At 33.8% G+C, this 46030-nt stretch carries 43 protein-coding genes and 2 tRNA genes (1 of these 45 cut by a window edge); 24 read left to right on the top strand and 21 right to left on the bottom strand.

Annotated features, from left to right (window positions below; translation table 11 throughout):
* The 6 genes from ONG78_RS01860 to ONG78_RS01835 all read left to right on the top strand — a co-directional run.
* A partial coding sequence (locus ONG78_RS01860) for a WG repeat-containing protein (protein WP_264377545.1) occupies window positions 1-1607 on the top strand: 1607 nt, incomplete at its 5' end.
* A 4-nt stretch (window positions 1608-1611) separates the two neighbouring features.
* Window positions 1612-2601, top strand: coding sequence for a phytanoyl-CoA dioxygenase family protein (locus ONG78_RS01855; protein ID WP_214303434.1), 990 nt, complete (start codon window positions 1612-1614; stop codon window positions 2599-2601).
* Window positions 2602-4377: an ABC transporter ATP-binding protein gene (locus tag ONG78_RS01850; RefSeq protein WP_108784045.1), complete on the top strand. Its 1776-nt coding sequence runs from the start codon at window positions 2602-2604 to the stop codon at window positions 4375-4377.
* 1 nt (window position 4378) lies between these two features.
* The gene (locus ONG78_RS01845; protein ID WP_006280069.1) at window positions 4379-5428 is read left to right on the top strand and encodes a threonine aldolase family protein; all 1050 of its coding nucleotides are present in this window, start codon (window positions 4379-4381) and stop codon (window positions 5426-5428) included.
* A complete protein-coding gene (locus ONG78_RS01840; protein ID WP_264377389.1) occupies window positions 5425-6477 on the top strand; it encodes a threonine aldolase family protein in 1053 nt (350 codons plus the stop codon). The genes ONG78_RS01845 and ONG78_RS01840 overlap by 4 nt, the downstream gene beginning before the upstream one ends.
* A gap of 127 nt (window positions 6478-6604) precedes the next feature.
* Window positions 6605-7750, top strand: a complete 1146-nt coding sequence (locus tag ONG78_RS01835) for an MFS transporter (RefSeq protein WP_010405355.1) — start codon at window positions 6605-6607, stop codon at window positions 7748-7750.
* Between the two features lie 17 nt (window positions 7751-7767).
* Here ONG78_RS01835 and ONG78_RS01830 read toward each other — a convergent pair whose 3' ends face one another.
* The 4 genes from ONG78_RS01830 to ONG78_RS01815 form a co-directional block, all read right to left on the bottom strand.
* Window positions 7768-9075, bottom strand: coding sequence for a UDP-glucose dehydrogenase family protein (locus ONG78_RS01830; RefSeq protein ID WP_264377390.1), 1308 nt, complete (start codon window positions 9073-9075; stop codon window positions 7768-7770).
* A 47-nt stretch (window positions 9076-9122) separates the two neighbouring features.
* Window positions 9123-10022 carry a DMT family transporter gene (locus ONG78_RS01825; protein ID WP_264377391.1) on the bottom strand — a complete coding sequence of 300 codons (900 nt, stop codon included), beginning with the start codon at window positions 10020-10022 and terminating at the stop codon, window positions 9123-9125.
* A 304-nt stretch (window positions 10023-10326) separates the two neighbouring features.
* Window positions 10327-10524 (bottom strand): hypothetical protein, encoded by a 198-nt coding sequence (locus ONG78_RS01820; RefSeq protein ID WP_063630617.1) that lies wholly within the window; start codon window positions 10522-10524, stop codon window positions 10327-10329.
* Between the two features lie 872 nt (window positions 10525-11396).
* Complete coding sequence (locus ONG78_RS01815) at window positions 11397-11750, bottom strand: TrbC/VirB2 family protein (protein ID WP_264374480.1); 354 nt, start codon at window positions 11748-11750, stop codon at window positions 11397-11399.
* Between the two features lie 128 nt (window positions 11751-11878).
* Between ONG78_RS01815 and ONG78_RS01810 the strand changes: the two genes are divergently transcribed.
* From ONG78_RS01810 to ONG78_RS01795, 4 genes are all read left to right on the top strand, one after another.
* On the top strand, window positions 11879-12694 hold the full coding sequence (locus ONG78_RS01810; protein ID WP_264377544.1) for a YihY/virulence factor BrkB family protein: 816 nt from the start codon (window positions 11879-11881) through the stop codon (window positions 12692-12694).
* Window positions 12681-13445 (top strand): SDR family oxidoreductase, encoded by a 765-nt coding sequence (locus tag ONG78_RS01805; protein ID WP_264377543.1) that lies wholly within the window; start codon window positions 12681-12683, stop codon window positions 13443-13445. Before ONG78_RS01810 ends, ONG78_RS01805 begins: the two co-directional genes overlap by 14 nt.
* Before the next feature lie 429 nt (window positions 13446-13874).
* Complete coding sequence (carB, locus tag ONG78_RS01800) at window positions 13875-17102, top strand: carbamoyl-phosphate synthase large subunit (RefSeq protein ID WP_264377542.1); 3228 nt, start codon at window positions 13875-13877, stop codon at window positions 17100-17102.
* A 271-nt stretch (window positions 17103-17373) separates the two neighbouring features.
* A complete protein-coding gene (locus tag ONG78_RS01795) occupies window positions 17374-17721 on the top strand; it encodes a diacylglycerol kinase (protein ID WP_007302306.1) in 348 nt (115 codons plus the stop codon).
* 6 nt (window positions 17722-17727) lie between these two features.
* Here the strand turns inward: ONG78_RS01795 and ONG78_RS01790 are convergent, their stop codons facing one another.
* Genes ONG78_RS01790 through ONG78_RS01780 form a run of 3 tightly spaced genes read right to left on the bottom strand, consistent with a single transcriptional unit; the run spans window position 17728 to window position 22540 of the window.
* On the bottom strand, window positions 17728-18675 hold the full coding sequence (locus tag ONG78_RS01790; protein WP_007302305.1) for an RluA family pseudouridine synthase: 948 nt from the start codon (window positions 18673-18675) through the stop codon (window positions 17728-17730).
* Entirely contained in the window at window positions 18660-20471 is a 1812-nt protein-coding gene (locus ONG78_RS01785) for a coiled-coil domain-containing protein (protein ID WP_264377541.1), read from the bottom strand. The genes ONG78_RS01790 and ONG78_RS01785 overlap by 16 nt, the downstream gene beginning before the upstream one ends.
* Before the next feature lie 44 nt (window positions 20472-20515).
* Window positions 20516-22540, bottom strand: a complete 2025-nt coding sequence (locus ONG78_RS01780; RefSeq protein WP_264377540.1) for a ComEC/Rec2 family competence protein — start codon at window positions 22538-22540, stop codon at window positions 20516-20518.
* A 96-nt stretch (window positions 22541-22636) separates the two neighbouring features.
* Between ONG78_RS01780 and ONG78_RS01775 the strand changes: the two genes are divergently transcribed.
* Both ONG78_RS01775 and ONG78_RS01770 read left to right on the top strand, forming a co-directional pair.
* Window positions 22637-22713, top strand: a tRNA-Met gene (locus ONG78_RS01775).
* A 384-nt stretch (window positions 22714-23097) separates the two neighbouring features.
* Window positions 23098-23361 carry a hypothetical protein gene (locus ONG78_RS01770; RefSeq protein ID WP_264375198.1) on the top strand — a complete coding sequence of 88 codons (264 nt, stop codon included), beginning with the start codon at window positions 23098-23100 and terminating at the stop codon, window positions 23359-23361.
* 426 nt (window positions 23362-23787) lie between these two features.
* Here the strand turns inward: ONG78_RS01770 and tmk are convergent, their stop codons facing one another.
* Window positions 23788-24381 (bottom strand): dTMP kinase, encoded by a 594-nt coding sequence (tmk, locus tag ONG78_RS01765; protein WP_264377539.1) that lies wholly within the window; start codon window positions 24379-24381, stop codon window positions 23788-23790.
* A 106-nt stretch (window positions 24382-24487) separates the two neighbouring features.
* On the opposite strand from tmk, the gene ONG78_RS01760 reads away from it, so the two are divergent.
* The 3 genes from ONG78_RS01760 to ONG78_RS01750 all read left to right on the top strand — a co-directional run bounded on the left by ONG78_RS01760 (window position 24488) and on the right by ONG78_RS01750 (window position 28034).
* Window positions 24488-25060, top strand: a complete 573-nt coding sequence (locus ONG78_RS01760) for a thioredoxin family protein (protein WP_264375199.1) — start codon at window positions 24488-24490, stop codon at window positions 25058-25060.
* A gap of 5 nt (window positions 25061-25065) precedes the next feature.
* The gene (locus tag ONG78_RS01755) at window positions 25066-26784 is read left to right on the top strand and encodes a monovalent cation:proton antiporter-2 (CPA2) family protein (RefSeq protein ID WP_264377538.1); all 1719 of its coding nucleotides are present in this window, start codon (window positions 25066-25068) and stop codon (window positions 26782-26784) included.
* 89 nt (window positions 26785-26873) lie between these two features.
* Window positions 26874-28034 (top strand): aspartate kinase, encoded by a 1161-nt coding sequence (locus ONG78_RS01750; RefSeq protein WP_264377537.1) that lies wholly within the window; start codon window positions 26874-26876, stop codon window positions 28032-28034.
* A gap of 15 nt (window positions 28035-28049) precedes the next feature.
* Here the strand turns inward: ONG78_RS01750 and recF are convergent, their stop codons facing one another.
* Both recF and bcp read right to left on the bottom strand, forming a co-directional pair.
* On the bottom strand, window positions 28050-29129 hold the full coding sequence (recF, locus tag ONG78_RS01745; protein WP_264336463.1) for a DNA replication/repair protein RecF: 1080 nt from the start codon (window positions 29127-29129) through the stop codon (window positions 28050-28052).
* An 8-nt stretch (window positions 29130-29137) separates the two neighbouring features.
* A complete protein-coding gene (bcp, locus tag ONG78_RS01740; RefSeq protein ID WP_010403789.1) occupies window positions 29138-29605 on the bottom strand; it encodes a thioredoxin-dependent thiol peroxidase in 468 nt (155 codons plus the stop codon).
* Between the two features lie 63 nt (window positions 29606-29668).
* Between bcp and gshB the strand changes: the two genes are divergently transcribed.
* Window positions 29669-30595, top strand: coding sequence for a glutathione synthase (gshB, locus tag ONG78_RS01735; RefSeq protein ID WP_264377536.1), 927 nt, complete (start codon window positions 29669-29671; stop codon window positions 30593-30595).
* On the opposite strand, the gene murG is transcribed toward gshB, so the two are convergent.
* A complete protein-coding gene (gene murG, locus ONG78_RS01730) occupies window positions 30580-31602 on the bottom strand; it encodes an undecaprenyldiphospho-muramoylpentapeptide beta-N-acetylglucosaminyltransferase (protein WP_264377535.1) in 1023 nt (340 codons plus the stop codon). The genes gshB and murG overlap by 16 nt on opposite strands.
* A 73-nt stretch (window positions 31603-31675) precedes the next feature.
* Here murG and ONG78_RS01725 point away from each other — a divergent pair, with 73 nt between their 5' ends.
* Window positions 31676-32035 carry a hypothetical protein gene (locus tag ONG78_RS01725; protein ID WP_214303140.1) on the top strand — a complete coding sequence of 120 codons (360 nt, stop codon included), beginning with the start codon at window positions 31676-31678 and terminating at the stop codon, window positions 32033-32035.
* Between the two features lies 1 nt (window position 32036).
* Here ONG78_RS01725 and lpdA read toward each other — a convergent pair whose 3' ends face one another.
* The 4 genes from lpdA to der form a co-directional block, all read right to left on the bottom strand.
* Complete coding sequence (lpdA, locus tag ONG78_RS01720; RefSeq protein ID WP_264377534.1) at window positions 32037-33422, bottom strand: dihydrolipoyl dehydrogenase; 1386 nt, start codon at window positions 33420-33422, stop codon at window positions 32037-32039.
* Between the two features lie 626 nt (window positions 33423-34048).
* Window positions 34049-34528 (bottom strand): disulfide bond formation protein B, encoded by a 480-nt coding sequence (locus ONG78_RS01715; protein ID WP_064085878.1) that lies wholly within the window; start codon window positions 34526-34528, stop codon window positions 34049-34051.
* A 79-nt stretch (window positions 34529-34607) separates the two neighbouring features.
* Window positions 34608-35189 carry a hypothetical protein gene (locus ONG78_RS01710; protein WP_264377533.1) on the bottom strand — a complete coding sequence of 194 codons (582 nt, stop codon included), beginning with the start codon at window positions 35187-35189 and terminating at the stop codon, window positions 34608-34610.
* Between the two features lie 242 nt (window positions 35190-35431).
* Window positions 35432-36757 carry a ribosome biogenesis GTPase Der gene (der, locus tag ONG78_RS01705; RefSeq protein WP_264375208.1) on the bottom strand — a complete coding sequence of 442 codons (1326 nt, stop codon included), beginning with the start codon at window positions 36755-36757 and terminating at the stop codon, window positions 35432-35434.
* 135 nt (window positions 36758-36892) lie between these two features.
* Here der and ONG78_RS01700 point away from each other — a divergent pair, with 135 nt between their 5' ends.
* From ONG78_RS01700 to ONG78_RS01690, 3 genes are all read left to right on the top strand, one after another.
* On the top strand, window positions 36893-37576 hold the full coding sequence (locus tag ONG78_RS01700; RefSeq protein ID WP_264377532.1) for a hypothetical protein: 684 nt from the start codon (window positions 36893-36895) through the stop codon (window positions 37574-37576).
* On the top strand, window positions 37555-37716 hold the full coding sequence (locus ONG78_RS01695; protein WP_007302286.1) for a hypothetical protein: 162 nt from the start codon (window positions 37555-37557) through the stop codon (window positions 37714-37716). The genes ONG78_RS01700 and ONG78_RS01695 overlap by 22 nt, the downstream gene beginning before the upstream one ends.
* 124 nt (window positions 37717-37840) lie before the next feature.
* Window positions 37841-39367 carry an acyl-CoA carboxylase subunit beta gene (locus ONG78_RS01690; protein ID WP_264377531.1) on the top strand — a complete coding sequence of 509 codons (1527 nt, stop codon included), beginning with the start codon at window positions 37841-37843 and terminating at the stop codon, window positions 39365-39367.
* 618 nt (window positions 39368-39985) lie between these two features.
* On the opposite strand, the gene ONG78_RS01685 is transcribed toward ONG78_RS01690, so the two are convergent.
* The gene (locus ONG78_RS01685) at window positions 39986-40150 is read right to left on the bottom strand and encodes a hypothetical protein (RefSeq protein WP_241653867.1); all 165 of its coding nucleotides are present in this window, start codon (window positions 40148-40150) and stop codon (window positions 39986-39988) included.
* 66 nt (window positions 40151-40216) lie between these two features.
* A tRNA-Thr gene (locus ONG78_RS01680) sits at window positions 40217-40289 on the bottom strand.
* A 19-nt stretch (window positions 40290-40308) separates the two neighbouring features.
* On the opposite strand from ONG78_RS01680, the gene ONG78_RS01675 reads away from it, so the two are divergent.
* The 3 genes from ONG78_RS01675 to pdxH are packed head-to-tail and all read left to right on the top strand — an operon-like array spanning window position 40309 to window position 41972.
* Entirely contained in the window at window positions 40309-40530 is a 222-nt protein-coding gene (locus ONG78_RS01675; protein WP_230609012.1) for a hypothetical protein, read from the top strand.
* Between the two features lie 17 nt (window positions 40531-40547).
* Window positions 40548-41363: a bifunctional DNA-formamidopyrimidine glycosylase/DNA-(apurinic or apyrimidinic site) lyase gene (gene mutM, locus ONG78_RS01670; protein WP_264377530.1), complete on the top strand. Its 816-nt coding sequence runs from the start codon at window positions 40548-40550 to the stop codon at window positions 41361-41363.
* A 15-nt stretch (window positions 41364-41378) separates the two neighbouring features.
* Window positions 41379-41972, top strand: a complete 594-nt coding sequence (gene pdxH, locus ONG78_RS01665) for a pyridoxamine 5'-phosphate oxidase (RefSeq protein ID WP_006014087.1) — start codon at window positions 41379-41381, stop codon at window positions 41970-41972.
* A 107-nt stretch (window positions 41973-42079) separates the two neighbouring features.
* Here pdxH and ONG78_RS01660 read toward each other — a convergent pair whose 3' ends face one another.
* The 4 genes from ONG78_RS01660 to trmD all read right to left on the bottom strand — a co-directional run bounded on the left by ONG78_RS01660 (window position 42080) and on the right by trmD (window position 45453).
* Window positions 42080-42877 carry a phosphoribosylformylglycinamidine synthase subunit PurQ gene (locus ONG78_RS01660; protein WP_064085770.1) on the bottom strand — a complete coding sequence of 266 codons (798 nt, stop codon included), beginning with the start codon at window positions 42875-42877 and terminating at the stop codon, window positions 42080-42082.
* The gene (locus tag ONG78_RS01655; RefSeq protein ID WP_264375215.1) at window positions 42874-44127 is read right to left on the bottom strand and encodes a PstA family ABC transporter permease; all 1254 of its coding nucleotides are present in this window, start codon (window positions 44125-44127) and stop codon (window positions 42874-42876) included. The genes ONG78_RS01660 and ONG78_RS01655 overlap by 4 nt, the downstream gene beginning before the upstream one ends.
* A 253-nt stretch (window positions 44128-44380) precedes the next feature.
* Window positions 44381-44758, bottom strand: a complete 378-nt coding sequence (gene rplS, locus ONG78_RS01650) for a 50S ribosomal protein L19 (protein WP_007302278.1) — start codon at window positions 44756-44758, stop codon at window positions 44381-44383.
* Entirely contained in the window at window positions 44755-45453 is a 699-nt protein-coding gene (gene trmD / locus ONG78_RS01645) for a tRNA (guanosine(37)-N1)-methyltransferase TrmD (RefSeq protein ID WP_264377529.1), read from the bottom strand. Before trmD ends, rplS begins: the two co-directional genes overlap by 4 nt.
* A 65-nt stretch (window positions 45454-45518) precedes the next feature.
* Here trmD and purC point away from each other — a divergent pair, with 65 nt between their 5' ends.
* Window positions 45519-46030: the 5' portion of a phosphoribosylaminoimidazolesuccinocarboxamide synthase gene (gene purC, locus ONG78_RS01640; protein WP_264377528.1), read on the top strand. It continues 211 nt past the right edge of the window; the window shows 512 of its 723 coding nt (coding positions 1-512); its start codon is at window positions 45519-45521; its stop codon lies off the right edge, out of view.

Raw genomic sequence — 46030 nt, 5'->3', positions numbered from 1 at the left:
CACCGTGTGAGAGTTTTCACGAATTACTAGGAAATCCTTTGTATGAAAATAGGTTTATAAAGGTTGGTAAATTTCATGAGCCCGGTCTTGCACCGGTTCATGATCAGACAGGTGCTTATCATATCAATGTGAGAGGAGAAGCAGTTTATCATCATAGATTTCTAAAAACTTTTGGATTCTACTTCAATAGAGCAGCCGTAGAAGATGATACAGGGTGTTACCATATTGATTCATCTGGATGTAGAGTATACAAACAGTCGTATCAATGGATTGGAAATTATCAGGAAGATGCTTGTGTAGTTAGAAGACATGATAAATGTTTTCATATTAATTTAAATGGCAACAGGATTTATCAGGAGGAATATGATTATGTTGGAGATTTTAAGGATGGTATCGCTGTAGTCTATAAGGATGGCAAAGCTACACATATTAATCATCATGGAAAGTTAGTACATAATAAATGGTATAAAAAACTTAATGTTTTTCATAAAGGGTATTCTATTGCAGAAGATCAACATGGTTGGTTTCATATAGATATTAATGGTGATCCTGTTTACCAGCAGAGATTTAAAATGGTAGAAGCATTCTATAATGGCATGGCAAAGGTTGAAACTTTTGAAGGTGTGTTAGGACAAATCAATATTACCGGAAATGTAAAGTTTAGTATTTTTGATTTAGGTAAAGAATCTCAAGTGCATAGGATTTCTGCAGAACTTTCAGCCTTTTGGAAAACTTACCTAACAAGCGTTGCTATTGAACTTGATTTGTTAAATATTTTACCTGCAACTATGCCAGTTTTATCTAAAAAGTTAAACATTATCGTACCAAATCTAGAAAGGCTGTTAAGGGCGTTGTGGGAAATAGGGTTTATTGATTACGATAAGGACAAGGACTTATGGCAACTATCATCAAAAGGTAAGTGTTTTAAGGAAATACCATTTTTGCCAAAAGCAGCAACGATGTGGGCAAGAGTTGCCGCTGAAAAGAATTGGTTAAAGATTGCCGATATACTAAAACAGAAGTCAATCTCTTCATTTGAATCTTTTAAGGAAAGAGAAGCATCAGAAGATAAGAAAATAGCGTTTTACCAAGCATTGCTAGGATATTCTAGATTTGATACTAAAGAGTTTAATTCTAGGATTAATATAGATGGTGCTAAGAATATATTGCTATTTGGTGTACACTCTTTATTTCTTGCTTATTCTGATATACACAATAAAGGTTCTATAGGCCTATATAACGAACATAAAGTACCAAGACAGTTAGTAGAAAATTTAAAAGTCAAACTTATAACTCAGGAAGAACTATCAGTTACAAATTATGAATTAGGTGTCTTTTGCCGCTTTTTACAGCACTATGATGATGATAAAGTATTATCTTATTTAAAATTGGTCAAAGGAATATCTCGTATTTTATTGATAGAAACTATTTTAGATTACCGCTCTCCAACTGGAGGCTCTGTAGATATTAATGTAATGGTTGAAACAGGAGGTAAACTAAGAACATTAAGCGATTGGGAAAAAATACTCAAACAAGTAAAAGGATTCAAAATTTCTTCTGTTGTACCTTTAACAGATTACTTATCAGTCATTGATGTCAGGTGTTAATCATATGGAAATACTACAAAAAAATGGTTTTTTTATTATCAAAAATCTGGTTCCTTTAAAGCTAATAACTCAGTCTTTAAGTGATATAACAAATAAGATATCAGAGCTATCCCAAGAACTAAGTGTTTCAACTTCTGACTACTTAAACTGTACCGGTAGATGGGGCACGTCATCTCGAGTAACTAGAATTATCTCTCAAGCATTAGATAAAATTATTAAAAATTACCTTGAAAAGTCACTTCAGTGTCAGATACTGCAGAAAAAATCAAATGTTATATGTAAAACTGCTGATTTAATAGATGCAGTTCCCTTCCATCAAGACATCTCCTATAGTTTCAATGATCCTTACCACTTTTCTGTTTGGTTAGCTTTGAATAATGTAAGTGAAACTTCAGGTGCACTGCAAATTATAGAAAACAGTCATAAATGGGAAATACAGCCTTTAGTTGATTTTTGGTACCCATATTTTTTTGATCAGTACTCAAATAATCGGGAAAATTACAAAATTAAGTCATTACCTATTTCAGCAGGAGATGCAATAGTTTTTGATTCACGGTTATGGCATGGTAGTGATAAGAATACAGATGCTAAAGATAGATTTGCTTATGTAACAAGGTGGATTATAAAAGATCAAGATCTTCCCTATGTGCCAAAACCTCAGCCTTCAGTTTTTGGTATACTCAATTGTGGTGAGTTAACAGAATCTGTACTGAGAGAATGCTTGTCATTGTTTGGCTACCAGGAAAGTGTAAAAGCAAAAAACATGGAAGAACTTATCAAGAGCTGGTTAGCCTTTATTACAGACACAACTACAAATATTTCTGAGATCGACACTACTGAGGCTAAGCGAGATTTATATAAGCTACTTATTCTGAATCGAGCATCAGCACTACATGATGCTGGAGACATCTCAGGAAAAATATACAAAAATTTATGGTTTTCACTACTTGTATTTCTCAATAAAAAAGTCAACGTAGTGGAGCTAGCATTATAAATGAACAGAAGTAGAGTTGATAGCTTCAAATGTGTATTGATGTTCATCTTGAATATAGTATCTAAATTCAAACTTAATGTACTTATAATGTCTTTAGTTGCCCTGGTGGTAGCTGTTGATTTGTCTTTTAGAAAGTATTTAGTAAAAAATATTCTAGATACAGCTGTAAAATATCAGGAAGGTAATGTAATTGAAAATCTTTTATTACCTGTAAGCGCTTATCTTGGCATGGCATTACTTATCACTACTGCTTTTAGATTCTATGGCTATTTTGTTGACATTCGAATGTTTACCTTAATGCGTCAAAAAATAGCTGATATATCTTTTTGTAGGCTACTCCAACAAGACCATTCCTATTATCAGAACAATTTATCTGGAAGCTTAGTACATAAGGTCAGTAGCTTAATGGATAGTGTGATAGAGTTAATAAGATTGCTTATAGATTGTTTTTTCGGTTACAGTATAGCATTAGTCTTAGCTATTTATACCTTATCATTAGTAAACATAAAGTTTGCAATCGCTACATTCACTTGGGTAAGCATTTTTATTTTAGTCTCGATTTTCAGCTTTCGTGTACTTACTGAACTAGCTGATAATTACTCTAAACAAAATTCAAAAGTAATAGCTAGTATAGCAGATAGTATTTTAAATGTTATATCAGTAAGGTTATTTTCTCAGCAAGCACATGAGAGACACAAATTTTTTCAAATATGCAAGAAAAGAACTATTGCAGAGAGAAAATTACAATGGGCATACTTTTGTCTTTGGTTTATATATGGCTATTCATTCGATATACTCCAAGCAGTAAACTTGTATTTTTTAATTCATGATTATCAATTGAACAAGATCGCAATAGGAGATATTGCTCTTGTACTTGGAATTAATATATCGATTATAGAGTTTCTTAACCATCTAACTAGGAATCTTACCCAATTTTCTACTCATTTCGGCAAAGTTTCAGATGCATTGCCAATCTTGACTACTGTACCAGAAATTCAAGATAAGGAAAATGCTAAAGAATTAAATTTATTAAGTGGAAGAATAACGTTTAATAATGTTTCTTTTTCTTATGAAGGCCAGGAGCCATTATTTCAAGATTTTTCAGTTACCATTAATCCTTGCGAAAAGGTAGGTCTAGTTGGTTATTCTGGAGGTGGTAAATCTACTTTTATAAACTTAATCCTAAGGCTATTTGATGTTAAAAAAGGTAATATACAGATTGATAATCAAATAGTATCAGAAGTTACACAGAGTTCTTTGAGGCAACAAATATCTGTAATACCTCAAGACCCATTGTTATTTCATGATACTATTTTAGCAAACATCATATATGGTAGACTTCAATCTACTATCGAAGAAATAATGAGAGCTGCAAAGCTGGCTGGTATTCACGATTTCATTATGACTCTACCAGATCAATATGGAACTACAGTCGGAGAAAAAGGCATCAAGCTATCTGGAGGAGAAAGACAAAGAATAATAATAGCAAGGGCATTTTTAAAAAACGCTCCAATATTATTTCTCGATGAACCAACTAGTCAGTTAGATTCTATAACAGAAAAAACAATTCAAATGAGTTTATTCAAATTGATGAAAAATAAAACTACGATTACTATAGCACACCGTATTTCTACACTTTTACACATGGACCGAATTCTAGTATTTAACAAAGGGAAAATTGTCCAAGATGGTAAACACGCTGAATTAGTTTCTAAGCAAGGTCTTTACAAGGAACTTTGGAATGCTCAAATTGGTTGTTTGAATGGCAAAAAATAAGATGGAAAAAATTATTGATCTGAGAAGTGACACTACAACTCTGCAGAGCTCCAACGTTATACATGCAATAAGTAATGCAACTGTTGGAGATTTTGCTTATGGTGAAGACAAAAGCTGTAATGACTTATCAGAATATTGCAAACAATTATTCAAAGTAGAAGAAGCATTATTTGCAACCAGCGGTATGCTTGCAAATAGATTAGCCATTGCCAGTCAAACAAGTCCTGGTGATGAACTAATAACTCATTATAATTATCACGTTAATTTTTTCGATAGCGCAGGCAATGCAAAAGTAAATAATATCGTATTTAATTGTATTAGAAATAATAGCGGAATCTTAGATGTTGCTGAAGTAGAATATGCTATTAATTCTAAGCCAAGGTACAAAATTTTTGCTCAGGTGAGTCTTGTTTCTATAGAAAATAGTATAAACGGGTTTAATGGTAAAATTTATCCTTTTGAAAAACAAGTCGAGTTATATCACTTTTTAAAAGCTCACAATGTAAATCTTCATTTAGACGGTGCAAGAATATTTAATGCTCATGTCGAAACAAATATTGCTTTAGCAGATTATGCTAAATATGTGGATACAATGAGCTTTTCTTTTACCAAAGGACTTGGAGCTCCTTTTGGTTCAATGCTTATGGGTAAAAGAGAGATAATTGAAAGGGCTAAAAAGCTACAGGTTTGGCTAGGTAGTGGTTATCATCAGATAGGGTATTGTGCTAATGCAGCAAAGTATGTACTACAGAACAATATTTCTAGGCTTAAAGAAGACAATAAACTCGCCAAACTGTTTGCAGACAAGATTAAGGAAATTCCACACATAAAACTGGTACTACCTTATCCAGAAACTAATATAGTAAGCTTTAGTATAAAAGCACTAAATGTAACTAATGAGGTTTTCTTGAGTAAGTGCCAAGCTTATGGTTTATTGCTTTTTCCTTGGCTCGAGTCTCATATAAGAGCAGTTACCCATCTTGGCACAAAGGAAACAGACATCATGAAAGCTGCTGAAATTATAAAGGAGGTTGTGTTAAATTTAATATGAGAGTAAAAATAGATTTCTTTAGCGATTCAAACACTGACCCTTCAGCTAAAATGAGGGAAGCGATGGCTAAAGCAAAAGTTGGAAACGAAGCTGCATGTGAAGATCCAACTGTGAACGAATTAGTGGCAACCGCATGTAAAATATTAGGTAAACCTGCAGGAATCTTTTTGATTTCAGGAACGATGTCCAATGTAATTGCTTATAAAGTACACATTCAAAGACCTGGTGATTACTTGCTGCTTGATGAAACTTCACATCCGCTCATAGTACAATCTGGCTTGATCGCAGCCCAAGCACATGCCACTCCTTTGCCCATCAAAGGTACGAGAGGAATATTTACTGGAGAACAAATTGTTGAGTTTATTACTCGTCCTAGTTTAAGAAATATTCCGAGAGTTGGGCTTGTTTCTATCGAACAAACGACAAATTTTGGTGGTGGAGCTGTGTGGCCTTTAGAATATATTCAAGAGATCTCAAGTCTCTGCAAAGAGAATGACGTATTCACTCATTTAGATGGAGCAAGACTGTTCAACGCTTGTGCTCATACTAAAATATCTCCAAAGGAGTATGCAAGTTATTTTGATTCGGTATTCATTGATTTTAGTAAAGGATTAGGTGCTCCAATGGGCGCAATATTGCTTGGAAGTGAAGAGTTTATTGAAAAAGCTTGGTACTATAAGTTTCAAATTGGCGGAGGTATGCACCAAGCTGGCATTATTTCAGCTGCATGTTTATATGCTCTACGTAATAATGTAAATTCTTTAGAAGAAGATCATAAAAAAATGCAGCACCTTATAGAAGGCCTAGACTCCATAGATCAAGTTATAATTGATATCGACCTGTATAAAACTAATATAGCGTATTTTTCATTACGTACTAATTGTATATCTACTCAAGAATTAATAAACGTACTAATGACAAATTATGGAATTAGAATGGCTAACATCAAAGGTAAAATCAGAGCTATAACACATAGAGATATAAGCTATGAAGATATTAATACTACTGTATCTGCTATAAGAAAGATACTAAGTAATTTTCTGCACTAATTGTTTGCAAACTTCTTGTCAAACAATATTATACCAATATAGTATTATGCTAGCATCTGCATAGAGCTATTTGGGAATAGGTGTGAACTTTGTCTTCTTTCAATATTTACTATTCTTCTGTGGATATATGCTGCTTTATTTATCAAGACAAAGTATACCAATTGCTCTACCACTGTTAATAGATACTGACCATGTAAAATTAAGCTATTTTTTTGCCTGCTTTTCTTTTTTTTATGGAGTATCAAAATTTGTTAATGGAATAATCATGGACTCCAAAAATAATCCATTATTTATGTTTGGGCTATGCAATATTGCAACTGGATTATTAACCATTGGTATAACTTTATCATATAATAATCTAACTTTATTACTGTTAACATTAATATTATTAGCTTGGACACAAGGGTTAGGTTGGCCAGCTATTACCAAGTTTATGGTTACAAACTCTAGCATCTCTTCAATTGCATCATCATGGGGAGTTATGAGCGCATCTCAGCAACTTGGTTCTTGTATTACTTTAATTGTATTACCAAGTATAATTAAAATATATGATGCAAAAAGTGCATTTTTGTACTCTGGTTTCTTATGCTTACTTTTTGGAATTTATATAATATTAAAGGCATATTACAAAGAAAGTGCCAACTTTACTACCTATTATAAGGTGCAGAAATCTCAAATAGGTATCAAGGTAACAAGTTCCATATGGTTTCTATGTTGTGCTACTTTTTGTGCTTATATTATAAAAATGGGAATCTTCTTTTGGTTTCCTATAATTTTAAAGAATAAATTACAAATTTCTCTTGTACAATCCTCACTAATAACAGGCGTATATGATTTAGGTGGAATCCTTGGAACTTTAATCACAGGAAGAATTAGTGATATGTACTTCTTTCAAAATAGAAGCTTGCTGGCATCACTTTATATGTTGGGTATAGCACTCACTTTTATTGCAATGAACTTTGGTCAAAACATAATTCTTATGAACCTTGGTGCAATCTTATCAGGATTCTTTATATTTGGAGTGCAAGTACTGACAGGTGTTATAGCTGTAGAAATTGCTCCACAAAATAATGTATGTGCAATTGTAAGCTTAACAGGATTATTTGGGTATATTGCAAGTTCAATATTTTCATGCGTGCTCTTAGGAGTACTTGTTAAGCACTGTGGTAACAGTATTATGTTTTCATTTTTTTCCATTTGCTCTGTTGTTGCACTCGTTTGCTTTTCCATACTATCAAGCAAAGATCTAAAAAAACTAAGTAAAGCGGTGTAAAAAAAATTTCTCAACAGTTAAACTTTGTAGATAGACTTTTTACCCAAGGAATAAACATGGTAACCATATCTTAGTAATAGCTCGCTATCTAATAAATTACGGAAATCAAAAACATTAGGTGCAGCCATAATACTCTTTAAACTTGCAAAATCTTGATTTTTAAATTCTTTCCACTCCGTTAACAATAACAAGGCTTCCGCGTCCCTTGCAGCCCCTATAGCATTGTCTGCGTACTCTATATCCTTTAGAACTTGCCTAGCATTATCCATCCCCATTGGATCATATGCAGTAACTTTAGCCTTGTTATTCACTAACAATTGTGCAATATCTATAGCTGGGCTATTTCTTACATCATCAGTACCAGACTTAAAAGTTAGCCCCCATATTGCTATTTTTTTATTTTGGACTCCATTTAATACATATTCTACCTTTTTAGCAATGTTTGTTATATGATTATAGTTAGATTCTTTAACTGAATTTAAAATTTGTAGCTTAACATTGTGGTCTTCAGCAAGCCTTAATAAAGCTGACAAATCCTTAGGAAAACATGATCCTCCAAATCCTGGACCAGCTTTGAGAAATTCCTTACCTATTCTATGGTCCATTCCCATACTGTTAGCTAAAAGGTCAATGTCTGCTCCTAATAGCTCACATAAACCTGCCATCTCATTGATAAAAGCAACCTTTGTTGCTAGAAAAGCATTAGAAGCATATTTAATCATTTCAGCAGTAACTGTATCAGTGACTATTAACGGAATATTCTTATCTATAAATGATTTATATATAACTTCTAGTTTTGCCCTAGCTAGCTTAGTTTTTACTCCTATTATTATCCTATCTGGGTATAAAAAATCTGATACTGCAGAGCCTTGCTTGAGAAACTCTGGATTAACCCCCAAATCAAAGTTATAACCCTTATTAGATAAATAATTATATATATTTTCTGCAGTACCAGGAGGAACAGTTGACTTTATCACTATTAAGCAATCTTGATTAACTCTGTCAGAAACTTCACTTACTGCATTATATACATTCTTTAAATTTGCATTTCCTAGGGAGTCTGATGGAGTATCTACAGTTATAAATACTACTTCTGTATTGGGATTTATTTGAAAATACGAATCGAAAAATCTTATTCTTTGTGACTTTATATTATTCTCTAAATAATCTGCTAATCCAGGTTCATATAGAGGAATTTTCCCTGATTTCAAAAGTTCAATCTTCTCAGTATTTATGTCAATGCAATCAACTTTATGGCCCTGCTCCGATAACATTGTACCAGATACTAAGCCTACATACCCTACTCCTATAATAGTTATGTGCATTTTATTATCACCTTAAAAATATAGCTTAGCATCTAAAATAAATACCATTAACAATTATAAACTTTTGTTGTTACATTATTTTTCTTAATTGCCTTACCTTCCGAATAAGCTATAAATAAGGTTGATGGTATTAATATCAAAGTACCATATAAAGCACTTTTATCAGGTAATTCATTAAATATAACGTATGTTACTATTGCAGAAATTATTAGCTCTATGTATCTATACGGTGCAAGTGCAGTAGCATCAGTAAGAGCAAAAGCTTTTAACATGAAGAACAGAATTAGGTTTGAACTTATTCCTAAAATCAGCAGTAATACTAACTCCAACAAGGAAGGCATATGCCAATAAAATAACAAAGGTGGAGTAGAAAAAATAGTTGTCGTTAGAGCTGAATAAAATAACATACTTATTACTGACTCTTTTATTACAAGTTTCTTATTAAGCATGTCTAATATAGCAAAGATTAATGCAGATACAATAAAAATAAGAATTTTAGGATTAAAATCTTCACTATGAGCTTTGGTAGTAATAGCAATACCAACAAAGCCAATAACAGTTACTATCCATCTTTGCCAAATTATATTTTCGTTTAGCAAAGGGATTGCAAGAAGTATAACAAATAATGGTATAGAAAAACTTATAATCGTTGCAGTTACTATGGGGAAAACAGTCAACCCGTAAGTCCATAAGGTCATTCCACAAAACAACAACCCACCCCTGGTTATTTGAGTAGATATTTGACTTGTTTTAAAAGTTTCTATTCCATAGTAAAACATAAAAGGTACAAGGGTAATAGTGGTAAACAGAAAGCGGAAAAAAATTATTTCAAAACTCTGAAGATGTAAACTTAGATATTTTGATATAGTATCATTAGCTACACTACTAAGTAAGCTAAGTATAAACCAGATAACCCCAAACAAATAAGCTCTCAATCTGTAATCCATAAAGCTTCTGATTTAATAGATACGATGTACTCATATAATTTTACTACAAAACTAATAATATAAAAGTTTTCTGATGTACGTCCCCAGAATGTGATCGTAAGGGTTCATTATAAATAATTCGGGAAATTTCGTCTCTTTAGACATATTAAGAGCTATGTAACGAACGTTTATATTTGTGAGTAATAGTAAGGCTCAAGGTAAGGAAAATGCTAGTGAGGTAAAGTAGAATAACGTTGATTTGATAATTTAAGCTCATTCCCTCTTGCTACATCTCTCTTTAAATATCTCCTCTTTTGTAGCAGGTCTATAGAATTATACAGAGTATTTTATCTTCCAATACAGGCAATCTTGACGTTCTTCCATGGCATTTCTTCTGTTCTTGAACTTTTTCCCACTCTGGGCGCACTTTTTCTACAATCTTTTCGAATTCTTCTATTTTCAAACCTGTTACATCTCGAAAATTTCTCGGATGTTCTTTTAGATTATGGTAGTTTAAGCTCATCTTCCCTCTCTATTCTCTTGCTATACCTCCCTATTTTATAACCATTCCCACTCTTTTGCAGCAGGTTTAAAGAAATACTAAAGGCAAAAGATACGCTTGCGTAGTTCGAAAGCTTTCTATAGGATAAGTCTCACCTGATTTACAAATAGAATTGTTATGTTAGATGTTTGCTATTTATTCTTAAGCTCATTTTAACAGCATTTTGCTTTTTTTAGTATGTAGGGGTTTTCTAGGAATTATCCTATTGAATTCTATGATATTATTTTTTGTAACATTGTTATACATATCATGATACTAAGAGTATTTATCCTTATTTTTGACCTGCAGGCTCAATCACAAAATCAGTAAAAAACTCAAATATTTATTGGTAAATTACACAAAAATTATAGCGGCTTTTTAAATTTTTTCTACATTCAGCCAAATCACGCTTGTTAGCACATTATCAATTTAAATTATTAAAACTCGTTACACGGGGACTTTTTTGCTTTTTTTTTGCTTGGTAAATTTTTTAATATTTGTAGCTAAAGTAATTTTCGAGAGGTGTTATGTAAGTAGCTGACACACAGCTGTACGAGCATTCATTTTTGAAAGTAAATTGCGTAGCAAATGGTGTCATCCGAGTAGCTGACACTGGGATCCATCTCTTAATACAGCCTCATCAAAAATGTTGTGTTTTAACATAAAATTAACTGCTTCTATGCTCATAAACTTAATATCCAATCAAATTTCCTGGATCCCAGTATCAAGTACTGGGATGACAGGGGAGGGACTACTCGAATAACACCTTTATGGTGGCTTAAGTCACAAGTTCGTGCAATGATGGTGCTCCTTAAAGAAGCACCATTTGCTAATGTTTTGAAGCTTTATGCTTATTATTTGCATATATTTTTTGTTGTATCCCATGTTTTACCATCAGGGCAAGCAGTTACACCATCTTTACAAATCACACCACCTGGTACTATTTTTGAAACAACTACAGGTGCACCAAAAAACACAGCAGTAAATGCACCGAGTGCAAAAAGCGCTGGCCATGGCATTCTGCCAAATATTGCCAGCAAAGCTGCACCAATTATCACTATTGTAATCATAGGTCCGCCTATACCGTGAGTATAGCCTACTATTTTGCATATTGTATTGGTTGTTGCATCATCAGTAACAGCAGCAGCAAAAGCATTATCAAATGCAAAGGAAAGAATTAAAGCTACAAGTAGAAGAAAATTTTTCATTATGCCTCCGTATTTAACGCTGGATTATCTATCATTTTGATTAAATTTAAGTAAACGGTGAGGATTTTTTGCTTAAAAGTATGCTTTATTTCATTTAGAATACTTTTCTTAGTTTATTTATATTACAAGTGCTACAGAAATTTTATAGTATCGTTTATTGCCTTTATCGTGCTTTAATTGACACAATTTATAATGATGGAGTGGAGCATGCAGGGTATCTATCATTTTTAATCCTGTTATCAATATTTCCTTTTCTTATTGTTTTAATAGCCATGGCATCAACGTTCGCAAATTTCTTAGATCAATACAATGTCGGCTGGGCATTTATTATTGATAACATGCCACAGGATATTTTATCATCTTTGATGCCACGTATTAGGGAGATAATATCAGGCCCTCCGCAAAGCTTATTAACCTTGGCAATTGTAGGCGCTGTTTGGACTGCCTCATCGACAATTGAAGGATTTAGAACGATATTGAATAAGGCCTATAAAGTTCCGGTTTCATCGCCTTATATATGGAGAAGGGTGCTCAGTATATTACAATTTTTAGTAATTACGCTTGTTACAACTCTGACTATAGTATTTTTTACATTAGTGCCAATGTTAATTGATTTTTCTTACCAAGGGCTAAGTTATACTAGATATTTACTTATTGAGTTTGTGCTTTTTACTATAGTATCTTGGCTATATTTCACATTGCCAAACATAAAACAAAACTTATCAGACGTATTTCCCGGATCTTGTGTAGCTGTTATTCTTTGGACGATCTCTGCTTCAGCTTTCAAGCAATATTTAAAAGCTTCCTTTGGCCAACTGAATTTGATATATGGAAGTTTAGGCGGTGTGGTGATGTCGTTGCTATTTTTTTATGTGCTAAGTTTGATTTTTATATATGGAGCAAAATTTAATTTTCAGCTAAAATATTTCAATGAATCTTGCTAAAGAGAAAGAAATGGGTAAGTTAGAAGGTAAAATAGCTTTAATTACCGGGGCTTCAGGTGGAATAGGCTCTTCTGTTGCAAAAAGATTTGTAAAAGAAGGTGCATGTGTGATTCTAATTTCCAGATCTCTTGATAATCTCAAGCCATTGTATAACGAAATTGAAGAGCTTAAAGAAGGCTCTGTGAAACTAATTCAGCTTGATCTTTTAGACTTTGAAAACGTAGAAAAACTGGCAAATATGATAGAAAGCCCAAAATTATCAGAATCTGGAACACTTGATATACTGATTACATGCACTGAAATTTTAGGTAAGTTGAGCTCTGTTCATGATTGTGAGCTTGAAGATCTACAGAACGTAATGAATACAAATTTTACTGCCAGTTGGTACTTGCTAAAAAATTTGGGTCCAATACTAAAAAAGTCTAATGCTGGAAGAGCGATATTCATGACCTCAGAGATAACACTTTCTCCTTCCTCTTATCCATATTGGGTACCATATGCTGCAAGTAAGGCTGCACTAGAAGCAATGGTGAAGATATATGCATCTGAGACAAAACATACGAACTTATGCATAAATGCCGTGTATTCGGAAGGGCCTATCGATAGTGAAATGTATAAGCAAGCATTTTCGGGAAAAGATATATCTGAATTGGTGCCACCTGATAAACTGACAGACAAATTTGTGGAACTTGCTTCTGAAGATTGTAGCATATCAGGACAAATCTTGCCACTTAGCAAATCTTCTGAGTAAATTACCATAGTATCTGCAAAGATACCGTTAAGCCCACAACTGTATGAACATTGTGATTTGAGTCCACTAGGAAGGATGTCATCCCAGTGCCTCTATGGTGTCATTCCAGTCTGGAATCTAGTCTTTATTGTGCGGCCACTTATTTAAAGTTAAGTTTTCTGGATCCCAGACTGGGATGACACCTCTGGGCACTGCCTTCATAAAGGAACCAGTGTCAGCTACTTGAATGACATCATTTGCTGTGCAATTTACCTTCAAAAATGAATGTTTGTACAGCTGTGTGTCAAGCACTGGAATCTGCCACGCAAATTGCAATGTTCGTAGAGTTATGCGTCAAGCCTAAAAACAGTTAGCTAATAGGTGTAATAAAAATTCACATACACAGGAAAGATTGGTAACATTACTTGAATAGAGACCGTTATTGTAATTATGCCAAAACGCACAGATATAGAATCTATATTAGTAATAGGAGCAGGCCCAATAGTTATAGGTCAGGCATGCGAGTTTGATTATTCCGGAACGCAAAGCTGTAAAGTATTAAAAAGTGAAGGTTATAAAGTCATTTTGGTTAACTCCAATCCTGCAACTATAATGACAGATCCTGAATTCTCTGATGCAACTTATATTGAGCCGGTACTGCCTGAAATCATAGAGAAAATTATAATCAAGGAGATGCCAGATGCAATATTGCCAACAATGGGCGGGCAAACAGCACTCAATTGCGCAATAAAACTTGCAGATGATGGAGTGTTAGACAAATACAACGTAGAATTAATAGGAGTAAATAGAGAAGCAATAAAAAAAGCAGAGGATAGAGAGTTATTCCGTAAGTCCATGGATAGAATAGGACTGAAATACCCCAAAAGTATCATTATAAAAAATCAAGAACAAATAAAAGAGGCTTTGGACTACATTGGATTACCAGCAATCATCCGCTCATCATTCACCCTTGGTGGTGCAGGTAGCGGCATAGCATACAATAAAGAGGAGTTTTTCAATATTGCAGAAAGTGCTCTAAAAATTTCACCAATAAATGAAGTTCAGATAGATGAATCAATTATGGGCTGGAAGGAATATGAAATGGAAGTTATCCGTGACTGCAAGGATAACTGTATAATAGTGTGTTCAATAGAAAATATTGATCCAATGGGAGTGCACACCGGAGATAGTATCACAGTTGCTCCTGCTTTGACTCTGCGTGATGCTGAATATCAACAAATGAGAAATGCATCTATAGCAGTGCTGAGAGAAATTGATGTTAGCGCCGGTGGTGCAAATGTTCAGTTTGCAGTGAATCCTAAAGAAGATGGAAGCCTCGTTGTAATTGAAATGAATCCAAGGGTTTCTCGCTCCTCTGCACTTGCTTCGAAAGCAACAGGCTATCCTATTGCAAAAGTTGTAACTAAACTTGCTATCGGCTATTCACTCGATGAGATACGTAATGATTGCGCTCCAGTTATACCTGCTGCATTTGAACCAGTGATTGATTATATCGTCACTAAAATTCCTCGTTTTGAATTTGAGAAGTTTAAGGGGACGAATTGTGAACTATCAACTTCCATGAAATCGGTGGGGGAAGTGATGTCTATAGGCCGCACTTTTAATGAGTCACTGCAGAAAGCTTTTCGTTCACTTGAAACTGGTCTTACAGGACTTGATGAAGTATTTCCTGAGAACATTGATATTGATCACGTAAAATCTCAATTAGCAAAATTGCTACCAAACAGATTACTGATTGCTGCTGACGCAATGCGTCACGGAATTAGCATAGAAGAAATAAATTCGATTACAGGATATGACTTATGGTCTTTGCAGAATATACAGCAAATTATATTAGCTGAACAAAAAATCAAGGAAAACGGCCTTCCTGAGACTGCATATGAAATGTTAGAGCTGAAAAAAATGGGGTTTTCAGATGCAAGATTGGCAAAATTAAGCAATAAGAAAGTAGAGCAGATTGAAGCAATGAGAAAAAAATTTGGTGTTAATCCAGTTTATAAACGTGTAGATACTTGTGCAGCTGAATTTGAATCGAGCACTGCTTATATGTATGGCTGCTATGAGGGTGATGTTGAAAATAAAACGGAATGTGAGGCGAATATTTCGGATCGAAAAAAAGTTGTCATTTTAGGAAGTGGTCCAAATCGAATTGGTCAAGGTATTGAGTTTGATTATGCATGCGTACATGCAGCTTCTGCCGCCAAAGAAATGGGGTATGAAACAATAATGATTAACTGTAATCCGGAAACCGTTTCAACTGATTATGATACCGCTGATCGTTTATATTTTGCCCCACTGATTGCAGAGGATGTGCTTGAAATACTAGGCAAAGAGCAAGAAAATGGCACACTGGTTGGTGTAATAGTTCAAATAGGTGGTCAAACACCTTTAAAGTTAGCCAAAGTGCTTAACGAGAGAGGTTTCAAAATTCTGGGAACTTCGTTTGATTCTATTGACCTTGCAGAAGATCGCATGAGATTTAAAAACCTTGCTTTGCAACTTAATTTAAAACAACCTGAAAGTTCTATCTGCCATTCAGTAAAAGAAGCGTTAACCAACGCAGAAAAGGTGGGGTTTCCACTAGTAGTTAGGCCATCATATGTCCTCGGCGGTCAGTCTATGTCGATTAGACACGATACTCAGAGCTTTAAAGAGTATGTCTTGAATCAAACCAAAATTTTTGAACACGGGTCACTGCTTCTTGATAAATTTTTAGTCAATGCAGTTGAGGTTGACGTTGATGCTGTATGTGATGGGAAAAAAGTTTTCATTGCAGCGGTCATGGAGCACATTGAAGAAGCTGGTATCCACTCTGGCGATTCAACATGCTCAATACCGACAAATACATTGAGTGACGAAGTAATAAAAGAGATCGAGCTCCAAACTGAAAGAATAGCTCTTGCACTAGAAGTGAAAGGTCTGATAAACATTCAGTTTGCTGTTCAAGAGAGTGATGTATACATACTTGAAGTGAATTTAAGGGCTAGCCGTACAGTTCCTTTTATTTCCAAGGTAATCAATATTCCTATTGCAAAGCTTGCCACTCAGGTTATTTTGGGTAAAAAATTGAATCAGGAAAACAAGCCTTTCAATCATTTTGCAGTTAAAGCTGCTGTTTTTCCATTTACGCGTTTTTCGGGAATTGACACTTTACTTGGTCCTGAAATGAAATCAACAGGAGAAGTGATGGGAATTGACTTATCTTTCGGAGCTGCACTTGCAAAAGTGCACATGGCTGCAGGATACAAGTTACCAACAGAAGGAACGGCTCTGGTTTCAGTAAAAGATGATGATAAAGAGTATATATTGCCTGTTGTACGAATGTTGAAAGAACTGAGTTTTGAAATATATGCCACCAAAGGCACAGCTTTGCATCTGAACAATAACGGCATTGCTGCAAAAGCTGTAAATAAAGTGAGAGAAGGCAGACCCCACATAGTTGATATGCTCAAAGATGGAAAAATAAATCTAGTAATCAATACTTCAAAAGGTGTGAAATCAGTCTCAGATAGCAAGGGTATCAGGAGAACTGCTATTTTGCAAAATATAGCTTATAGCACCACAGCTTCTGGGAGTAAAGCGTTAGCGCTTGCAATTCAATATGTAAAGAATAGCAAATTGGAAGTGAAATCATTACAGCAGATACAAAATGTTTAAATATCAAGACTATAATAAATTATTACTTATTTCAAAATGAGGATCGTGTAAGCTAAGGCGAGAGAAATTTAATTAAAGGATTTTTGTGTCAGTATCAATATATAACTGCCTTGAGCGTTTGTTGAAAGGCTTTGTACTAATTTTCTTGATTCAAACAATATGCTAGACTTTAACTTAAAAATCTTTGTAAGTGATCACGACTGAAAGGTGTTTTCATGCATTTTTTACCTGAGTGCAATAAGTGTAGTTCATTGAGTTTCCAAAATTGATAATGAAGAAAAGCATTACTCGTCTAATAAAAGCAATTCAATACTCCTGTGAAGGAATAAAATCAGCTTTTGTATCAGAAGTTGCGTTTAGACAGGAGTTACTGCTTTTTATAATATGTGTTTCAACTTTGTTTGTTTTAGATGTAAGTAATTTAGAACGTGCAGTAATGGTAAGTAGCCTATTTTTGGTGTTAATTGTAGAAATTATTAACACTGCTTTTGAAACAACAATTGAGCGTATTTCCAGTGAACAACATATACTTTCAAAAAAAGTGAAAGATCTAGGTAGTGCAGCAGTTTTTCTCTCATTAATTAATTTCTTGATAACATGGATGATAATATTGATATGAATGTTGTTAAGATATATTTTCAAATTCACCGATTAAGACTTGCATGTCTTGTGGTAAATCAGAAACAAATTCTATATATTCTTTACTTTTTGGATGATATAAGCCTAGCGTGTGAGCATGTAGTGCCTGTCTATTGAAATTACGGATAAAGTCAGAGTTTTTAGCATGTTTTTCACTTTTACTACTATTTTTTCCGTAAACTTGATCACCAACTACAGAATGTCCTATGTGGCTCATGTGTACTCGAATTTGGTGTGTTCTGCCTGTCTCTAAAGTACATTTAACCAGGCTTGCTTGCCCTATAATTTTCTTCACTGAATAATGAGTGATTGCTAATTTACCTGCTGTTTTTGTGACACACATCATTTCTTTATTACTGCGTTTTGGAGCAATATGGGTTTTTACTGTTCCTTGCAGATTAGGTAATGCTCCCCAAATTACTGCTAAGTATTCCCGTTTTATTTTACGATTTGATAGCAGTTCAGACAAGAAGCTGTGGGATTGTTCATTTTTTGCAATTACCATGAGTCCACTAGTATCTTTATCAAGCCTGTGAACAATTCCTGGTCTTGTATTTGTATATGGAATTTTGCCAAGGTGAGCGATCACTGCATTCAGGAGTGTATCATTGTTTGTTCCAGCACCTGGGTGTACTGTTAATCTACTTTGTTTACTCAGAACTATAATGTCATCATCTTCATAGACGATATCAAGTTTTATGTCATAATTAGGCTCAATTGATGTGGATATGTCAGGTTGAATGAGATGCACCACATACTCTTCACCTGGTTTTACTATGTGATCATTATTAATTATCGGTATACCAAGTAATTTCACCTGCTCATTCTGTATCAATCTTTGCGCTTTACTGCGAGATATGTTGCATTTTTTAGCTACATAAGTATCTAATCTTAATTTTTTCTCTTCACTACTAATATTTAAAGTCCTGAACATGCTACTTCAAATGCTGCATGAACATCTGGATTCACAAAATCAACTTTTGTACTAGGTTGAATTTGAAGGCCGTCTTGTTTTTTAATGTGGCAAATTGTTTGAGAGCCATCTTTCCAGTAAATTATTATTTTATTATCAAAATCCCGTAGCGTTAACTCCCTCTTTTCTTCTTTTTTATCTTTTTCTTCTAGCTTAATAGACTCTAATAAATAATATAGAAAGCCACTTGCTTTACCGTTAACTTTTTTTCTCCATTCATCCATTTTTTCTTGTTCAGATAATTCTTTTTCCAATTTTGCATTTTCTTGCTCCAGCTCTTTCATCCTTTTTTTTGATTTTAATAATCTATTTTTTTCTATTGCTTTTTTCTCTTCATCTCGCTGTTTTTCAAGAGAAGTAGCAGTAATACTGCCTTCACTGCTATTAGGTTCGGTTGATTGAGTTTGTTTATTCTTTAATTCTTCTAGTTCATCTTTTACTTTTTTTAGCTCTTCCTCTAATTTCTTCCTTATCTTTTCCGCCTCTTTTTTTTGCTTTTCCAACATATCTATAAACAAAGGATCATCACTAACTGTGCTTTCCCCAGATTTAAAAAAGCCAACAAATCTGCTTGGTTCAAATCGCTCAACCTTATCTTCAGCGATTTTAATAGCATTATCTAAACTAGAAAAAATACTTTCAATGTTTAGTGAACTTGCTCTTTTTACCAGCCCTTTAGCTTCACTTAAAATGGGCGAGATTTCCTTGTGCAACTCATCCAAATCTTCTTTGATGTCTTCTCTGACTCTTCGTAGATGAACAAGTGTTTCTTTAATTTCATCATTTGCAGGATTTAGAAGCTTATTATCGAGTAGACCTTTAACTTCATCTAACTGCTTATCAAGTGAGTCAACAATTTTATCTGTAAAATCAGTCAAGTGCTTATCAAGTAATTTTATCAATCGAGATGTAGAATCATTTTCTTCTTCATCTTTTGTCTTTTTTTCCATTACTGATACAACCCCACCTCTTCTGAATGGAAAGAGAATATCCAAATTGTTAAACTTTTTAACAATATTATGATTATTGTTTATCTCATTGTTTTTTAGCTTGCTGAATGTTATACATATCCCAACAATAGCAATGATACTAGCCAGTGCAACTATGGCCCATTCCAAATCCTGAATATTGGCAAAGCTCAGTCTATTTTGTATTAACGCACCAACTATAATTACAGCACTAATTACATATGGTATGGTAAGAAAAATTGCCTTATTCTTATTCTCTTGTCTTTGATCATCTAATATTTTTTTTTGATTTTCAGAGATTGGCAAAATTATTGAAAAGCTTGCTTTTTTGTGACTTATAAAACTTAAATTTGGTTTTATCTCTATTTTCAGAGCATTTTCAGCGATTTCACTCATCTCGTTGTCTTTGCCACCTCTAATTTTATTATTTATTAATTCCTCTATCAACTTTTCTCCTTCTTTTATCTCCTGCTTATGCATATATCTCATAGCAGAAGAGGCTACAAAAGTTGTTAAAAGAATAATAGAAACCAAAGTGTAAATTGGCATGAATGTTGGGTTAAAAATATCTGTAATAAACCTTAGATCATTATGGGTTATTATTATTGCAGCTACATAAGCCAAAGAAAATTGAAGCCAAATATTTACAGTCGCTATGGGTAGAGTGTTACTTACAGAATATTTCTTTGTTGCACGCCATAACCTAGGAAAAAAACCAATAGCATCATCTATTTTGGCAAAATTATGATCTACTTTAACATTGAAAGGATTTGTTGTATCTAAAGGCATAAATTTCCTCACATCCTAATTAAGTAATTATATATAAATGATACTTAAAAACAAGTTTTTGGCTTATGCCAAGGACGATTAGAACGCACTTTACTAACCTTTATACCACTATCTGTTAGCCAAACAGAGTGTGTGCCATATGCCTCTAAGTCAGCGTATTTGATGATTTTAGTATTGCAAGCTGGATAGTTAAACTTGCTTAACTGAATTACTAGATCGACATTGTTACAATTTTCTAAAATATCTTCTCTTTTGTGAGCTAGCAACACTGACTTATTATTTCCTTTATTATATATACAGCCATAATCATTACATTTTAGCCTTTTGTTTGAATTACTGAATTTAGTATGATTCACAATTTGATTCTGCCCGTTTTGCTTTGCCCACGTTTTGACAACAAAATTTCTGTTTTTTCTAGTAAGGGAATATAGTAAATTGTCATCTTCTTTTACAGCAAGATTATCAGCACTGACTAGAATGTCAGGAGTTGTATACATAGCGCTAGAGAAAATACCTAGCACAATAAAGAAAATTCCAAAGAAACGCCAATTCCTTTCCCACAAGCATAGCCACAATAACCCAAGCGTTATTATAATAATTAATGAGGCAGGAAAAGTGCGAATAGGAACAACCAAATACTGAAGACTGGCAATTGCGTTTGTTATATATAAAACGCTGTCAATTGGGCGTTCCATGAGAGGCGTTATAATCCACTGAGTACCTAAAGGAATCAATAAAACATAAATTATTCCAAGTGGAATAATAATGAGTGTAACTATTGGTATAGCAATCAAATTTGTGATAATGCTGCTGATTGAAAAATAGTTAAAATTATATATTGTATATGGAACTGTTGCTAAACTTGCTATTATTGAGCTGATCATTATCGACACAAAATATTTTATTATTTTTATTTTGAATAACTTATTAGCATTGATCTGATAGCTTGCAACTAGTGCCAAAACAGCAGAAAATGACATTTGAAAACCTGGCTTTAAGATTGCTTCTGGCTCCACTATGAGTATCACCGAAGCAGCAAACGCAATTGCTATTAATCCTCGATATTTCCTTTCTATGATTATTGCAACAAGTACCAAGATCACCATGATGTAGGCACGCTGAGCAGAAATTTGCATACCGGTAATCAACAAATAAAAGGTAGTTGGCAAGATAGTAAAGAATGCAGATATTTTTTTAGTGTTATATTTAAGAGTCAAAGTTTCAGATATTGCAAATAAATTACGGAATACTATAAAAAATAGACCAGCAACAAACGATAAATGTAAACCAGATATAGCGAATAAATGTGCTATACCTGAATCTCGTATCGCATTCATAGTTTTTTGATCTACCCCGTCTTTTTTGCCAATTAATAATGCAGAGATTATGTCCGCGTGTGGCTTTTTGGTATTTTGCTGTAGGTTTTCATAGATATATTGACGGAAAGATTCTATATACTCTTGAAATTTTCTTGCTTCAGCCTTTTTGTACAGGACTATTTTGCTTGTTGCAAAGCCTGTAGCATTTATTTTCTGATAATATGCTATTCTTGCAAAATCATATGTATATTCCGAAGGCGCAATTTTTGGAGGAAAGAGTTTTGCTGATAATTTTACTTGATCCCCTATTTTAATGCCTTCTTCCGCTTTGGTTCTAACTGATATTCTGATGCTATCTAACTTAAACTTCGTGTTTTTTATTTCATAAAGCAAAAATTGTTTATATGAGCTCCTATCGTTAATATCCTTCACTGTAGCAACAATATCTTTCACATACCTTTCCTTATCAAGAATGTGAGTATTAACTGAATCTGTTCTGAATTTGCTGGCTGTAAATCCTATGAGCACTGCAATTAAAGAAATGCATAATATTGCGTATTTCCTGTATAATATTGCAATCAGAATTAGTATAGGTGAAAGCAAGAGAAAAATAGATATAGTGAAAGCACAGCTTGGTTCAAAATTTAATGAGAAATATGTTAAAATTCCTGCACACTGAAAAACAGGGAACCACAATATCAAGTTATATTTTTCATTGCACAGATTGTTATGTATATAATTTACTATCATGTTAAGAAAGGTTAATAGATATATAAATATATGTAATAGTGTGATTTTATTCTTTTATTTATTATTATTACGCATATAATAATAAATAAGCAACGACGCGGGATGGAGCAGCTCGGTAGCTCGTCAGGCTCATAACCTGAAGGTCGTAGGTTCAAATCCTACTCCCGCAACCATCTTTCAATTGTACAAACATTGTGATTTCGGATAGAAGAATCACTTGACAAACTTTACCAGTCTCTTATCATATCAATAAGAGTATTTATCCTTGTTTTTGGGCTCAACAACAAAATTCAGTAAAAAAACTCAGATATTTATTGGCAAATTACACAAAAATTATAGCGGCTGCATGTCTTTTAAACTTTTTCTACATTCAGCCAAATCGCGCTTGTTAGCACATTATCAATTTAAATTATTAAAACTTGCTATTCGGGACTTCTTTTGCCTTTTTTCTATTTGGTTGGATGATTTTATAAATTAGTTAAAATATTCATAATATTGATTTCTTATCACAACAATGCTATTATTAAGCTAATATTACTTTTAGTGAGGTATGAGCAATGGTTGATGTGGCTTTTATTGGCGTAAATACGGTTATTGATAACGGATACAGAAGAAAAATAAAACTCGTTATGTCAGGGTTATTTTTAGCTGTATCAGCAGCAACTGCTATCTGGTTTATCTTTCCTGGATCGCAAAATGTACTTGCTCCATTCTTGCTTCCAGCTATATTCCTTCTCTTGACTCTGTCTATGGGATATTATACGTTTCTTTTTGGTTGTGAGAAAAAATCTGTAGTAGAAAATGTTCTAGGTATCTGCTGAGTCAGTTAAGAGAATGCGTTGCCAAGACGAGATCGAATCTTTGCTAGCAAAAACAAGAGATACCACAAAAAATAAGTTTTGTAACATACTTTTGTTTTGAGGATCGTAGCAAAGCGCACAAACTTGCTTTATACGTAAAAGACATTGATGATATTGCATCTTTAATAAAGAATGAGGATCTTTTAAGTCACTTTGATCAATTTTTTACCATAACTGAAGTAAGCAATAAGAATAGTAGAAATGAGCTAATTAATCGCGCAAGAATATATAGAACAATAAGTGAAAAACCTAAAAATGAAATACAAAGTTTTTTAGCTAATCAAAAAGAGAGTCTTTCGTATGAAATAACGTCACCTAAAATTGATAATTTTTTACCACAGGTTAATGCAGTAACTGTTTAGGTTAGCAAAAGTTCAATACGTATAGCTAAGTCTTTGCAATATCAATAATTTCATTGTGTACATGATTATCACTTTTTTTTTCAATTCCAGTAATAACATTACATCTATTAGATTCTTTTATAGCTATTTCTTGAAATCCTTTTCGAATTTTATGATAGAAATCAATGCTCATTTCTTCATACTTATTTTTATCCTTTGCTCTGCTGAGTCCAACTTGAACATCAATATCTAAAATAAATGTGATATCTGGATATTTAATTTCCACTAATTTGTGTAAGTCTCTTATTAGACTCAAGTCAACACCTAGTCCATACCCTTGATACGCAATAGTTGAATCGATAAATCGATCACAAATAACTGTCTTTCCCTCTTTAATAGCTGGCAATATTAATTTTTTCATATGTTCGTGCCTCATCGAGATAAGCAGCAAGAGTTCAGAAATAGGATCAATATTATCCTTAAGTAGTAATCCTCTTATTTTTTCTGCAAAATCAGTACCACCTGGTTCTCTAGTCAATACGACATTATTTTCACCGTGAATTTGCTTGAAATAATTTGCAAGTAACTCAGACTGTGTTGTTTTACCAGAACCATCTATTCCTTCGAAGGTTATGAACATAAATTTTATAATTACAATGCTAAATGCAAACAGTGTACATAGAAACCATTTGACATTTAAGCAATAAGATCATAAATTATACACGGTATATAATTCTCTATGAGCTATGGTTGCGCTAGACACTCCTAAGATAGATTTAGACTTTACTGCAAAGAATTTCAATCTCTTGGGAGTGGATAACAAATATTATACATTAAGTGACTGCTATGGGGAAAATGGTCTTATTGTAATGTTTATATGCAATCACTGTCCTTACGTTCAATCAATTATTAGCAATCTAGTAAGCGATGTTAATTTGTTGAAAAAAGATTATCAGGTAAACACCGTTGCAATCATGCCAAATGATGTGAATAAGTACCCAGAAGACTCCTTTGAAAACATGATTAATTTTGCCGAGAAAAATAAGTTTACATTTCCATATTTAATTGACAGTAACCAAGAAGTAGCTAAAGAGTATGGTGCTGTTTGTACCCCTGATCTCTTTGGGTTTAACGCTGATTTAAAACTTCGTTATCGTGGACGTTTTAACAATGCAAAAAAAGAGAAAGTTCAAAATTATGAAATAGGAAGTAGTGATTTATTTCAAGCGATGAAATTTATTGCAAAAACTAGCAATCCTCCAATTGACCAAAAATCAAGTATTGGTTGCTCAATCAAGTGGTCTAATTCTACAGGGTAAATATCATGCACAGTGGCTCTCAGCATTTGTTTGATATTATAATCTTACTTTCCGCTGCTGTGTTTATAGTAATAGCGTTTTGGAAAATGAATATTAGTCCAGTGCTTGGTTACTTTGTTGCAGGTGCATTGATTGGTTCTCATGGATTTAATCTGATACATTCAGCTGAAGTAATGGATAACTTCGCAGAATTTGGAGTAGTTTTCCTGTTGTTTATTATAGGTCTTGAATTGACATTTGAACGCCTCATCGCCATGCGTAGGCATGTGTTTGGGTTTGGTTCTCTCCAAGTTATAGTTACTATGATAGCAATATGGTGCATTGCTCTCGCCTTTGGAGTGAGCATAAACATGGCAGCAGTTATTGGTGGTGGGCTTGCACTATCTTCAACAGCAATAGTGTTGCAGGTTCTGCAAGAAAAGGGTTCTCAAGCAAGCCAAGTTGGTAGATTGTCGATAGCAGTGCTACTAATGCAAGACTTTGCAGTGGTACCTCTGATAGTACTAGTGCCTCTGCTTACTGGCAATTCTGAACACAGCTTAATAAGCTCGTTGGCAGGCTCATTAGTACAAGCAGCTATTGCATTGGTGTTGATATTTGTAACTGGTAGGTTATTACTGAGGCCATTGTTTTCGGTTATTGCCAAAATGGAGAGTAATGAAATCTTTATATCAACAACACTTCTGATAATATTAGGATCAGCATTTATTACTGAACAATTTCATTTATCAATGGCATTAGGTGCATTTGTTGCTGGGTTACTAGTTGCAGAAACAGAACACAGGAATTCGGTAGAACATGCAGTATTGCCATTTAAAGACTTATTTCTTGGTTTATTCTTTATGACTGTTGGCATGTCTATTGATATTGACCTTTTACTCAATAAGTTACCACTCGTTACTTTATTATCAATTATCCTTATCGTTTTAAAGACGTCCATTATATATACATTGTGTAGATTTTTTGGATTTAGAAGTGCACCTGCAATACAAGCTGGATTACTGCTTGCACAAGGTGGTGAATTTGCATTTATTTTATTCCGTTTAGCAGATGAATTAGATGTACTATCAAGTGAAATCGCTCAAGTGCTTATGATGGTAACTACAGTAACTATGGCTTTTACTCCTCTTTTATCGGGAATTGGAGACTGGATAGCAAATTCATTTAGCACTGAAAAAATAATACTAGACGATGAAGCAATCGAAACAGACACACAAGATCTTTATAACCACGTAATAGTTGCCGGGTTTGGTAGAGTGGGATATATGGTAACGAAAATGCTTACTGCAGTGCATTTAAGTTATGTTGTTGTAGATATTCAATCAAAAATAGTGAAAGAAGGAAAAAATGACAGTTTCCCTATATATCTTGGAGATGCTACAAGATATGAAATTTTAAAATCAGTAGGAATAGAAAGAGCTCAAGCTCTTGTGGTTTCAATAAAGAACGAAGTCACTATAAAGAAAATAGTTTCTCTAGTTGCAACAAACTTCCCGCATGTAAATATTATAATACGTTTACCAGATTTGAATAATGTGGAGGTTTATAAAGATCTAGGGGCTAGTAAAATTATTCCCGAGACGTCTGAGATTGGATTGCAGCTAGGTGGAGCAGCATTAAGCTTAAGTGGAATTAGCGAAAGCGGAGTTACATCTTTAAAAGGTAAATTTAGAAAAGGCAACTACAGTATGTTAAAAGACCTTGGTAGTGATAAAGATGAATAATCCTCTATCACTTTAATTAGTGACCAGAAAAACACATTTAATTAAGCAACTATACTCTCTAGAAAGGTGAAATTGACCTTATTGTAACTATGAACAAAATAATAATAAAAAAATTTGGTGGTACTTCGCTAACTGACTTAAATCGAGTTGCAAATCTAATAAAAAACGATATTGAAAAAGGTTATAATGTAATTGCTGTTGTATCTGCTGCTGCAGGATTCACTGACCAAATGGCTTTTCAAGCCAGGCAAATTTCAAATTTAAATTGTAGACAAGAGTTATCAGAGTATGATGTCCTGCTTTCAGCAGGAGAACAAATCTCTTGCGGGTTATTAGCTATCACTCTTCTGTCTGTTGGAGTTAATGCTAAATCATGGCTCGCCTGGCAGTTACCAATTGTAACGGATAATTTTTATTCTGAGTCTAAAATAAAAAAGATAAAAATTGACCATGTAAAAAGATCTTTTGCTGAGGGTTATACTGCTGCAATCATTGCTGGTTTTCAGGGTATACACGATGATAGAATCACTACTTTTGGTAGAGGAGGATCTGATATCTCAGCAATTGCCTTTGCTGTAGTCTTTGGTATTAGGACTTGTGAAATTTTTACTGATATTGATGGAATATATACAGCAGACCCAAAAATTGTTCCAAGGGCACGCAAGCTTAAATCTATCTCTTACAATGAAATATTGGAGATGTCGTCATCTGGTGCTAAAATATTGCATAATCGTTCAGTACAACTTGCAATGAAGCATAATATTAAGGTGCAGGTGTTATCCACTTTTGAGGAAGTAGAAGGCACTACAGTACTACACGAAAAAGATGTACTGGAAAGATACTTAATTACTGGAATAACTTATAGCACTCACGAAGCTCTTGTAACTTTTACTAACTTTGCAAATACTCTGGATACTTTAAGAAATATAGCAGGAGCAAACGTTAAAATTGACATGATACATGGGTCAAGCTTTTTGATTTCTAAATTTGATGTTGATTTAATGACAAAGTTATTGAACAAAAATGAAAATTATGTCGTAAACAATAATATAGCTAAAATTTCAATAATTGGTATTGGTGTTATGTCTAACACTGAAGTGATGTACCGCACACTCAAGGTTTTAAGCGAAAAAAAGATAGAAATACTTGCTGTCACAATGTCCGAAATCAAGATCAGTATAGTTGTTCAAAAAAAACACGCTGAGGCTTTAATTAGAGATTTACATACCGAATATGAGCTTGATGTATGACAGCACGCTTGAAATTTATTTACTTGATAATTCAAAAAACTTGAAAGAGCAAAGATAGTTATTGAAATTATCTTGATTTACATCGGTTATCCAAGTTTGACATTGAATACTTAACACCTCCTCCATTAACACCTTTCTGTAATCTTTATCCAGATGCGACATTATATCGTCAAGCAGAAGAAGAGGTGCTTTATTGTAATGAATACACCTTGCTTTTACACTAGATAAGATGATAGAAAGCAGTAATAGCTTTTGCTCTCCAGTAGAACAAAGATTTATTGGCATGTCCCCTTTTTGGCAAAAAACCCAAAAATTATCATTATGTACAGAAAAGGTTACTCTACCAGTTAATGAGTCTTTTTCTCTGTTTTCCTTTAGACGATTCTGAAAATATTCTGCAGTATCGTCCAAAGTTAGCTGGCTGCTGAATTTCAAACTTGCCTTCGGAAAAAGCTTACAGGAATGGTTATCAATTGTGTCTTGTAATATCTTTAAAACAGATGATCGCATACGTAAAATATCAATTGCATTGGTAGCCATGACGTTTTCAAGACTAGAGAGCCAACTTTCGTCCAAAATATTCTCTCTAAGCAATTTACTTCGCTCATGCTTAGCTTTTCTATATTTCATGTAGCAATAGGTGTAATTTTCTTCAAATAGTGAAACTATACGGTCTAAAAATTTTAACCTGTCGCTTGGAGAATTAAGAAGAATATAGTCCATTTGTGGAATTAGCCATATTACATTAGATATTCTATACAAAGATGAGTAGCTTGACTGCGTTTTCCCATCAATTTGTATTAATTTCTTATTAAGATTCTTTCCTATACCAATTGAGTTAAGCTCTGCTCCATTGAAAAAATCATAATACACTACCCAACTTTCATTACTGCGCCTATTTTGCATCTCATTGATTTTTGCTTTTTTCATTCCGTTGCTTTTAGCAAGCAATGAGATTGCTTCAAGTATATTAGTTTTTCCAATACCATTTTTGCCAGTTACTACAACTGGTCTATCATCTAAATCCAGTTCAAAGTTTGAATGACTACGAAAGTTATATAATTTCAGTTTTTTTATATAGCAATGGGTAGTCATTCTTTAATTTATATTCTCCTTACTTCTTCTAGAACCTCATCAACATGTCCACTAACTTTTACGTTTTTCCAGATCTTCACTACTTTACCTTTTTTATCTATTAAAAAAGTAGTGCGCTCTATTCCCATATACTTTTTGCCAAACATGCTTTTTTCTACCCAAACACCATATTTTTCCAACATTTCAGCATTTTCATCAGAAACCAAAGAAAATGGCAAAGAATATTTTGCTTTGAAGTTAGCGTGGCACTTAACGCTATCTTTTGATACACCAATTATCACTGTGTCAAGAGAAGAGAAATTTTCTATTTTGTCTCTAAAGCCTTTTGCCTCCATTGTACAGCCCGGAGTATCGTCTTTAGGATAAAAATAAAGGACTACATTTTTTTTATCAAAAAATTCACTCAGCGATAAAATTTCGCCAGAATCTGTTGGCAAACTAAAATCAGGTGCATTATTTCCTACTGTTAATTCCATACTTTGCTCCATTATTAACACTTTTATGGTACTATAGTATATTGTAATAGGAAGGGAGGATAAATGAAAGTAGCTTTTCAAATGGATGAAAATATAAATTTTGAAACTGATACTACATTTGCATTAATAAAAGAAGCGCAGAGGAAAAAGTACGAAATTTTTGTTTATGTACCTAATAATTTAGCACTCAAGTTAAATCAGCCAATTGCCCTTGCTCAGAAAGTCAGCGTTGATGATTGTAGCTTCATTTCAAAAGAGGATGTAGTAATCAACCTAAATGAAATGGATATCATATTTATCAGACAGAATCCACCATTTGATATGCGGTACATTACAACAACCTATATCTTAGAAAAGACTACTGCGTTAGTAATAAATAATCCAACAGAAATAAGAAACTGTCCTGAAAAATTAATTACTTCACTATTTCCAGAGCTAATTCCTCCAACTTTGATCACTGAAAATATATCGATGATTAGAAATTTTTGTCACGACTATCAGGATATCATCTTGAAACCACTATATAGCTATGGAGGAAATGACGTAATAAGAATACAAGACCAAAATAGCATTCAAGTGGTAGTCGATCTCATGATTGCAAAATATGAATGTCCTGTAATTGCACAAGCATTTTGTAAAAAGATAAATACAGATAAAAGAATACTGCTACTGGATGGAAAGCCAATAGGAGTAATGAAGCGAGTTCCAAAGTCTAGCGGAGAAATCAGAACAAATATGCGGCTTGGAGCAAGTTTTGAATCTATTGAAATGAATGATAGAGACACTGAAATATGTAATAAAATTGGTCCTGAGCTAAAGAAAAGAGGGCTAATATTTGTTGGCATTGATATTATAGATGACTTCCTGCTCGAAATTAATACTACCTCACCTACGGGAGTAGTTTATATCAATAAGTTGTATAGTAAATCACTAGAAAAAGAACTATGGAATGCATTTGAAGAAAAAGCAATTCGTCAACTAAGTTCTTGAGCTATTGCCTTAATAAATTCAGTAACTCCATTCCTTATTCTTGTTTTCTTAGTATTATTAGCCATATCACGCAATTTTTGACAATTTTGCAATAAATCAACTAGCAACTCTCCTAGATTCTTTTTCGCGTTACTATTTTGCTCAACTATTACAGCTGCTCCCGAATCTTCAATATGTTTTGCATTATAAAATTGATGGTTATCTTTTGAGTGAGGATAAGGAATATATACAGCAGGACGCTCAGCAAGAGTAATCTCTGCTATTGAAGTTGCCCCCGCTCTGCTAATTACCAAATGAGCATTGGCCAGTTTATTTTCCATATCATCGAAAAACTCTCTTAACTCACAATCAATTCCTTCACTTTTGTATAGACTCTTGACCTTGTTTATATTTTTCTTCGTACATTGCTGCGTTACTCTAATCCTCTCTTTTACTTCAACAGGTAGATCACAAATTACGCTGCTCACTACATCATCAAAAAAATTTGCACCCTGACTGCCTGCTATTATTAACACGTTTAAAACTGTTTCAGCTCTAGAATAGCCTTGTGCTTCTATATCGACAAAATTTCCTGTAAAAACGCATTTACTACCTTCTGCATACTTAGTCTCTGGAAAGCTAGTTGCAATTAATTTTGCACTCTTGAAAAAGAATCTATTTACTCTCCCTAAAACTATATTTTGTTCATGTAAAATTATAGGTATAGAAAAAATCTTTGCTGCAAAAAGAGTTGGAAAAGAAGCGTAGCTACCAAAACCAATGATTAGCCTTGGTTTTAATTTCCTGATTCTATATATTGCTAGTGCACAACTATACATTAACAAAAAGAGAAATTTCAATTTGTTGCCGCTTGGCTTGCACAATGGTAAAATATAACTTTCTACATTGATGGTTTTTTGATCCGTAAATAATATACAATTGTATCCTTGTACCTTTAGTGCCCTTGCTAAGGTTATAGCTGGAAAAATGTGTCCACCTGTACCGCCTGTTGCTAGAATAATAGTCATCTGTAAGTAGTAATTTGATAATATATTGTTAATTATTTTTTAATACTTTGCATGTAAAATTTTATCAAGCTTTATGATAGTTGAGTTAAAAATGCCTAAAAGTAGTGACAGTAAAAAAGAATCTAACGTAAAAAATAAGCCTCAAGAGCAAAGCAGAAGCGGAGGTTTATTAAAAAACATAATAAAAGCTCTTTTTAACTCAGTTGTTGATCTACCTCAGCAAGAACAACTCAATAAAAATATTGATAGACAACAAGGTTTAGACAGTAAAAGAAAAAGCCCAGAGGATCTTAATCAGGAAAAAAAGCTTGAAGTGAAAGAAGCAGCTGAAGGGTTAAAAGAAAAGTTAGAAAAATCTGATATTGGTAATCAATCTATTAGAATTGAATCGCCTAATCAGGATAATTGTAGCTCTAAAACAATGGATCGTTAGCTTAACTATTTAACGATTCATCATCTGCAGCAAGTACTGATTCGTGTATAATTTCCGAAATAGTTGGATGAGGAAAAATCGTAGATTTTATGTCGCAGTCTGTTCCCTCTAGTTGCTTTGCAAGAGCGAAATTGCTAATTAACTCTGTTACTTCCGCTCCTATCATGTGGCTACCCAGAAGTTCGCCTGTTTTTTTGTCTATAATTGTTTTCACTAAACCTTCAGTTTCACTTAGTGCAATAGATTTACCATTAAAGTTGGAGTGAAATTTTCCTACTTTTATATCGTATCCACTTTTTATTGCCTGTTCCTCAGTAAGGCCAACGCTTGCTACTTGCGGATGAGAGTAAGTGCAATTTGGTATGCACTCTTTTTTTAACTTATGAGCATTTTTACCGGCAATTTTCTCAACACAGATTACAGCTTCATGACTTGCTTTATGCGCTAAACATGGGGGACCAGCTACATCACCTATTGCATACACACTTGATTCACTTGTTTCATACCACTCATTCGTTTCAATGAAACCAGAAGGACTCAACTTAATTTTTGTATTTTCTAAACCTATATTTTCAGTGTTTGCTTGAACGCCAACTGCAACAATTACTCTATCGAATTCTTTATTATCACCACTACTTAGCTGCACTTGAACAGAGTCTTTATTTTTAGTGAAAGTTTTTACACTATTGCTCGTATATATTTTTATTCCTTGTTTTGTAAATATCTCTTGTACTAAATTTGAAATATCTTTATCTTCCAGCGGCAAAATAGTGTCTTTTACTTCTATAATTGTTACATCAACTCCCAAAGTACTATAAAAACTTGCAAACTCTATTCCTATCGCACCAGAACCTATGATTAGTAGAGATTTTGGTAACTTCTTTGGAGTCATAGCGTGCTGCGCATTCCATATTAAATCTCCATCTACTTCGATTCCAGGAAGATTTCTTGCCCTTACACCTGTTGCTAAAATGATATGCTTGGAAGAAATTTCCTCCTCCTTTTTGTCATTAAGAATTTTTATAGTACGATTACCTGCAAGTTTACCGAAGCCTTGATGGACTTTGATGTTATTTTTTTTCATCAAATACTCAACACCACTTGATAGCTTGCCAACAACGTTCCTTGAATATTTCACCATTGATTGTATATCAAAACTTGCATCCTTTACTTTTATGCCAAATTCTTCTGATCTTCTTATTAATCTATAAATTTCAGATGCTCTAAGTAGCGATTTTGTTGGTATACATCCCCAATTTAAGCATATACCACCCAAATTTTCCTCCTTTTCAACAATTGCAGTTTTAAGTCCAAGCTGCGCCGCTCTAATTGCTGCTATATAACCACCAGGACCGCTGCCTATAACTGTAATATCATACTCATTCATCAGTTTTCTTCGTATGCAAAAGACTATATATAACAGATGGAACCCGTATGATCAATGCTCAGGTGCATAGAAGCGGCTTGACAAACCTTCCCACTTTTCTTCTTATATCAATAAGAGTATTTATCCTTGTTTTTAATCTCTGCAGATTTAACAACAAAATTCAGTAAAAAACTCAGATATTTATTGGCAAATTACATAAAATTATAGCGGCTGCATGTTTTTTAAATTTTTTCTACTTCAGCCAAAACACGCTTGTTAGCACATTATCAATTTACATTATTAAAACTCACTACTGGGGGATTCTTTTGCCTTTTTTCTATTTGGTAAATTTCTTAATATTTGTAGCTAAAATTTCAGGATGTCATTCCAGCACTTCTTATTACCTGTTCTGGATCCCAGTATCTGGGCACTGGAATGACAAGAAATAGGCTGCTTTCATAACAATGAAAGGTTATTTGGATGATAGCTGCACTTCCAGTTTCAGCTACTCGGATGACAAGAAAGAGGGCACTGGCATGCTGAACCATAATGTTCGTACAGCTGTGCAAGAATCAGTGGGTGTGACTTGCCAAATTTTTAAATTACGGACAGCACCAAGTAACGAACAAGTACAGCGTCTATACCAGTTACTGTTGTACCTTATTTCTTTCTCCACAATACATTTTACCTGATAAGAATAGAGCTACTATAAGATAAATAAGATTCCATGTTGCTAACGAAACACCAAAAATATAATGAGGTCTGTCACAAGACGGAGAGTAGTTAGGGTTTAATAGATTATTTCTTAGCTCTTCTATGCTAACGTTACCACTTGCTTGCTCTGTACAGCCTAAAACATCATGAAATAAGTGGAGTTCAAGACCTACATGATAAAAAGATATTATTGCACCAATGAGATAGCTGCAAAACATCGCATAGATTAGGATTTTGTTGTCTTTGAACATATACGCAACTGCAAGTAGCCCTGTAACATAGTAAACTACTCGCTCGTATATACATAACTTACACGGTATCATATTGAAAAAATACTCTAGCACATATGCAAAAATTAAAGCGACAGCGCTTGATAAGAGAAAAATTATAGAACTGTTATTTACATCTGACATAGTTAATGAATTACTACAATATCTGTGAAGAGTCAACTCTTGTTTGACAACGTTTCATGTAACGATAGAACACTAAGTACTATGTTACTACTTTTACACCTCTATACATATGCTCGCCGTTGTATATTGGTTCAGTAATCAGCCCTTTCATATCAGTTGCAACTCTAGTATCACTATCTATTTTTGCAATTTCTTCTTTGGTATACAATTCATCCTTGTTTTTCGTCCAGCTATTGTCATATTGAATATCAACTTCTCCTCCATTGGTTTTAAACCCAAATGTTTCTTGCATAAGCAATCTTGCTTCTTCCAAACGTCTATTGTAACGTTTGTTAGAATCTTGATAACTAGATATAAGAAGAAGAACGTCATTAGAAAGAGTGAAATATACTATCTCTTCCATAATTTTGTAAATCTCATGTTCTGATAACTTAAACAAAGGATAATCTTTTTGAAACTTATTCTTTACTTCATTGTAAATTTCCATAATTTTTACTCTACCAGCATCGCTTAGAGCAATGATAGCATTTTCAATACTTGCTATACCATCATAGTCATAACCTTTTCTGTCATTTTCAGCAACCAAAAAGCCCTGGCTAGCCTGAATCTCACCAAGTTTTTTGTCTTCTTTAGGTGAGATATCAAAATCAAAATAGATCATAGGAGATTTCAATATCAACAACATAAATATACGCATGCTGTCTATCTCAACACCAAAATTTTACTTTCTGGAATAGAGTATAGATCTTTGAAATATTGAGATACAGTGTATAAAGGACATTTAGATAGTTCTGTTTTCTTATCTGTTTGTAAGTGAAAGCTGAATTCATACTCTCCTAAATCCAGCTCATTAAAGTCTATAAGCTCTATGTTTTTGTCTAGATTAAAAGGAAGCAAGATTACCTACTTTACATAGGGATTTTTGTTCTTTTTCAAAAGTAATCTGACTGGTACACCTTCAACAAAGAAGTTTTTTCTAAGACCATTAGTCAAATAACGTTTATAACTCTCATCAACACTTTCCGGGACGTTGCATACCAAAGAAAAAGCTGGAGGTTTGGTGCCAATTTGAGCAATATACTTCATTTTAATTGCTCTACCTTTTATAAGTGGGTGAGAATGTTTTTCCACAGCATCTATTAGCCAATTATTCAGTTTTGCAGTGCTGATCTTCTTGTTTAAGGATTCACTCACTTCAAGACACTTATCTATCACATCACCACAGCGCATACCTTTCAATGCAGAAATTGTTACAGTTGGCACTTCCAAAAATAACCGAGTCACTTCCTGTTGTTTGACAAATTTTATTAACTTACTTCTGTCATCCTTACCTATTAAATCCCACTTATTTAAAACAATGATAATTCCCTTCCCCCCTTTAATTGCAGCTTCAGCAATTGATAAATCCTGCTGCTCAACGCCAAGCAAGGAATCTAGCATTAAAATCACTACATGAGAGCGCTTTATTGACTCTATACTTTTTTCAACAAATCTTGATTCTAAGTTATCAACAACATTTGCCTTTCTGCGGATTCCCGCAGTATCGATGAGAGTGATTAATTTCCCATTATGGTCGTATGAAATATCCACAGAGTCACGCGTGGTACCGGGTTCTGAGCTTACTATTAGTCTATTTTCTGCAAGTAAACTGTTTAAAAAAGTTGATTTTCCAACGTTTGGGCGACCGATGATTGCAATCCTCAGTCTAAAGGACTCACTTTCAGGCAGCTCAGTGCCTTCGCTAAGACCTTCAATAACACTAGCTAATGCATCATAAAGATCAATCATACCAAGATTATGTTCGGCTGAGATGTACACCGGACCTATGAAGTTGAAGAACTGCAAATAATCAACGTTTTCCGATTTATGACTTTCGCATTTGTTTGCTATTAGTATTACAGGTTTGTTCGTTTTTCTCTTCAGCCACTTTGCAAACTCTTTGTTCTGCTCGTTTTGCACTTTTGCATCAACAAGAAAAAAAATTACATCTGCGCTTAATAAAGAAAACTCTATTTGTTCAATAACTTGTAGTGAAAAACTAGTTTGGTCATTCCATCCTCCTGTATCTATAACTTTAAACTCTAAATCACTAATTCTTCCAATTCCTTCACGCCTATCTCTCGTTACTCCTGGAATGTCACTAACTACCGCTGCTTTTCTTCTTACTAGCCTATTAAATAGAGTTGACTTGCCTGCATTTGGAAGGCCTATTATGACTATTTTCAGCATAGTTTAAGAGCATGTTTTGTACATAATAGATTATAATCAAAATTTTTCATTTTAACTATTGACTTGATAGATTATATACCTATCCTAAAATTAGGATATTTTATCTTAAGTTTATTATGTAGAATTGGAGGCGCTATGCATAATGCAAATGAAACTTTAATAATGAATTTCGATCAAGTTGCTCAATTAACTCCTCAAATTTATAAATTAGGGACACCTTATAACAACAGGACACGTATATATAGCTATATAACTTTAGCTAAAGCATTGGAGAATCTCAATGATCCATCCCGGTCACATGCAAATAAGGAGCTTTTTTTGAGTGACAATGATGAAGAAACTAAGAAATTTCTGAGTGTAATTCGAAAAGGAATTGCTGAATATACAGGTAATGATTCTGTAGATGTGAGGTTGAGAGGAAAAGAAGATAAATCATTTACTGCATGGGTATCGTTAAAAGAAGGCAGAGGTGAGTTAAAATTTGATAACTCATTTCCTGGTAAAGTCTTAAAGGATAGTAATCCAAAAATTGGAGCTTTTACATTGGTATCTCCAGAAGATAAAAGGTTGGTGCGTGTTTCACAAAGTGATGATGGTGTAAGGCTTTATCAAATACTAAATGAGTCTTGTATAATTAAATTTAACTGGAAAGTGGGTGATAGAGATTGCAGTATTGCTTTAAATATTAGTGGAAATGGTAACGTATTTTGTACTGATTTAAGTGATAATATAAGTCCTGAGGACTTCGAGGAAAACAAAGCTGTAAAAATAAAATTGGCTATTATGAGAATAAGAAGATGGATAAATATAATGACATGACTCTAGCAAAATTGGTCTCATTGGCTTCAAACTTACAAGGAATTGAAAGAGAAGTTATAACAATTAATCCATCAACAGGTGTAACAAGTGCAAGTGCACAGAATGTTAGTGAGTCTCAGCATTCTCAAAATATTAAATAGAAATTGCTAGCGCATTAATTATCGTACACATACACCGTTGCATGCAGCAACGGTGTATGTGTATAATCAATAGGATTTGTAAGCTCAATAAAGTTTACAACCAATTTGAAAGTTATTTTACTACATGCAAGACTCTGAAATACTAGAAACTCTAAAGATCAAAACATTAGAAGCCGAAAAAGGAGGAGGTCCTGATAGAGTTAACAAGCAACATGAAAAAGGAAAGCTAACCGCTAGAGAAAGGCTGAGTATATTGCTCGATGAAAATTCATTTCAAGAGTATGATAAGTTTGTGAAGCATCACGCAACTGATTTTGGCATGCAAAATGCTGATTTTTTAGGTGATGGAGTTGTAATTGGCCATGGTACTATTTATGGCAGAAAAGTTTTTGTTTATTCTCAGGATTTCACTGTCTTTGGTGGATCACTTGGTGCATCACATGCAAAAAAAATATGCAAAATTATGGATATGGCAATTAATGCCAGGATTCCAATTATCGGACTAAACGATTCTGGTGGAGCCAGAATCCAAGAAGGAGTAAATTCCCTTGCTGGTTACGGAGAAATTTTTCAAAGGAATGTAAATGCATCAGGCGTTATACCACAAATCTCTCTAATCATGGGCCCATGTGCTGGCGGTGCAGTTTACTCTCCAGCACTAACTGACTTTACTTTCATGGTAAAAAATAGCTCATACATGTTTATAACCGGACCAGATGTAGTGAAAAAGGTTACCTATGAAGATGTAAGCTTAGAAGACCTCGGTGGAGCAAAAATTCATACAAGCAAAACAGGAGTAGCAGATTTTGCATTCAATAATGAAGTTGAAATGCTACTAGAAATGCGAAAATTCTTTACCTTTTTGCCAGCAAACAATCAAGAGTTGCCAAAACCTGTAACAATCTGTGACTTAATTGATGATGTTGATGAATCTTTGAACACTCTAGTTCCTAGTAATCCTAATACTCCTTATGATATGTATGAACTCATTGAAAAGGTGTGTGATGAAAGGAAATTTTTTGAACTAAAACCCGATTTTGCCCGTAACATCATAATTGGCTTTGGCAGAATTGGAGGAAATACTATTGGTGTTGTTGCAAATCAACCTATGCACCTTGCAGGATGCTTGGATATTGACTCTTCAAGAAAAGCTGCGAGGTTTGTAAGATTTTGTGACGCATTTAACATTCCCATCATCACACTTATTGATGTTCCAGGTTTCCTGCCAGGTACAAATCAAGAATACAATAATATAATACAACACGGAGCGAAACTGCTTTACGCTTATGCTGAAGCGACCGTGCCGAAAATTAGCCTTATCACTAGAAAAGCGTATGGTGGTGCATATATTGTTATGAACTCAAAGCATTTAAAAGGTGATATAAATTATGCTTGGCCAACCGCTGAAATAGCTGTAATGGGCCCTGAAAGTGCAGTTGAAATTATATTTAGGCATGAAAAAGACCAGCAAACGTTAATCAAAGAATATAAAGAGAAATTTGCTAATCCATTTTTTGCTGCATCACATGGATACATTGATGACATTATAGTGCCAAGTAAAACAAGGCATCACTTTCACAAAGCATTAGAGCTACTTAAAAACAAGAAAGTAGAAAGAATATGGAAGAAGCATGATAATCTTCCTTTGTAACTTTCCTCTCAGTCTTTATTGTAAGGTCTACAGTGCCGTTACACCAAGTTGGATTACCAATAACGCTAACTTTTGGGTTCTTTTTTCTACAATATATTCTTACCTTAGCTAAAAATTACTTCCGCACATTTTAAATCTGATTATAACTACAATTAGAGATACTTTTAGAGCTCAAAAATTTATCTTTGTCTGCAGACTTTTTTTTATTAAACAATCAAACTCATAAAAAAATGTAGCGTATCCTCTTCAGCGTATGTGGGTGCATACACACATACTTAATTTCTGTCGTATGTGCATTGCATTTTTTTCTAATCTTTTTTTTCAAAGGAGGATTTTATGTCCAGAATTCCAGATATTTGACGTTTACTTTAGCTAATAAAAACCAACTGGTACCTGCGGTTTTTATAGCCTCAAAATTTCAATCAAAATTCAACTATCATTCAAAGAAACTTATAGTTATTCTTAGTGTTATTACTGTAGTAACAGCGCTATTGATAAGAATATAGAAAACCTCTATAACCTTGTTCTTTTAACTTTGTAGTTGATTTTAAGTAAAGATACTCATCAGTAATTGTGAAAAAGACTTCAAGTGAGAGTATATAAGTAAGATACTAACTACTAACAAAGATATACAAAAGTTGTCTTTGTATTATGGGAAGGGCTATACTTATCCAATAAGTTGTTTTTCCTGTCTTTTAAGACTAATATCCCATCTTCTTTCGCTAACTTAAAATCTATATCCTGCTTCCAGTGCGATAAATCTATAACTACATTTTCTACCATTTATTGCTCCTACCTTAAACCTTATTAATTACTTTACGTCTACAATAACATGAATATAATTCAGTGTGCCGTTACCAAGATTCGAACTTGGGACCTCGTCATTACCAATGACGTACTCTACCACCTGAGCTACAACGGCAAGTTCACGTATTATGATAATGAATAACATGAAAAAAAATAAGGAAAAAGAAGAAGAGAGAAAAAGATTGGCAAAAGCTTTAAAGCAAAATATTCTAAAAAGAAAAAAACAGCAACAGAGTAGACAAAGCAGACCCCTTCCAAAATTTGTTTGTGGTGAGGAATTTTTAGGAGAAAGCGCCGCAGAATACCCAAACGTATTTGAGGAAGCTTTAACAACAAAATTACCATCAGAAACTTAAGTTTTGAAGGAGGTATCATGCCAGAACTCCCAGAAGTGGAAGTCATCTCTAACTTCTTATTTGATAAAATCAAAAATAAGAAAATAAGCAATGTTACAGTCAATAATTGGAATTTGCGTGTACCAATAACAAAAAATATTGATGATTTGCTAAAGGGCAAAGTTATAAATGATATCAAGCGTAGAGGTAAATATATAATCTCGAATATAGATGGTAGTATGGCTGTCATCATACATCTTGGCATGAGTGGAAAGCTTATATATGCTGAAGACAATCAAGCACAGAACAAACATGATCATGTGATATTCTTATTTTCTGACAACACTTCACTAATCTTTAATGACCCAAGAAGGTTTGGATTAGTGATTGTTTTAAACAGAGAGCAAGAACTAAATTTTTTTAATAACCTAGGAATAGAACCCCTCACAGATGAATTTGACGGACATTATTTACAGAAGTTGCTAAAGAACAGAAAAGCAAATATCAAATCAGTATTAATGAATAATAAGCTAATAGTTGGCGTAGGTAACATATATGCTTCTGAGAGCTTATTTAGAGCTCGCATATCACCACTTAGGCTAGCACAAGATTTAACATATATAGAGTGCGAAAAACTTGCTATCGAAATAAAAAATACTCTGAGTGATGCAATTGCTGCTGGTGGTTCAACACTGAAAGATTATGCACAACCATCTGGATCTGCTGGATACTTTCAAAATAACTTTTACGTATATGGTAAAGTGCAAAAACCTTGCAGAATCTGCAACAATATCATAACACTTATACGACAAAATGGTCGTAGCACTTATTTTTGCAATGCATGTCAGAATTAAATTTTATTTTTGCATATGACACTCTTACCTGAAAAAGATCCTTTTGATTTGTTCTCAAAGTGGTATCAAGAAGTACTTAATTTTCCGTGTAAAGAGTCAACTGCAATGACGCTAGCAACGTGTAGCAAAGACTGCATTCCATCTGCAAGAGTGGTATTACTAAAGGAATATAGTAAAGAAGGTTTTGTGTTCTTTACTAACGTAAACAGTAGAAAAGGAAAAGAATTGACTGAGAACCCCAAAGCTGCACTCGTATTTCATTGGACAGAATTTTCTAGACAAGTACGAATTGAAGGAGAAGTTAGGCTTCTAAGCGGCAAAAAGGCTGACGAATATTTCTCTTCTCGAGCACGTGATAGTCAAATTAGCGCGTGGTGCTCAAAACAATCAAGAGTTCTGAAAAATTGGCAAGATTTTGAGCAGGCTATAGAATTGAAAGAGAAAGAATTTCACAATACACAAGTTTCTCGTCCTGACTTTTGGGTGGGATTTTGCGTAATCCCAAAGGTAATTGAATTTTGGCAAGAAGGTGAATATAGGAGACACACTAGATTTAGATATACTCTTGTTGAGAAAAGCAATTGGAAAGTGGAACAATTATATCCCTAACGTTAGAGAAAGCTACTCTGCAGATCAAAAATAAGGATTTATTGTCATAACAAGGAAAGTAACTTTTTATGGCTTAAAAACTTGTTGTATGTAACGTATTGTAATACTTACGCAAAATATTTTAGTGCATTCTCAAATATGAGCATTCCATCACCATATTTTGGCATAGCCACTCCTGAACGTTTACATTTTTCTTTTTCAAGAGGCCAGTTGTCCTGCTGAGTAAAAAATATTCCTCTCTCTGGGTGAGGCATTAAAGCTAAAACTCTACCACTTTTGTCTGACAAAGCTGCCAGGTCGTATATAGATCCGTTTGGATTGTAAGGAAATTGTAAATTTGCATAGTCACCATTTTCATCAACGTAACGCAGTGCAACGGAATTATTTTCAATCAATTGATTTAAAATATCTTGATCCATAAAAAACCTACCTTCTCCATGAGCAACAGGAAGATATAGCTCACTCAGGCCCCGTAGCCAAACAGAACTACTCTGCGGATTAACTCTTACTCTAATCCAACGACATTGGTAATTACCTATATCATTAGAGGTTAAAGCTAGATTAGAGAATTCTGGAACTAATTTTACTAATATCTGGCAACCATTACATATCCCTATAATAAGCTTATCCTGAGATAAGAAATTTTGAAATTCGTCTAACAAGTTGTTTTTTATACGCAAAGCAAATGCATTACCAGCACCAGTATCATCACCATAGGAAAAACCTCCTGGAATTGCAAGTATATTGCTTAATTTCAGTTCACTTGGATTATCTATAATATCATTAATGTGAACGATTTTTACTTCAATATTATTAATACCAAGCTTTCTGCTGCATTCCATAAATGCAAATGCAGTTTCTTTTTCGCAATTCAAGCCATAACCAGATAGGATTGTAATTTTCATGAATCAAAAAACTCGAACTTTCTTTTTACAAAATTTGCTATTAAATTTAAAGCAAATAGCATTAACAATAAAGCTATAATTGCAATGGCAGCAAGCTCAATAAATGCAATTTCAGGACTACTTGACCATATGTATATTTGTACAGGTAAAACAGTTGCCGGATCGAAGAAGGATGTAGGTGTATCAGCAATAAATGCTACCATGCCTATCATAAGTAAAGGGGAAGATTCGCCTAAAATCCTTGCAATTGCAAGCACTGCACCATGTATTATCCGTGGCAACGCAATCGGTAAAGAGTGATCCAATATCACCTTGATGTGAGGTGCACCTAGCGCAAACGCTGCATCTTTTATTGCAATAGGAACGTTTGTAAAGGCATTTTTTGTTGCAATAATAATATTAGGCAGCATCATAAATGAAAGAGTCATCCCGCCAACAAGCGGTGAAGAACGGGGTAAACCAAATATGCCCAAGTAGAGAGTCAGTCCTACCACACCAAATATTATCGAAGGCACTGCAGCAAGGTTATTCATGCTAATTTCTACAATACTGGTTATTAGCCTATTTCTAGGCATAAATTCATAAAGACAGATACCTGACATAATTCCTATTGGCAATGCCAACGCTAAGCATACTATAATTGTCATTAATGAACCGATAAATGCCCCTAAAATCCCTGCATTCTCAGGCTCACAAGAATCAGACTTAAGAAACAGAGACTTATTAAAAAATTTTCTTACTCTTCCCTTCTCTTTTAACCAATCAAGTAATTTAGCATAATGATCATTCAAACATTTATTTTTATATAGTGAATTGATCACACTCGATGCGGTAAACCAAATCTCATATTCACCACTATTTTTTACTCTCTTAAGAAAAAACCTCTCTAGCTCCTTGTAAGAGTTACGACTTAAAATTTCGTCACTGTCTTTAAAGTCAATTCCTTCAAACACTTTATGTAAAGAGTTATTGAGTAGTCTAATGGACTTATATCGTAAATCACCAGGATTATTAGTTAAAATAAGATCAGCATTTATTTCAACTGGCAATAAAATTTTCGTTACTGTTAAAGCACTGTAAGAGTTAACTAATATACTTAGTAATATACATATAGGACACCCAATTGAGACAATCAGTGCTGTAAAAGAGCAAAAGCATAAAATGTTGTTCTTTTTATTTTTTCTTTTTACACGAGCATGTACGCGCTTAGATTGAAGTAACTTAAGGAAGTTTTTCTTTATTATACCCATTTACTTTTCTTTACATGAGGATTTGAAAAAACTTTCCCCTTTTTCCAGTGCTTGACACTGAGATCTAACAGGCTTTGCCTGCAAATAATTTTTATATTTTCCATGAAAGCACAAACCAAAAGGAGAATCTGGATCCCAGTGTCAAACATTGGGATGACACCACAGCAGGAGGCAAAGTACAGTTGTGCGCCACACACTGGGATAATAAGAGAGAGTTTTGAGATGATACAATTGACATCACTCCCTATTGTATCTACTTAGATTTTTTTTTAACATAAGTAGTACGTTCTTTGATCCTTGCAGCTTTCCCAAATAGCTTGCACAGATAATATAATTTTGCTCTACGGACCTTTCCCTTTCTCATCACTTGTACTGAAATTAATGCAGGAGAATAAACAAAAAATTGTGATACTATACTTTCTCCATGACTTACCTTTCTAACTGAAAAAGAAGAGTGTAATCCACGATTTCTTTTTGATATACATACGCCCTCAAATATCTGTATACGCTCACCCGTACTATCAACTACCTTAAAAGTGACCTTCAAATCATCGCCAGGACAAAAAGCTGGCATCTCTTTGGCTAACCTTTGTATTTGTTGTTCGTTAAATTTTTCAAGTAAGTTTGTCATTTATCATCTCCATTCAACAATTCAGGTCGACGTTCCTTTGTTCTAACATATGACTGTTCCCTTCTCCAATCACTTATTTTTCTGTGATTGCCAGACAACAGAACCTCAGGAACTTTGTACCTACTCCACTGCTCAGGTCTAGTATATTGAGGATATTCAAGTATACCACCACTATAACTAAAACTTTCTTCAGCAACGCTATCGAAATTATTTACTACACCTGAAATAAGCCTAATACATGCATCAAGAACCACCATCGCAGCTGGCTCACCTCCCGAAAGTATATAATCTCCAATACTTAACTCATAAGGAGTATACACATCAATTACTCTTTGGTCAACACCTTCAAATCGACCACACAATATTGTTACATGAGGAATTTCTGTTAACTCCTTCGCAATTCTCTGATTAAATTTTGTACCAGATGGAGTCATATAAATAAATCTAGTATTTTTATGAGCAGAAAGCACATTATCAACTGCATTACCAATCACATCTGGGCGCATAACCATCCCTGCTCCACCTCCATATGGAACATCATCCACAGTTGAATGTTTATCTTTAGCAAAAGAACGAATATTTACTATTTCAAGATTCCATATTTTTTTTTCCAACGCTTTTCCGGCAAGAGAATAGTTCAAAAACCCGGGGAACATTTCTGGAAATATGGTTAACACTGTAACACTAAACGTCATTAGCAAATTTGTAGTAAACTAAGCAGCAATTTGATATTATCTTATAGTATACAGCTAAATTAATCATGTCACTGAATAAAACGATATACGAAGGTAAAGCCAAAGTCATTATTGAAACTGAAGACTCATCAACTGTTATACAGTACTTTAAAGATGATGTTACAGCATTCAATAAGGAAAAATATGAAATTATTGAGGGCAAAGGAATAATTAATAATCATGTTAGTGCTTTTATCATGGAAAAGCTTGAAGAAGCAGGAATTAGCACGCACTTTATAAACACTCTAAACGAAAGAGAACAGCTAGTCAAAAAACTCAAGATAATACCTCTTGAGATAGTGGTTAGAAACATTGCAGCTGGCAGCTTTTGCAAACGTTTTAATATCAAAGAAGGTGAGACACTTACATCTCCTATAATCGAGTTTTTTTACAAAAATGATGACCTAGCCGACCCAATGGTGAATGAAAATCACATATTATATTTTGGTTGGTTATCCCATAAAGAAATGGAAGAAGTTAAAACTACAACTTTAAAGATCAACAAAATCTTAGTCGACCTATTTTCAAATGCAAATAT

The organism is Wolbachia endosymbiont (group B) of Philonthus cognatus (assembly GCF_947179345.1).
In the GTDB taxonomy this organism is placed as follows: Bacteria; Pseudomonadota; Alphaproteobacteria; order Rickettsiales; family Anaplasmataceae; genus Wolbachia.
The sequence above is the reverse complement of the archived record's forward strand: the minus strand, read 5'-3'. Positions and strand labels throughout refer to the sequence as shown.

Bases quoted from the DNA above. Each gene is read 5' to 3' on its own strand.
- ONG78_RS01850 (WP_108784045.1), top strand. From the start codon at position 2,602: ATGAACAGAAGTAGAGTTGATAGCTTCAAATGTGTATTGATGTTCATC.
- pdxH (WP_006014087.1), top strand. From the start codon at position 41,379: ATGACACTCTTACCTGAAAAAGATCCTTTTGATTTGTTCTCAAAGTGG.
- carB (WP_264377542.1), top strand. From the start codon at position 13,875: ATGCCAAAACGCACAGATATAGAATCTATATTAGTAATAGGAGCAGGC.
- gshB (WP_264377536.1), top strand. From the start codon at position 29,669: ATGAAAGTAGCTTTTCAAATGGATGAAAATATAAATTTTGAAACTGAT.
- ONG78_RS01685 (WP_241653867.1), bottom strand. From the start codon at position 40,150: ATGGTAGAAAATGTAGTTATAGATTTATCGCACTGGAAGCAGGATATA.
- ONG78_RS01695 (WP_007302286.1), top strand. From the start codon at position 37,555: ATGGATAAATATAATGACATGACTCTAGCAAAATTGGTCTCATTGGCT.
- ONG78_RS01820 (WP_063630617.1), bottom strand. From the start codon at position 10,524: ATGAGCTTAAACTACCATAATCTAAAAGAACATCCGAGAAATTTTCGA.
- ONG78_RS01770 (WP_264375198.1), top strand. From the start codon at position 23,098: ATGGTTGATGTGGCTTTTATTGGCGTAAATACGGTTATTGATAACGGA.
- ONG78_RS01700 (WP_264377532.1), top strand. From the start codon at position 36,893: ATGCATAATGCAAATGAAACTTTAATAATGAATTTCGATCAAGTTGCT.
- ONG78_RS01755 (WP_264377538.1), top strand. From the start codon at position 25,066: ATGCACAGTGGCTCTCAGCATTTGTTTGATATTATAATCTTACTTTCC.
- mutM (WP_264377530.1), top strand. From the start codon at position 40,548: ATGCCAGAACTCCCAGAAGTGGAAGTCATCTCTAACTTCTTATTTGAT.
- der (WP_264375208.1), bottom strand. From the start codon at position 36,757: ATGCTGAAAATAGTCATAATAGGCCTTCCAAATGCAGGCAAGTCAACT.
- ONG78_RS01785 (WP_264377541.1), bottom strand. From the start codon at position 20,471: ATGCCTTTAGATACAACAAATCCTTTCAATGTTAAAGTAGATCATAAT.
- recF (WP_264336463.1), bottom strand. From the start codon at position 29,129: ATGACTACCCATTGCTATATAAAAAAACTGAAATTATATAACTTTCGT.
- tmk (WP_264377539.1), bottom strand. From the start codon at position 24,381: ATGTTCATAACCTTCGAAGGAATAGATGGTTCTGGTAAAACAACACAG.
- ONG78_RS01855 (WP_214303434.1), top strand. From the start codon at position 1,612: ATGGAAATACTACAAAAAAATGGTTTTTTTATTATCAAAAATCTGGTT.
- ONG78_RS01655 (WP_264375215.1), bottom strand. From the start codon at position 44,127: ATGGGTATAATAAAGAAAAACTTCCTTAAGTTACTTCAATCTAAGCGC.
- ONG78_RS01805 (WP_264377543.1), top strand. From the start codon at position 12,681: ATGAATCTTGCTAAAGAGAAAGAAATGGGTAAGTTAGAAGGTAAAATA.
- ONG78_RS01835 (WP_010405355.1), top strand. From the start codon at position 6,605: ATGCTGCTTTATTTATCAAGACAAAGTATACCAATTGCTCTACCACTG.
- ONG78_RS01675 (WP_230609012.1), top strand. From the start codon at position 40,309: ATGAATAACATGAAAAAAAATAAGGAAAAAGAAGAAGAGAGAAAAAGA.
- trmD (WP_264377529.1), bottom strand. From the start codon at position 45,453: ATGACGTTTAGTGTTACAGTGTTAACCATATTTCCAGAAATGTTCCCC.
- ONG78_RS01790 (WP_007302305.1), bottom strand. From the start codon at position 18,675: ATGTTCAGGACTTTAAATATTAGTAGTGAAGAGAAAAAATTAAGATTA.
- bcp (WP_010403789.1), bottom strand. From the start codon at position 29,605: ATGGAATTAACAGTAGGAAATAATGCACCTGATTTTAGTTTGCCAACA.
- lpdA (WP_264377534.1), bottom strand. From the start codon at position 33,422: ATGAATGAGTATGATATTACAGTTATAGGCAGCGGTCCTGGTGGTTAT.
- ONG78_RS01710 (WP_264377533.1), bottom strand. From the start codon at position 35,189: ATGATCTATTTTGATTTTGATATCTCACCTAAAGAAGACAAAAAACTT.
- ONG78_RS01760 (WP_264375199.1), top strand. From the start codon at position 24,488: ATGGTTGCGCTAGACACTCCTAAGATAGATTTAGACTTTACTGCAAAG.
- ONG78_RS01830 (WP_264377390.1), bottom strand. From the start codon at position 9,075: ATGCACATAACTATTATAGGAGTAGGGTATGTAGGCTTAGTATCTGGT.
- ONG78_RS01795 (WP_007302306.1), top strand. From the start codon at position 17,374: ATGAAGAAAAGCATTACTCGTCTAATAAAAGCAATTCAATACTCCTGT.
- ONG78_RS01780 (WP_264377540.1), bottom strand. From the start codon at position 22,540: ATGATAGTAAATTATATACATAACAATCTGTGCAATGAAAAATATAAC.
- ONG78_RS01690 (WP_264377531.1), top strand. From the start codon at position 37,841: ATGCAAGACTCTGAAATACTAGAAACTCTAAAGATCAAAACATTAGAA.
- ONG78_RS01725 (WP_214303140.1), top strand. From the start codon at position 31,676: ATGATAGTTGAGTTAAAAATGCCTAAAAGTAGTGACAGTAAAAAAGAA.
- ONG78_RS01660 (WP_064085770.1), bottom strand. From the start codon at position 42,877: ATGAAAATTACAATCCTATCTGGTTATGGCTTGAATTGCGAAAAAGAA.
- ONG78_RS01715 (WP_064085878.1), bottom strand. From the start codon at position 34,528: ATGTCAGATGTAAATAACAGTTCTATAATTTTTCTCTTATCAAGCGCT.
- rplS (WP_007302278.1), bottom strand. From the start codon at position 44,758: ATGACAAACTTACTTGAAAAATTTAACGAACAACAAATACAAAGGTTA.
- murG (WP_264377535.1), bottom strand. From the start codon at position 31,602: ATGACTATTATTCTAGCAACAGGCGGTACAGGTGGACACATTTTTCCA.
- ONG78_RS01840 (WP_264377389.1), top strand. From the start codon at position 5,425: ATGAGAGTAAAAATAGATTTCTTTAGCGATTCAAACACTGACCCTTCA.
- ONG78_RS01825 (WP_264377391.1), bottom strand. From the start codon at position 10,022: ATGGATTACAGATTGAGAGCTTATTTGTTTGGGGTTATCTGGTTTATA.
- ONG78_RS01815 (WP_264374480.1), bottom strand. From the start codon at position 11,750: ATGAAAAATTTTCTTCTACTTGTAGCTTTAATTCTTTCCTTTGCATTT.
- ONG78_RS01750 (WP_264377537.1), top strand. From the start codon at position 26,874: ATGAACAAAATAATAATAAAAAAATTTGGTGGTACTTCGCTAACTGAC.
- ONG78_RS01845 (WP_006280069.1), top strand. From the start codon at position 4,379: ATGGAAAAAATTATTGATCTGAGAAGTGACACTACAACTCTGCAGAGC.